The 57,671-nt window shown below is 72.0% G+C and carries 48 protein-coding genes and 1 tRNA gene (2 of these 49 running past the window's edge); 25 read left to right on the top strand and 24 right to left on the bottom strand.

Going from position 1 to position 57,671, the window contains the following annotated elements; translation table 11 throughout:
* A protein-coding gene (locus OG519_RS12730) for an MFS transporter (protein ID WP_405582658.1) crosses the window boundary here: on the top strand, positions 1-546 show its final stretch. The gene continues 795 nt to the left of window position 1, outside the view; the window shows 546 of its 1,341 coding nt (coding positions 796-1,341); the start codon falls outside the window, past its left edge; it ends in the stop codon at positions 544-546.
* 37 nt (positions 547-583) lie between these two features.
* Here OG519_RS12730 and OG519_RS12725 read toward each other — a convergent pair whose 3' ends face one another.
* A complete protein-coding gene (locus tag OG519_RS12725; RefSeq protein WP_405582655.1) occupies positions 584-1,753 on the bottom strand; it encodes a flavin-containing monooxygenase in 1,170 nt (389 codons plus the stop codon).
* Between the two features lie 673 nt (positions 1,754-2,426).
* A complete protein-coding gene (locus tag OG519_RS12720) occupies positions 2,427-3,074 on the bottom strand; it encodes a TetR/AcrR family transcriptional regulator (RefSeq protein WP_405582653.1) in 648 nt (215 codons plus the stop codon).
* Between the two features lie 322 nt (positions 3,075-3,396).
* Here OG519_RS12720 and OG519_RS12715 point away from each other — a divergent pair, with 322 nt between their 5' ends.
* Complete coding sequence (locus tag OG519_RS12715) at positions 3,397-4,203, top strand: VOC family protein (protein WP_405582652.1); 807 nt, start codon at positions 3,397-3,399, stop codon at positions 4,201-4,203.
* 225 nt (positions 4,204-4,428) lie between these two features.
* Positions 4,429-6,804, top strand: a complete 2,376-nt coding sequence (locus OG519_RS12710) for a serine/threonine-protein kinase (RefSeq protein ID WP_405582650.1) — start codon at positions 4,429-4,431, stop codon at positions 6,802-6,804.
* A 15-nt stretch (positions 6,805-6,819) separates the two neighbouring features.
* On the opposite strand, the gene OG519_RS12705 is transcribed toward OG519_RS12710, so the two are convergent.
* The 3 genes from OG519_RS12705 to OG519_RS12695 form a co-directional block, all read right to left on the bottom strand.
* Positions 6,820-7,572 (bottom strand): hypothetical protein, encoded by a 753-nt coding sequence (locus OG519_RS12705; RefSeq protein WP_405582648.1) that lies wholly within the window; start codon positions 7,570-7,572, stop codon positions 6,820-6,822.
* A gap of 566 nt (positions 7,573-8,138) precedes the next feature.
* On the bottom strand, positions 8,139-8,288 hold the full coding sequence (locus OG519_RS12700; protein ID WP_405582645.1) for a hypothetical protein: 150 nt from the start codon (positions 8,286-8,288) through the stop codon (positions 8,139-8,141).
* Between the two features lie 173 nt (positions 8,289-8,461).
* Complete coding sequence (locus tag OG519_RS12695; protein ID WP_405582642.1) at positions 8,462-11,407, bottom strand: BTAD domain-containing putative transcriptional regulator; 2,946 nt, start codon at positions 11,405-11,407, stop codon at positions 8,462-8,464.
* Between the two features lie 370 nt (positions 11,408-11,777).
* Here OG519_RS12695 and OG519_RS12690 point away from each other — a divergent pair, with 370 nt between their 5' ends.
* The 5 genes from OG519_RS12690 to OG519_RS12670 all read left to right on the top strand — a co-directional run bounded on the left by OG519_RS12690 (position 11,778) and on the right by OG519_RS12670 (position 20,116).
* On the top strand, positions 11,778-12,962 hold the full coding sequence (locus OG519_RS12690; RefSeq protein ID WP_405582639.1) for an AMP-binding protein: 1,185 nt from the start codon (positions 11,778-11,780) through the stop codon (positions 12,960-12,962).
* A 255-nt stretch (positions 12,963-13,217) separates the two neighbouring features.
* Entirely contained in the window at positions 13,218-15,830 is a 2,613-nt protein-coding gene (locus OG519_RS12685; RefSeq protein ID WP_405582636.1) for a bifunctional FO biosynthesis protein CofGH, read from the top strand.
* 254 nt (positions 15,831-16,084) lie between these two features.
* On the top strand, positions 16,085-17,464 hold the full coding sequence (locus OG519_RS12680) for a phosphodiester glycosidase family protein (protein WP_405582633.1): 1,380 nt from the start codon (positions 16,085-16,087) through the stop codon (positions 17,462-17,464).
* A gap of 241 nt (positions 17,465-17,705) precedes the next feature.
* Positions 17,706-18,809, top strand: a complete 1,104-nt coding sequence (locus OG519_RS12675; protein WP_405582630.1) for an ADP-ribosylglycohydrolase family protein — start codon at positions 17,706-17,708, stop codon at positions 18,807-18,809.
* A 116-nt stretch (positions 18,810-18,925) separates the two neighbouring features.
* Entirely contained in the window at positions 18,926-20,116 is a 1,191-nt protein-coding gene (locus OG519_RS12670) for a PLP-dependent aminotransferase family protein (protein ID WP_405582628.1), read from the top strand.
* Between the two features lie 260 nt (positions 20,117-20,376).
* Here the strand turns inward: OG519_RS12670 and OG519_RS12665 are convergent, their stop codons facing one another.
* The 3 genes from OG519_RS12665 to OG519_RS12655 form a co-directional block, all read right to left on the bottom strand.
* Entirely contained in the window at positions 20,377-20,586 is a 210-nt protein-coding gene (locus OG519_RS12665; protein WP_405582626.1) for a DUF397 domain-containing protein, read from the bottom strand.
* 243 nt (positions 20,587-20,829) lie between these two features.
* Positions 20,830-21,684, bottom strand: coding sequence for a helix-turn-helix domain-containing protein (locus OG519_RS12660; RefSeq protein ID WP_405582624.1), 855 nt, complete (start codon positions 21,682-21,684; stop codon positions 20,830-20,832).
* A gap of 451 nt (positions 21,685-22,135) precedes the next feature.
* Positions 22,136-22,837, bottom strand: coding sequence for a GPP34 family phosphoprotein (locus OG519_RS12655; protein WP_405582622.1), 702 nt, complete (start codon positions 22,835-22,837; stop codon positions 22,136-22,138).
* A 753-nt stretch (positions 22,838-23,590) separates the two neighbouring features.
* On the opposite strand from OG519_RS12655, the gene OG519_RS12650 reads away from it, so the two are divergent.
* The gene (locus tag OG519_RS12650; RefSeq protein WP_405582620.1) at positions 23,591-25,741 is read left to right on the top strand and encodes a D-alanyl-D-alanine carboxypeptidase; all 2,151 of its coding nucleotides are present in this window, start codon (positions 23,591-23,593) and stop codon (positions 25,739-25,741) included.
* Positions 25,742-25,888: 147 nt separating this feature from the next.
* On the opposite strand, the gene OG519_RS12645 is transcribed toward OG519_RS12650, so the two are convergent.
* The 3 genes from OG519_RS12645 to OG519_RS12635 form a co-directional block, all read right to left on the bottom strand.
* Positions 25,889-28,324 carry a heavy metal translocating P-type ATPase gene (locus tag OG519_RS12645; RefSeq protein WP_405592692.1) on the bottom strand — a complete coding sequence of 812 codons (2,436 nt, stop codon included), beginning with the start codon at positions 28,322-28,324 and terminating at the stop codon, positions 25,889-25,891.
* A gap of 110 nt (positions 28,325-28,434) precedes the next feature.
* Positions 28,435-28,647, bottom strand: a complete 213-nt coding sequence (locus OG519_RS12640; RefSeq protein WP_405582618.1) for a heavy-metal-associated domain-containing protein — start codon at positions 28,645-28,647, stop codon at positions 28,435-28,437.
* A gap of 177 nt (positions 28,648-28,824) precedes the next feature.
* Complete coding sequence (locus OG519_RS12635; protein WP_405582616.1) at positions 28,825-29,259, bottom strand: MarR family winged helix-turn-helix transcriptional regulator; 435 nt, start codon at positions 29,257-29,259, stop codon at positions 28,825-28,827.
* Between the two features lie 192 nt (positions 29,260-29,451).
* On the opposite strand from OG519_RS12635, the gene OG519_RS12630 reads away from it, so the two are divergent.
* The gene (locus OG519_RS12630) at positions 29,452-31,368 is read left to right on the top strand and encodes an FUSC family protein (protein WP_405582614.1); all 1,917 of its coding nucleotides are present in this window, start codon (positions 29,452-29,454) and stop codon (positions 31,366-31,368) included.
* A gap of 117 nt (positions 31,369-31,485) precedes the next feature.
* Complete coding sequence (gene panD / locus OG519_RS12625; protein ID WP_405582612.1) at positions 31,486-31,908, top strand: aspartate 1-decarboxylase; 423 nt, start codon at positions 31,486-31,488, stop codon at positions 31,906-31,908.
* Between the two features lie 31 nt (positions 31,909-31,939).
* Here the strand turns inward: panD and OG519_RS12620 are convergent, their stop codons facing one another.
* On the bottom strand, positions 31,940-32,140 hold the full coding sequence (locus OG519_RS12620) for a hypothetical protein (protein ID WP_405582610.1): 201 nt from the start codon (positions 32,138-32,140) through the stop codon (positions 31,940-31,942).
* A 233-nt stretch (positions 32,141-32,373) separates the two neighbouring features.
* Here OG519_RS12620 and OG519_RS12615 point away from each other — a divergent pair, with 233 nt between their 5' ends.
* The gene (locus OG519_RS12615; protein ID WP_405582608.1) at positions 32,374-33,165 is read left to right on the top strand and encodes a VOC family protein; all 792 of its coding nucleotides are present in this window, start codon (positions 32,374-32,376) and stop codon (positions 33,163-33,165) included.
* 39 nt (positions 33,166-33,204) lie between these two features.
* On the opposite strand, the gene OG519_RS12610 is transcribed toward OG519_RS12615, so the two are convergent.
* From OG519_RS12610 to OG519_RS12600, 3 genes are read right to left on the bottom strand one after another with little or no spacing between them, the layout of a single operon-like run.
* Positions 33,205-34,185: a pseudouridine synthase gene (locus OG519_RS12610; protein WP_405582606.1), complete on the bottom strand. Its 981-nt coding sequence runs from the start codon at positions 34,183-34,185 to the stop codon at positions 33,205-33,207.
* A 39-nt stretch (positions 34,186-34,224) separates the two neighbouring features.
* On the bottom strand, positions 34,225-35,511 hold the full coding sequence (locus tag OG519_RS12605) for a permease (RefSeq protein WP_405582604.1): 1,287 nt from the start codon (positions 35,509-35,511) through the stop codon (positions 34,225-34,227).
* Positions 35,512-35,523: 12 nt separating this feature from the next.
* The gene (locus OG519_RS12600) at positions 35,524-36,042 is read right to left on the bottom strand and encodes a helix-turn-helix domain-containing protein (protein ID WP_405582602.1); all 519 of its coding nucleotides are present in this window, start codon (positions 36,040-36,042) and stop codon (positions 35,524-35,526) included.
* A gap of 236 nt (positions 36,043-36,278) precedes the next feature.
* On the opposite strand from OG519_RS12600, the gene OG519_RS12595 reads away from it, so the two are divergent.
* Positions 36,279-36,458 (top strand): helix-turn-helix domain-containing protein, encoded by a 180-nt coding sequence (locus OG519_RS12595; RefSeq protein ID WP_405582599.1) that lies wholly within the window; start codon positions 36,279-36,281, stop codon positions 36,456-36,458.
* Positions 36,459-36,542: 84 nt separating this feature from the next.
* Here OG519_RS12595 and OG519_RS12590 read toward each other — a convergent pair.
* Positions 36,543-36,615 (bottom strand) — tRNA-Arg (locus tag OG519_RS12590).
* Between the two features lie 213 nt (positions 36,616-36,828).
* On the opposite strand from OG519_RS12590, the gene OG519_RS12585 reads away from it, so the two are divergent.
* The 4 genes from OG519_RS12585 (at position 36,829) to OG519_RS12570 (ending at position 41,321) form a co-directional block, all read left to right on the top strand.
* A complete protein-coding gene (locus OG519_RS12585) occupies positions 36,829-37,935 on the top strand; it encodes an LLM class flavin-dependent oxidoreductase (protein WP_405582596.1) in 1,107 nt (368 codons plus the stop codon).
* Positions 37,932-38,546 (top strand): FMN reductase, encoded by a 615-nt coding sequence (locus tag OG519_RS12580; RefSeq protein WP_405582593.1) that lies wholly within the window; start codon positions 37,932-37,934, stop codon positions 38,544-38,546. Before OG519_RS12585 ends, OG519_RS12580 begins: the two co-directional genes overlap by 4 nt.
* A 263-nt stretch (positions 38,547-38,809) precedes the next feature.
* Positions 38,810-40,375, top strand: a complete 1,566-nt coding sequence (locus tag OG519_RS12575; protein ID WP_405582590.1) for an MFS transporter — start codon at positions 38,810-38,812, stop codon at positions 40,373-40,375.
* A gap of 103 nt (positions 40,376-40,478) precedes the next feature.
* Complete coding sequence (locus OG519_RS12570; protein ID WP_405582587.1) at positions 40,479-41,321, top strand: ABC transporter ATP-binding protein; 843 nt, start codon at positions 40,479-40,481, stop codon at positions 41,319-41,321.
* 99 nt (positions 41,322-41,420) lie between these two features.
* Here OG519_RS12570 and OG519_RS12565 read toward each other — a convergent pair whose 3' ends face one another.
* Positions 41,421-41,921 (bottom strand): MarR family winged helix-turn-helix transcriptional regulator, encoded by a 501-nt coding sequence (locus OG519_RS12565; RefSeq protein ID WP_405582584.1) that lies wholly within the window; start codon positions 41,919-41,921, stop codon positions 41,421-41,423.
* Positions 41,922-42,171: 250 nt separating this feature from the next.
* On the opposite strand from OG519_RS12565, the gene OG519_RS12560 reads away from it, so the two are divergent.
* Together OG519_RS12560 and OG519_RS12555 are read left to right on the top strand one after the other, a co-directional pair.
* Positions 42,172-42,804, top strand: coding sequence for a TetR/AcrR family transcriptional regulator (locus tag OG519_RS12560; RefSeq protein WP_405592691.1), 633 nt, complete (start codon positions 42,172-42,174; stop codon positions 42,802-42,804).
* Positions 42,805-43,104: 300 nt separating this feature from the next.
* Complete coding sequence (locus tag OG519_RS12555; protein WP_405582582.1) at positions 43,105-44,613, top strand: MFS transporter; 1,509 nt, start codon at positions 43,105-43,107, stop codon at positions 44,611-44,613.
* Between the two features lie 238 nt (positions 44,614-44,851).
* Here OG519_RS12555 and OG519_RS12550 read toward each other — a convergent pair whose 3' ends face one another.
* Entirely contained in the window at positions 44,852-45,373 is a 522-nt protein-coding gene (locus OG519_RS12550) for a GNAT family N-acetyltransferase (protein WP_405582580.1), read from the bottom strand.
* 198 nt (positions 45,374-45,571) lie between these two features.
* Between OG519_RS12550 and OG519_RS12545 the strand changes: the two genes are divergently transcribed.
* The 3 genes from OG519_RS12545 to OG519_RS12535 all read left to right on the top strand — a co-directional run bounded on the left by OG519_RS12545 (position 45,572) and on the right by OG519_RS12535 (position 47,761).
* Complete coding sequence (locus tag OG519_RS12545) at positions 45,572-46,567, top strand: RNA polymerase sigma factor RpoD/SigA (RefSeq protein WP_405582578.1); 996 nt, start codon at positions 45,572-45,574, stop codon at positions 46,565-46,567.
* A gap of 144 nt (positions 46,568-46,711) precedes the next feature.
* Complete coding sequence (locus OG519_RS12540; protein WP_405592689.1) at positions 46,712-47,470, top strand: VIT family protein; 759 nt, start codon at positions 46,712-46,714, stop codon at positions 47,468-47,470.
* Positions 47,471-47,503: 33 nt separating this feature from the next.
* Positions 47,504-47,761 (top strand): hypothetical protein, encoded by a 258-nt coding sequence (locus OG519_RS12535; RefSeq protein WP_405582576.1) that lies wholly within the window; start codon positions 47,504-47,506, stop codon positions 47,759-47,761.
* 43 nt (positions 47,762-47,804) lie between these two features.
* Here OG519_RS12535 and OG519_RS12530 read toward each other — a convergent pair whose 3' ends face one another.
* The 5 genes from OG519_RS12530 to OG519_RS12510 form a co-directional block, all read right to left on the bottom strand.
* On the bottom strand, positions 47,805-48,296 hold the full coding sequence (locus OG519_RS12530) for a hypothetical protein (protein ID WP_405582574.1): 492 nt from the start codon (positions 48,294-48,296) through the stop codon (positions 47,805-47,807).
* A gap of 286 nt (positions 48,297-48,582) precedes the next feature.
* On the bottom strand, positions 48,583-49,437 hold the full coding sequence (locus OG519_RS12525) for an S-methyl-5'-thioadenosine phosphorylase (protein WP_405582572.1): 855 nt from the start codon (positions 49,435-49,437) through the stop codon (positions 48,583-48,585).
* A gap of 102 nt (positions 49,438-49,539) precedes the next feature.
* Entirely contained in the window at positions 49,540-49,878 is a 339-nt protein-coding gene (locus OG519_RS12520) for an FmdB family zinc ribbon protein (protein ID WP_405582570.1), read from the bottom strand.
* Between the two features lie 66 nt (positions 49,879-49,944).
* Entirely contained in the window at positions 49,945-51,333 is a 1,389-nt protein-coding gene (locus OG519_RS12515; protein ID WP_405592687.1) for an MFS transporter, read from the bottom strand.
* Between the two features lie 276 nt (positions 51,334-51,609).
* Complete coding sequence (locus OG519_RS12510; RefSeq protein ID WP_405592685.1) at positions 51,610-53,100, bottom strand: potassium/proton antiporter; 1,491 nt, start codon at positions 53,098-53,100, stop codon at positions 51,610-51,612.
* A gap of 179 nt (positions 53,101-53,279) precedes the next feature.
* Between OG519_RS12510 and OG519_RS12505 the strand changes: the two genes are divergently transcribed.
* Entirely contained in the window at positions 53,280-55,997 is a 2,718-nt protein-coding gene (locus OG519_RS12505; RefSeq protein WP_405582568.1) for a penicillin acylase family protein, read from the top strand.
* A gap of 69 nt (positions 55,998-56,066) precedes the next feature.
* Here OG519_RS12505 and OG519_RS12500 read toward each other — a convergent pair whose 3' ends face one another.
* Entirely contained in the window at positions 56,067-56,669 is a 603-nt protein-coding gene (locus OG519_RS12500) for a 5-formyltetrahydrofolate cyclo-ligase (RefSeq protein ID WP_405582566.1), read from the bottom strand.
* Between the two features lie 60 nt (positions 56,670-56,729).
* On the opposite strand from OG519_RS12500, the gene galU reads away from it, so the two are divergent.
* Both galU and glp read left to right on the top strand, forming a co-directional pair.
* A complete protein-coding gene (gene galU, locus OG519_RS12495; RefSeq protein WP_405582564.1) occupies positions 56,730-57,650 on the top strand; it encodes a UTP--glucose-1-phosphate uridylyltransferase GalU in 921 nt (306 codons plus the stop codon).
* Positions 57,647-57,671, top strand: the start of a protein-coding gene (glp, locus tag OG519_RS12490; RefSeq protein WP_405582563.1) for a gephyrin-like molybdotransferase Glp. 1,298 nt of this gene lie beyond the right edge of the window; only the first 25 of its 1,323 coding nucleotides appear in the window; its start codon is at positions 57,647-57,649; its stop codon lies off the right edge, out of view. The genes galU and glp overlap by 4 nt, the downstream gene beginning before the upstream one ends.

Raw genomic sequence — 57,671 nt, 5'->3', positions numbered from 1 at the left:
GCGTCGACCAACGGCCTGGTGAAGACCCACTTCGTGCCCGCGGCCCACGACCACGGGCTGCCGGTCACCACCGCCGCCTCGCTGCTCGCGCTGATCGGAGTCTTCGACATCGCCGGCACGGTGGCCTCGGGCTGGTTCACCGACCGCCTGTCGCCGCGTCGGCTGCTCGCGATCTACTACGGGCTGCGCGGACTGTCCCTGATGTTCCTGCCGATGATGCTGGGCGACAGCATCCACCCCTCGATGGTGCTGTTCATCATCTTCTACGGCCTGGACTGGGTGGCCACCGTGCCGCCGACCATCGCGCTGTGCCGCGAGCACTACGGGGAGAACAGCGCGATCGTCTTCGGCTGGGTGCTGGCGTCCCACCAGATAGGCGCGGCCCTTGTCGCCTATCTCGGCGGCGTCGCGCGGGACGCCTTCGGTTCGTACGACGTCGTCTGGTACTCGTCCGGCGGGCTGTGCGCGATAGCCGCGCTGATGTCCCTGGTCATCCGCCACCGGCCGGTGGTGGCACCGGCGGTGGCGGTGGCGGTCGCCGGATGACCCGAGGGCCGGACGGCGGCTTGGCCGGAGGGAGGAGTCAGCCGCGGCGGGCGGCGGCCCTGGCGATCTTCTTGGCGTCGATGGCCATTTCGCGGAGCAGGCCGCTGATGGGATTGGAGTAACCGGTGAAGTAGAGGCCAGGGGCGCCCGACGCGGTGCGGCGCCCGTGCACCAGCGGGCGCCCGCGGTCGTCCAGTACACCGAGGTGGCCGACGAGCGGTTCCAGCCCCCGGCGGTATCCGGTCGCGGCGATGACCACCTCGGGGGTGATGTCGGTGCCGTCGGCGAGCCGTACTTTGTCCCCGTCCAACTGCTCGACGGCGGCGACCGGTTCGACCCGGCGGGACCGTACCGCCGAGATCAGACCGGGGTCCTGCACCGGGATCGAGCCCTGCTTGACCCGTGCGTAGAGGCCGGTCGAGGGTCGCGGCAGCCCGTACGCCGACAGGTTGGGGACGCTGATCCTGGTGACGACCGGCGCGGCCAGGTCGACCACCGCGGTGGGCAGCCGGCGGACCAGGACGGCGGTGGCCTGCGCGGGCCAACCCAGCGTGGTGCGGCGCAGGATGTGCGGCGGCGTCCGTACCGCCAGCCGTACCCGGGCCGCCCCGCCCTCGACCAGATCGACCGCCAGTTCCGCGCCGGTGTTGCCGACGCCGACCACCAGCACGTCCCGCCCGGCGTAGGGGGCCGCGTTGCGGTACTCCGAGGCGTGCAGCAGCTCACCGGAGAAGGTGTCCCGGCCCGGCCAGTCCGGTATGTGCGGGGTGTGGTTGTAGCCGGTCGCCACCACGACCACCGGCGAGGTCAGGACCCGCCCCCCGGTGGCCGGCAGCGCCCAGCCGGTGTCCGTCCGCTCCACCCGGGTCACCTCGATGCCGGTGGCTATGTCGAGGTCGTGGTGCTCGGCGTACTGCTCCAGATAGCGCACCAGGTCGTCGCGGCGGACCCAACGCCCGTACGCCCGGGGGATGGTGAGGCCCGGTAGCGACGACATCCGGCGGGTGGTGTGGAGGCGCAGCCGGTCGTAGTGGTTGCGCCAGGAGGCGCCGAGCCGTTCACCGCGCTCCAGCACGAGCGGGCGCAGCCCCCGCTGCCGCAGGGCCGCCGCCGCGGCGAGGCCGCCGGGCCCGGCGCCGATGACGATGACGTCGGGGGCCGCGGTGCTCGACGGGGCACCCGGGGCGGCGGGGGTGGACTCGGGCATGGGGAACTCCTGGAACCTGGATCGTCTGAGGGAACGGGGGGCGAATCAACGAACGGGCGAACGGGCGCATGGGCGCAGTGATCGAACGGAGGACGAAAAGCTGGTGTATCGGAAGGTAACCCCATCCGCGCGGCGAGGAGTAGCCCACCGGGCTCCCGGTGTGGGGAGTTGAGCGCGGCTCAGCCGGACCGCGCGGCGGCGACGCAGGGGGGCCGCGGGTAGTCAGCGGCGAAAGGGGGACGGTACGCGGAGCGCTCGGCGTGGGCTCCGGATGATCTGGACGAGCCATGGTCTGCGTCGCGCGTTGAGCCGCACCGGGAGTGAGATCGCACGGCCCGGTGGTGCGGGAACGCCGTGGCGACGTCGGGGAGCCGGATGGCGCTGGTCATGTCAGACATGATGCCGGGCGGGCCGGGTCGGCGGTCGGCGAGGTAGCGGGCCGGGCGCCGGAGTTCAGGGCCGCCGAAGGGCCGTCAAGAGGGCCGCGGCGGGTTGCGACGGGTCGCTGACGTCCGCGGATGACCCCGTCCGGGAGCGGAGAAGGCCAGGTGCGGAAGACCAGGTGCGGAAGGCCAAGGTGCGGAAGACCAGGGGCGGGAGCGATACGGAACCGATGGCCGCTGTCGGCGGCGGCCTCCCCCGAGGCCGTGCGGTCCGCGCTGCCGGGCCGCTGCTATCTGGTCGGTTTCTTGCCGGTGACTCCGAGGTGGACCAGCAGCGCGAGGTTCGGCTTGAGTTCTGCCTGCTTGACGCCGGTGCCGGTGAAACCTTTCTGGTGGCCTGCCACCTGGGCCATCATGGCGACCAGTGCGCCGGCCACGGCCGGCGGGCTGACCTCCTTGCCGACCCGGCCCTTGGACTGGAGGTCGGTGATGGACTCGGTGAGCGGGCCGGTCACGGCGTTGAGCACACGGGTACGGATCCGGTTGAACCGCTTGTCGCCTTCTGCGGCGCCCAGGTCGACGACGCGCAGAATCGCGTCGTTCTTGCGCCAGAAGGAGAAGAAGCCGTCCACCAGATCGGTGGCCGTCTGCGCGCCGGCCCGGCCGGCCCAGGAGCGCCCGGCCACCAGATGGCTCAGGCCGGTCGACTCCGTGGCCATCTCGTCGGCGAGTTCGAGGACAGCGCCCTCGACGTCGGGGAAGTATTGATAGAACGTTGCGGGTGAGGTGCCCGCCATCCGGGCGACGTCAATCACCTTGACGTCCCGGTAGGGCGACGTGCTGAGCATCTCGCCGAGGCAGTCCAGCAGCTTCTGCCGAGTGGCCTGCCCGCGGCGGCCCGCCACGCGGCCGTCGACGGTGCGAACTTGTCCTGTCATGCCGTCAGTTTACCGTCGGGTGATCAGCGCGCGATTTGGCCGCGTGCAAACGGGGAGCGACCCCTTCCGTTTGACGAATGTCCAGGTCAATGCCGCTTTTATCACCCCTCTTCGAGCGCTTCGAGGTCCTTGCGGGATGTGATGAATGGGCGTTTTAACCCGTTCTGGAGGGCCGGCCGACACCGGTTCCGGCCCCCGATGGGCCGTCGAGCGCCCCCCTGAGAAAATTGACCATATGTTCGATTTAAATCCGCACCGTGAGGTAGATCACTGGCTACCGTGACGGAAAAGACACCGCGTATGTACGGGGAAGGACCAGACGATGCCCGAATTCAGTGAAGGTGCACCTAATTGGGCCGATGTGTCGCTGCCCGATCTCGCCGCCGGCCAGCGCTTCTACGGTGAGCTGTTCGGCTGGACGTTCCAGGATCAGGGTGAGCAGTACGGCCACTACACGATGGCGCTGCGGGACGGAAAGCACGCGGCGGCGCTGATGGCCAAGCCGGACCCGTCCACACGCACGGCCTGGAACCAGCACCTGGCCTCGGCCGACGCCGCCAAGACCGCCGAGCGCGTCCGGGAGGCCGGCGGCCAGATCGTCTACGGGCCGCACACGGTCGGCGACACCGGCGTCATGGTGGGCGCGATCGACCCCGGCGGCTCCTTCTTCGGTGTCTGGCAGCCGGGCACCCACCCCGGCTTCGGCATCGTCAACGAGCCCGGCGGCTTCTGCTGGACCGAGAACCTCACCACGGACGGCGCGGCCGTCGACACCTTCTACCGCTCCGTTTTCGGGTACGACACCCAGCAGATCGGCGACGGCGCCCAGTTCGACTACGCGGTCTACTCGCTGCCCACCATGCCCGACGGCCCGGTGGCCGGCCGGGCGGGGCGCGCGGCCGACGAGCCGGCCGGTGATCAGGCCGACGCGCCCGCCGCTTACCAGATCTACTTCGCCGTCGAGGACGCCGACGCCGCCGCGGCCACCGTCCGCCGGCTCGGCGGCCAGGTGCACCAAGAGCCCAAGGACTCCCCGTTCGGCCGGATGACGGTGGTCTCCGACGACCAGGGCGCCCGCTTCGCCATGATCGACCTCAGCCGCACGGTGGGCGAGCCGCCCGCCCGCTAGACCCGGCGTGGCGCGGCCGGCTCCCCGGCCCGGGGGCGGATGATAACGAGTTCGCTCACCGGGCGTGTCGCGACGGCCCCGGGTTCGCAACCGGGGCCCATCCCAGGAACAATCAGGCCCGTACCCTGGCGCGGGAGCCGGCGACCGGCCGCTCGCGGCCGGAAGCACCCGGAGGGCACGGGGAAAGGCCGCAACAACGCGGGGTCACGGGGAGGTGGCAGGGCAGTGATGGAGCAGCTTACGCAGCACGACCCGAGACGGATCGGCCCTTTCGAGGTGCTCGGACGGCTCGGCGCCGGCGGCATGGGGCTGGTCTATCTCGCCCGCTCTGCCTCCGGCCGCCGGGTGGCGATCAAGACCGTGCGGGCCGAACTCGCCGAGGACCAGCTCTTCCGGGTCCGCTTCACCCGTGAGGTGGAGGCGGCGCGCGCCGTCTCCGGTTTCTACACCGCCGCCGTCGTGGACGCCGACCCGCGGGCCGCCGTTCCGTGGCTGGCCACCGCGTATGTCCCGGCGCCCTCGCTCGAAGAGATCATCAACGAGTCGGGGCCGATGCCCGCCCAGGCCGTACGGTGGCTGGCCGCCGGCATCGCCGAGGCGCTCCAGTCCATTCACGCGGCCGGTCTGGTGCACCGGGACATGAAGCCGTCCAATGTGCTGGTCGTCGAGGACGGGCCGCGGGTCATCGACTTCGGGATCGCCTCCGGCGTCTCCAACACCCGGTTGACGATGACCAACGTCGCCGTCGGCACCCCGGCGTACATGTCGCCCGAGCAGGCCCGTGACTCCCGCAGTGTGCGCGGCGCCAGCGACATCTTCTCGCTCGGCTCCACCCTGGTCTTCGCCGCCACCGGCCACGCGCCGTTCCACGGCGCCAACCCGGTGGAGACGGTGTTCATGCTGCTGCGCGAAGGCCCTGATCTGGCCGGGCTGCCCCATGAGCTGCGGCCGCTGATCGAATCGTGCATGCGGATGGAGGCGGATCGCCGGCCCACCCCGGCCGATCTCCAGGCGCAGCTCGCCCCGCACCTCTTCTCCTCCGGCGGCGACGACACCGGCACCGCCTCCGCCTGGCTGCCGCCGGCCGCGGTGGCGCTGATAGAGCAGCGGCGCAGCGGGCGTCCCGCGGTGCCGGCCGGCAGCCGGGGCGCGCACGCCGCGGGACCGCAGGTCCCGATCAATGTGCCGCCCCCGCCGCAGTCGCCGCCCCGCCCGGTCCAGGCGCCCCGCGGCGGCCAGGGAAACGGCGCGGAGACCCAGCGCCAGGAAGGCGCCGCGCCGGTCCAGCTCGCCGGCTCCGCGCCGATCGGCCCGGGTCTGCGGGTGGCCGGCGCCACCCGGCACAAGGCGCCCTCGGGTCCGGCGCCCGGCACCGAATGGGTACGGCACCGGATCGGTGCCCAGCCCGCCGGTGAGGCGTCGCCCGCGCCCCCGCCGGTGCCGTCCCCGACGAAGCCCGCCCCGGCGCCCGGCGAGTGGCGCCCCTGGCGTTTCCGGATGTCCAACGACGTCTGGGGCACCCCCGTCGTCTCCGACGGCCTGCTCTACGTCACCTCCTTCGAGGTGCACGCGCTCGATGTGGCCAGTGGCCGCCGCCAGTTCAAGACCCGCGAGGTCGCCTGGACGATGGCGGTGGCCGACGGCCGGATCCACGCCTCCGACGGACCCAGCCTCTTCGCGCTCGACGCGGCGGACGGCAGCGAGCGGTGGCGTACCCCGATCGACGGCTGGGTCTACGCGGTGCGGGCCGACGGCGGCACCGTGGTGAGCGGCACCCGCGGCGGCGGCGTCCAGGCGTGGGACGCCCACCGCGGCACCCTGCGCTGGGAACGCGGCGGCGCGCAGACGGAGTTCGAGTCGCCCGACTCCGGGCCCACCGTCATCGACCGGGCCGTCTATTACCAGGGCGGCGGCCACCTGCACGCGGTGGACGCGCTCAACGGCGCCGAGCTGTGGTCCTACCCGGTGGGGGAACCCGGCGCGGCCGGTTCGGTGCCGACCCGGCCGGTCGTGGCGGACGGCGTGGCCTATCTGACGGCCGGCACCCATGTGCTGGCGCTGGACGCGCGGAGCGGCGCCGAGCGGTGGCGGTTCGACGCGCCCGCGGTGATGTTCGCGCCGCCCACCTATGTGCCCGGGCCGGGGATCTCCGGCGGCGGTGTCTACGTCACCGACCATCTCGGCACGGTGTACGCCCTCGACCCCGCCAACGGCCGGGACCGCTGGCGGGTCGCCACCGAGCCGCGGCAGTCGGTCGAACCGGTGGTCGTCGCGGCGGGCGCGGTGCATCTCGGCGCGGGCGCCGCGCTCTACACGCTGGACGCGGTCAGCGGCACCCCGCGCTGGCGGTTCGCCGCGCAGGACGAAGTGGTGGGGTCGCCCGCGGTCGCCGCCGGCCGGGTGCACTTCGGCTCCAAGGACCACTGCCTCTACACGGTCGACGCCCAGGGCGGCCAGTTGCGGTGGCGGCTGGAGACCGGCGGGGAGATCACCGGCTCGCCGGTGGCCGCCGACGGAGTGGTGTACGCCTGCTCCAAGGACCGCTGTGTGTACGCGCTCGACGCGGCCAAGGGCACCGGGGCGGCCGCCCGCCGGGCGTGAACCGGTGCCGGGGGATCAGGGTTTCTCGACAGCGCCGTGAGCCTCGGGCGGCGGCGCGCCGGGATCGTGGGGCGGAGCCGGGGCCGGAGTGCCGCCCTGCGTGGTGGGTTCGCCGAAGATCAGCGGCAGGCCGACGAGTGTGGGCGCGCTGTCCGGGTCATCCGGGTCATCCGGGTCATCCGGGCCGAGCACCGGGGGCTCGTACGGCGGCGGGGGTTCGTACGCTCCGACCGGTTGCGGAAGTGGCTCGGGAGCGGGCAGGGGAGCGTAGGAGTCGGCGGGCCAGGAGGGGTACGGCTCGGCGGGCGGTGGCTCGTACGACGCGTCCCGCGGCTGCCGGGCCCGGCGCCGCCGCTTGCGGCGGCCGTGGAAGAGCCAGCCGGCCAGGAAGAACGACAGCGCGCCGCCCGTCGCGAAGGCCACGCCCGTGTCCATGCCGTCGCCGCCCGCGGTGAGCGAGCCGGCGAACTGCGCCTGCCGCACCATCCACAGCACGGTGACGCCGAGGACCAGCAGCCCGGCCGCGGTCTCGACGAGCCATGAGCGCATCAGCGCGCCGAGGGCACTGAGCAGGGCGGCGAAGCCCATCGGCAGGAAGAGGGAGCCGAGCGGGGCCGCGTCATGCGGGGTCGCGCCGACGCTCGTGAAGAGGTCGTCCACCCGGATGCCGGTGCCGTGCCGGCCGCCGTACCAGGGATGGAAGGGGCTCTGGACGACGACTACGGCACCCGCGAGCGCGAGCAGGGAGCCCAGAGTGTTGCGGATCAATGGGTGCCACCGCCTCGTATCGCGCGTTCGGCCCCCTCGCGCCCGACGCTACGCCGGGCGCACTGGCGCTGCGAGGCGGGCGCCTCCGGCGGAGTGAGGGCCGCCCGGCCGCCGGCCCAGGCCCCGGACGGCAACGGGCAAGGCACCAGCACCCGCGCTGGCACCAGCACCCGCGCGGACATCGGCGCCGCGGCCCCCGGGCAGCACGGTCTTCGCCGAGCCCCCCACCGAGCCGCCGCCCACCGGGTACCGGCCGCGGACATGCGAAGGAGCCGGCCGCAGCGCCCCCTCCGCGCTGCGATCGGCTCCCCGGTGCCCGTCCGGCTGGTCTGCTCCCCCTTTTGAACCAGACCCGCCGGTCCCCCCGGGCGCCCCCTTTGCGGTCTCCCGCGCCCCCCGTTTCCCCCGTTCCCCCCCATTTCCCCGAGGTCCCCCCGAGGTCCCCCGGCCCCCGTGGTCCCCCTCTTTGTTTCCCCCGTGATCACCCGCGGAGCGTTCCCCAACGCTCCGCGGGCGGGTGCGAGCCGTGGTCACAGCGTCGGCTCGCGGGCTGGAAAGTCGTTGGGTCAGGGCGCCTTGGGCGCGGTGCCACCCGGGGCTTCCGGGGTGCCGTCGGTGTACCAGTGATCCGGGTCGTCCTTCGAGTGCTTCGGCGGCGCCGGCGGCTGAGGGTCGGTGGGATCGGTCGGCTCGGTCGGCGATGTCTCGGTGCTCATGGTGCTCTCCTGTGCCTTGGGTACATGCTTGGTCGAAAGCCCACCCGGCGAGGTCCCCCGTGCTTCACCGGGTGGGCGGCTCGTGCAAGTGATGGAATCGTGGCAGGCGCCGATAATCAACCGATAAACGGTATCGATGAGTTGCCCGACCTGGGCGTTCGGGGACGGCGGAGTCAGCCGGCCAGCGAACCGGACGAGGGTGTCGCCCCGTCGCTGAGCAGCCGGCGTACCTCCTGGGCCTCGGGCGAACCGAGCGCCACGTACATACCCAGGGCGTCGTGCCAGCACGCGTGCGCCCGCACGACCTGGCCCAGGCCGGCCAGCGCCCGGCCGAGCACCGTCAGGGCGTTGGCGGTCCGCCATTCGCCGCCCACCTCGCGCAGGATGGCCAGCGACTGCTCGGCGTGCGCCGCCGACTGGCGCCTGCGGTCGGCCGCCAAGTGCGCCTGGGCGAGCCGGTAGAGGGTGACGCCCTCCCAGAACTGCTGGCGGGCGTCGCGGAAGATCTGGAGGGCCTCGGTGAGGCAGTTGTGGGCCTCGTCGAGTTGTCCGGTGGCGGTGAGCGGGATGCTCATCGTGTAGAGGGTGTTGCCGATCCGGTAGCCGGCGCCGAGCTCACGGTTGATGGCCAGGGCCTGGCGGCTGGTGGTGACCGCGGCGTCGGAGTCGCCGAGGCTGAGCTGGGCGCGGGAGAGGTTGCTGAGGGCGGAGGCCTCGCCGTGCCGGTCGCCGTCGGCGCGGAAGGCGTCGAGCGCGGTGCGGTGGTATTCGACGCAGGCGGCGAAGCGGTGGTCGTGGTGGGCGATGCTGCCGCGCAGGTTCGGCGCGTAGCTGCAGGTGAGCGGGTCCTCGGCGCCCTGTCCCGCGGTCATGGCCAGGCGTGCCTGGTCGTCGGCCTCGGTGAAGCGGCCGGTCATCTGCAACTGCTGGGCGAGCAGGATCCGGGCGCGTCCTTCGACCAGCGGGTCGCCGCAGGCGTTCGCGGTGGCGACCACCGCGCGGGTGGCCTGTTCGTACTGCCGCGCGTAGATACCGGATTCCATCAGGTCCTGGGCGGCGAGCAGCAGGTCCACCGCGCGGCGCAGCGGGCCCTCGCAGCCGCCGTCGGCGGCCTGCTGGACGGCGGCGAGCAGTCCCTGGGCCTCGGAGAAGAGCCAGTGCAGGGCGTCCTCGCGGGCCCCGAAGCCGAGGCCGGGGTGGGTGGTCGGGGCGAGGTGGTCCAGCATCCGGTCGCCCGGGGACTCGAACGCGTAGGCGTTGGCGGCGGAGCCGAGGAAGAAGTCCAGCAGCCGGGACAGCGCCTGGCAGCGCGCCTCGGGGGGCTCATCGCGCTCGGCGCACTCCCGCGCGTAGAGCCGCAGCAGGTCGTGGAAGCGGTAACGGGCGGGCGCGGCCGACTCGATGAGGCTGATGTCGACCAGCGCCTCCAGCAGCTCCTCGGTCCGGTACGGGTCCAGGTCGAGGACGGCGGCGGCCGCGTCCAGCGAGATGTCGGGCCCGTCGGGCAGTGACAGCAGCCGGAACGCGCGTGCCTGGGCGACCGAGAGATGCCCGTAGCCGAGCGCGAAGGTGGCCTTCACCCCGAGGTCGCCGGCCCGCAGCTCGTCCAGCCGCCGCCGCTGGTCGGCGAGTTTGTGGGCCAGTACGGAGACGGTCCAGGTCCGGCGGGCGGCCAGCCGGGAGGCGGCGATCCGGATGGCCAGCGGAAGGAAACCGCAGGCACCGACGACGTCGAGGGCGGCCTGGCGCTCGCTGGCGACCCGCTCCTCGCCCACGATCTTGGTGAAGAGCTTCAGCGCCTCCTCGGGCGACATCACATCGAGGTCCACCAGATGCGCGCCGGCCAGGTCCACCATCCGGACCCGGCTGGTGACCAGCGCGGCGCAGCCCGGCGTGCCCGGCAGCAGATTGCGGATCTGCGCGGCGTCGTAGGCGTTGTCGAGCAGGGCCAGCACACGGCGGCCGTCGAGGGTGGAGCGGTAGAGGGCGGCGCGCTCGGCGAGGGTCTCGGGAATCGCCGGGTTGGGGATGCCGAGGGCGCGCAGGAAGGCGCCGAGCACCGCCTCGGGTTCGGCGGGGCGGGGGTCGGTGCCCTGGAGGTCGACGTACAACTGGCCGTCGGGGAAGTCCTCCCGGGCCGCGTGTGCGACGTGTACGGCGAGCGTGGTCTTGCCGACGCCGCCGATGCCGGCCACCGCGGAGACCGCCATCACCCCGCTGCCCTTGGACGCGGCGGCCAGTTGCTCGCCCAGCTCGGCCACGAAGGAGTCGCGGCCGGTGAAGTCGGCGACCGTCGCCGGAAGTTGCGCGGGCCGCAGGATCTCCGGGGTGCCCGAGGCCGTACCGGCCGGGGCGGCCAGGCCGGGGTCCGCCTCCAGGATCCGCTGGTGCAGCTCGGCCAGTTCGGCGGACGGGTCGATGCCCAGCTCGTCGGCGAGCAGGCGGCGGGTGTCGGCGTAGACACCGAGCGACTCGGCCTGCCGGCCGCTGCGGTACAGGGCCAGCATCAGCAGCGCCCGCAGCCGCTCCCGCAGTGGATGGTCGGCGGAGAGCGCGGTGAGTTCGGAGACCGTCTCGGCGTGCGCGCCCAGTTCCAGGTCGAGTTCGAGGCGGGTCTCGATCAGCCCGATGTGCCACTCGGCGAGCCGGGAGCGCTGCGTCTCGGCGTACGGACCCGGCAGGCCGGCCAGCGGTTCGCCGTGCCACAGGTCAAGCGCCTCGCCGAGGAGTTCACGGGCCGCGGCGGGATCACCCGCGGCGCGCCGCCGGTCCGCCTCGGTGGCCAGCCGCTCCGCCACCGAGGAGTCCAGCGCGTCGCTGCCCACCCGCAGCGCGTAGCCGCCCGAATCGGTCACCAGGGCCTCGGGACCCAGTGCCTTGCGCAGCCGGAAGGCATACGAACGCAGCGCGGCCAGTGCGGTGTTGGGCGGGCTCTCACCCCACACGGCGTCCAGGAGTTCGGACGCCGTCGCCGTACGGCCGCCGCGCAGCAGCAAGGCGGCGAGCAGCGAACGCTGTTGTGGGGCGCCGGTGCCGATCGGTTCGTCGCCGCGCCAGGCACGAACCGGCCCGAGGACCGCGAACCGCAGGCTGGCGCCCGGCTCCGGCCTGGTTTCCATTTCTGCCCCCTGAACCGCCCGGGAGCCGGAGCTTCCCCGGACCCGACTCTCCGCGCGTATATCTATCGTTCATCGCTGGACGGAACAGTTGTCCGCATGGCACGTGGGGCCGGGATTCCTGCCCCTTCGGTGCCAGTTTGCCGTGTCGGGCGGCTGAGGTCACCCCGGGCAGGGTCCCGATCCGGCCTCACGGCAAAAGTTGGTCCGAATCCGAGGTTCCGTCTGTGCGTGCGCGGAGGTTGTGCTGTGTGGGATCCGTTCGTACCGGTGTGCGTTCTGCGACTGGCCGGGTGACGGGATCGTCATGTGTGCCTGGTGTGTTGACGATGCGGCCGGATCACCTGGTGCCGCCGGTTCACCCGCTTCACCTGTGGTGCGGGCCGAAGCCACTGGTGCCGCCGGTGCCGCCGGGTCCGCGGACGTCGCCGGTCTCGCCGACGCGGTCGATCCCGCGCCGCCCTGCCTTCCGCCCGTCTCGCCCTTCTTCCCGCTGTGGGGAGCGCGTTCAGCGGATTCAGCGCGGGCCTTCGACTACTTCCGGCCCGACCGGGACCGGGCGTTCCCGCCGGGTCACCCCTCGGGGCATGAGCCGACAGGCGGCTCGGCGTTCCTCAACCCGCGCCTGCCACGCCGCGTCCGTACGGGCCCGCCGGTGCGCTCGCTGTCGACCCTGCCCGCTGCCGCCCCGGTTCAGTGGCCCGTCCTGGCGTTCTCCGCGGCGGCACCCGCTGCCACCAAGGCGGCCGGCATGACCGACGGCCCTGACCTCCCGTACGGCCGGACCGGCGGACCCGGCGGACCCGGCGGCACCGGCGGCGGTGGCGGCGGTGGCGGCACCGGAGGGATGCGCCCCGGCCCCGGCGACATCGGCCGGCTGCCCGGCACCCTGCTGCGCCACCGCGCCGCCCGCCGCCCGCAGACGGTGCCGGCGCTGCCGTATCCGAGCGCCCGGCGCACCGGCACGGCCGGCTGCACCTTCGCCGAACTCGACCGGCGGGCCCGCGCGGTGGCCTCCCGCCTCGGCGCCCTGCTCCAGCCCGGCAGCCGCGTCATGCTCGCCTACCCCGAGGGCCCCGACCTGGCCGGCGCCTTCTACGGCTGCCTCTACGCGGGGATGGCGGCGATCCCGCTGGTGCTGCCCGAGCCGGGCGCCACCGGCGGAGTCGGCCGCGCGGTCGCCCGGTGCGTCCCCGATCTGGTGCTCACCGGCGCCGACATCTGGACGCCGCTGGCGGTCGACCGGACCCGTACCCAGGTCCTCGAAGCCGACGGCCGGAGCGTGGCCGGCGAACCCGTCCGGCGCCTCGCCCAGAACTGGCGCCCGGTCGGGGTGCTGCGCAGCGCCCCCGCCTACCACCGCTACCACGACGACGGCGGCGTCAGCGGCCGGCTGGAGCCCGCGATGGCCCACTCCGACCTCGCCGACGTGATGGGCGAACTGACCCAGGCGATCCGGCTCGGCACCGACGAGGAGAACGTCGGCTGGATCGCCGCGGTGCACGGCGTGGAGGACGCGGTGTGGCGGATCCTGCTGCCGGTACGGGTCAGCGTCTGAGCCGGCCGGGCGCGCGCCCACGGTGTTCTCAAGGGGCGGGGACGGGGCGGAGGGAGGGGATGGGTGGTGCGGTCTCCTCCCGGCTGCCACCCGGCGGGGGGTTGCTCGCGCGGTTCCCCGCGCCCCGGACGGGGCCGCGCTCTCGCTATTCCCCGCGCCCACCCGATCGGCAGGTGATGTTTCCGACAAGTGACCCCGGTGGGTTGCTGGTCCGCCGGGCCGGTCGGTCCCGATCCGGCAACTTATCCTCGGAGGATGAGCCTGCCGCCGCCCGCTGGTCCCGTACCCACCGCCAACGCCATGCGACGCGCCCTGCACCGAGCGAGAGAGGGAGTCGCCCTCGACGTCAACGAGGCCGCTGTGCTGCTCCAGGCGCGGGGCGATGATCTGACCGCGCTGGCGGCCGTCGCGGCCCGGCTGCGCGACGCCGGACTGGAGACGGCCGGCCGCCCGGGGGTCATCACCTACTCCCGCAAGGTCTTCATCCCGCTCACCCGGCTGTGCCGCGATTCCTGTCATTACTGCACGTTCGTCACCGTGCCCGGCAAGCTGCGCCGGGAAGGCCACGGGATGTTCCTGTCGCCGGACGAGGTGCTCGACATCGCCCGGCGCGGCGCCGAGCTGGGCTGCAAGGAAGCGCTGTTCACCCTCGGCGACCGCCCCGAGGACCGCTGGCCCGAGGCGCGGGAGTGGCTCGACTCCCATGGCTACGACGACACCCTGGCCTACGTCCGGGCGATGGCGATCCGGGTGCTGGAGGAGACCGGGCTGCTGCCCCACCTCAACCCCGGGGTGCTCGGCTGGACCGACCTCCAGCGGCTCAAGCCGGTCGCGCCCTCGATGGGCATGATGCTGGAGACCACCGCGACCCGGCTCTGGTCCGAACGCGGCGGCCCGCACTACGGCTCGCCCGACAAGGAGCCCGCGGTCCGGCTGCGCGTCCTGGAGGACGCCGGCCGCTCCAACGTGCCCTTCACCACCGGCATCCTCATCGGCATCGGCGAGACCTACCAGGAGCGCGCCGACTCCCTCTTCGCGATCCGCCGCACCGCCCGCGCCTACCACGGCATCCAGGAAGTCATCATCCAGAACTTCCGCGCCAAGCCGGACACCGCGATGCGCGGCATGCCCGACGCCGAACTGGAGGAGCTGGCCGCGGCCATCGCCGTCGCCCGGATCGTGCTCGGCCCGGCCGCCCGCATCCAGGCGCCGCCCAACCTGGTGGACGGGGAGTACGCCCGCTTCATCGAGGCCGGCATCGACGACTGGGGCGGCGTCTCCCCGCTCACCCCCGACCACGTCAACCCCGAGCGTCCCTGGCCGCAGATCGACCAACTCGCCGAGCAGACCGCGGCCACCGGGTTCGCACTGAGGGAACGGCTCACCATCTACCCGGAGTTCGTCCGGCGCGGCGAACCCTGGCTCGACCCGCGGCTGCTGCCGCACGTCCGCGCGCTCGCCGACCCCGCGACCGGTCTGGCCCGGGAGGACGCCGTGGTCGAGGGCCGCCCGTGGCAGGAGCCCGACGACGCCTTCGCCGCGGCCGGCGGCCAGGGACGTACTGATCTGCACCGCACCATCGACACCGAGGGCCGCACCGCGGACCGGCGCGACGACTTCGACGAGGTCTACGGGGACTGGGAGTCGCTGCGGGAGCGCGCCGCCCCCGGGATGGTGCCTGACCGGGTGGACGCCGACGTGAAGCAGGCGCTGTCGGTGGCCGCCGACGATCCGACGAAGCTCACCGACGCCGAGGCGCTCGCCCTGCTGCACGCCGACGGACCGGCGCTCGACGCCCTCTGCCGGATCGCCGACGACCTGCGGCGCGCGGTGGTCGGCGACCAGGTGACCTATGTGGTCACGCGGAACATCAACTTCACCAACGTCTGCTACACCGGCTGCCGCTTCTGCGCCTTCGCCCAGCGCCGCACCGACGCCGACGCCTACACCCTGTCCATCTCCCAGGTGGCCGACCGGGTCGAGCAGGCATGGCAGGTCGGCGCGACCGAGGTGTGCATGCAGGGCGGCATCCATCCCGATCTGCCCGGCACCGCCTACTTCGACATCGCCCGGGCGGTGAAGGAACGCGTCCCCGGTATGCACCTGCACGCCTTCTCACCGATGGAGGTCGTCAACGGGGCCACCCGCACCGGCCTGTCGATCCGGGACTGGCTGATCGCGGCCAAGGAGGCCGGCCTCGACTCCATCCCCGGCACCGCCGCCGAGATCCTGGACGACGAGGTGCGCTGGGTGCTCACCAAGGGCAAGCTGCCCACCGCCACCTGGATCGAAGTGGTGACCGCCGCGCACGCGTTGGGCATCCGCTCCTCGTCCACCATGATGTACGGCCATGTCGACCAGCCGCACCACTGGCTCGGCCATCTGCGGCTGCTCGCGAGCATCCAGCAGACCGCGCTCGCGAACGGCCGGGAGGGCTTCACCGAGTTCGTGACGCTCCCCTTCATCCACACCAACGCCCCGGTCTATCTGGCCGGCATCGCCCGCCCCGGCCCCACCGCCCGCGACAACCGGGCCGTCACCGCGATGGCCAGGCTGCTGCTCCACCCGTACATCCCCAATATCCAGACCAGTTGGGTGAAGCTCGGCGCCGAGGGCGCCGCCGAGATGCTCCGCTCCGGCGCCAACGACCTCGGCGGCACCCTGATGGAGGAGACCATCTCCCGGATGGCGGGGTCCGGTTACGGCTCCTACCGGTCCATCCGCGAACTCGTCGCCATCGCCGAGCTGGCCGGGCGGCCGGCGGTCCAGCGCACCACGCTCTACGGCGAGCCGTCGGCCGAACGCCTCGCCGCCGGGCTCGCCTCCGACGGGCACCTGCCCGAGCTGCTGCCGGTGCTGGGGGACTGACCGACTGGCCGCTGACTGACCCTTACCCGGACGTGGATCCGGACCCGGACCTGGACCCGATGTGCAGCCTCGCCGCGGGTCCGGGCGCCGGGTCCGGTCCCGGCGGGCGAAACCCGGGAATCGCACACTCACCCGCACGGCCCCGGGCCGGGGGACCCGGGGCGGTGAATTCGGTGGTCCGTCACGGTGCTCCTCGGCGTTCTTCCTTGGCGGGGGCGCCGGCCGATGGTGAAGTCGCCGATGTCAGGAGTGACGTGCGGCATCCGGTGGGGGGCGAAGTGGTGCGGGGCATCGGCAGAGGCATCGAAATCGGCGTCGGCATCGGCACGGGCGACGGGCGGGGCCGCGCGGGCGGACATCGACCCGAGACCGGCGGCAGGCGCGCGCCCTGCACCGGACGGGCCTCCAGGCGGGCCGGGACCGCCGCGCTGGCGGCCTTCGGCGCACTCGTCGGCACCCTGGCCGGCGCCGGCGGCGCGGCGGCGGACGCGCGGGGCATGCGCTACGACCACGTCGAGAGGCCGGCGCCGGGTGTGACCTTCGGGAACTTCACCGTCACCGCCGCCCGCCGCACCGTGCACGGCCATCTGCTGACCGTGCGCCTTGTCACCCGCGGCCTCGGCGTCGACCTGCTGACACCCGGCGCCGTCGCGGGCCGCGCCACCGTGTCCCGCCTCGCCGACGCCCGGCACGCGGTGGCGGCCGTCAACGGTGACTTCTTCGACATCTCCGAGGAGCAGCATCCCGGGGTGGCCGCCACCGGCTCCGCCGACGGACCGGAGATCGCGTCAGGACGCGTGCTGAAGGCCGCCGTCCCCGACGCCCAGCGGTTCGGCCCCGCGCTGCCGCCCGGCGCCACCTCCCGCGACGTGCTGGGCGTCGGCACCGACCACCGGGCGCGGCTCGACCGGCTGACGTTCGACGGCTCCGTAAGGACCTCTCGCGCCGCCTACCCCCTGCGCGGCTACAACCAGTTCGCGCTGCCGGGCAACGGCATCGGCGCCTATACCGCCGACTGGGGCGCCCGCTCCCGCCGCCGCGCGGTCTGCGGCAGCGACACCTCGCGCGCCGCCGGATGCAGCGCGGACACGTACGAGGTGGCCGTACGCGGGCAACGCGTCGTCTCGGTCGCCCCCCAACCGGGTGCCGGGCGGATCCCGGCGGGTACGACGGTGCTGCTCGGCCGGGACGCGGGCGCCGACGCCCTGCGCTCGGCGCTCCGCGTCGGCGACCGGGTCCAGGTCAGCGGACGGCTGGTGCGGGCCCCCTCGGGTATCCGCTACACCTTCGCCGTCGGCGGCGTCCCCGTGCTGCGCAATGGGCGGCCGCTCGCCGGGCTCGACACCACGACGGCGGCCACCAGGACCGCGGCGGGCTTCGGCGGGGGCGGCGCCACCCTGTACCTGCTCGCCCTCGACGGCGGCGCCGAGTCCCACGCGGGCCTCACCCTCGCCGAACTCGCGGCTGTGCTGCGGCGGATCGGCGCCGACAACGCGGTCAACCTCGACGGCGGCGGCTCCTCCACCCTGGTCACCCGCGCCAGGGGCAGACGATCCGCGGCCGTCCGCAACCACCCCTCGGGCGGCGCGGAACGCCCGGTGGCCAACGCGATCGGCATCCTCGCCCCCCGCTGAGCCGGCCGCCGGACCGCGCCCGCCCCCCTCCCGAACACCCGCCCCAGGACGCCCCTTTCCGTTCCCTGTGGGCCGGGGAGAATCCGCCGCCATCCGCGCTTAGGCGGCGGTTCGTGGACAACCCTGACCTACCCGTCGTCCCCCGCAGTCCCCCGGCCGTCCCCCTTCCTCTCCTGGTCGGGTCGGCTATCGTGCTGGGCGCAGAACGGGTCTGACCGGGGGCCGATCGAAGGGAAGCGCCTTGACCGCTGTCTGGGGACGCGCGCAGCAGCAGGACTTCCGCAGCCGGGTACGGGGCTGCCTGCTCGGCGGCGCGATCGGCGACGCCCTCGGCGGGGGTGTGGAGTTCGAGTCGCTCGAAGCGATCCAGCTCAGTCACGGCCCGGACGGCGTCACCGACTACGTGACGGCGTACGGGCGGCGCGGCGCCGTCACCGACGACACGCAGATGACGCTTTTCACCGTGGAGGGGCTGATACGGGCCCAGGTGCGCCGGGACACCGGCGCCTGGCACCCGCCGACCGACATCCACCGCGCCTACCGCCGCTGGGCGGCCACCCAGAGCGAGTGGGGACCCGACGAGCGCCGCAAGGACACCGGTTGGCTGGCCCGCGAGGAGTGGCTCTACGCACAGCGCGCCCCGGGCGGCGCGTGTCTGTCCGGTCTGTCGGACGACCGGATGGGCACCCTGGAGGAGCCCAAGAACCCCGGCTCCAAAGGCTGCGGCACCGTGATGCGGTCGGCCCCCTTCGGGCTGCTGGTCGGCTGGGAGCCGCAGTTGGTCTTCCAGTTGGCGGTGGAGTGCGCCGCCCAGACCCACGGCCATCCCACCGGGCAGCTCGCGGCCGGCGCCTTCGCCGTCATCGTGCACGGCCTCGCCCGCGGTGAGGCGCTGGACGGCTCGGTCCAGCACGCGCTCGCCCTGCTCGGCGCCCGCCCCGGCCACCAGGAGACCACCGACGCCCTCCAGAGCGCCCTGGGCGCCGTACGGCAGGGGCTGCCGTCGCCGCAGCGGGTGGAGGCGCTCGGCGAGGGCTGGACCGCCGAGGAGGCGCTCGCGATCGGCGTCTACTGCGCGCTGGTCGCCGAGGACGTACGGCACGGCCTGCTGCTGGCCGTCAACCACTCGGGGGACAGCGACTCGACCGGCTCCATCTGCGGCAATCTGCTGGGCGTCCAGCACGGCGAGACGGCCCTGCCGCCCGCCTGGATAGCGGAGTTGGAGGGGCGCAGCACGATATTGCAGCTCGCCGACGACTTCGCCATGGAGATGACCCAGGCGCCAGCCCTGCACGGTCCCTCCGGCGCCAGCCCGGCCTGGCTCGACCGCTATCCGGCGGCATAAGCCGCCGCGGAGACGGTGGTGGGGAGCGGCCAGGCGGCAGCGGGCAGCGGGCTATTGGGCGCCCGGATGGTGGAAAGTATGTGGACGTCCTAGTAATTCTCCCTAGGCTGCCCGCCATGATGACGACGCCCGCCGCCGCGCCTCCCGCCCTTGCCGCCCGCGCCCGCGAAGTGGGCGCCTCACCCGTACGCGAGATCCTGGCCCTGACGGCCCGTCCGGAGGTGATCTCCTTCGCCGGCGGACTGCCTGCGCCCGAACTCTTCGATGCGGAGGGCATCAGAGCCGCGTACGACCGTGTGCTGGCCGAGCAGCCGGGCACGGTGCTCCAGTACTCGACGACCGAGGGCGATCCGGCGCTGCGGGCCGCGGTGGCCGGCCGGCTGACCGCGCGCGGACTGCCGACAAAGGTGGGCGACCTCCTGGTGACGGGCGGTTCGCAGCAGGGCCTCGCGCTGCTGGCCACCGTGCTGCTTGACCCCGGGGACGTCGTCCTGGTCGAGAACCCCACGTATCTGGCCGCGTTGCAGTGCTTCGGCTTCGCCGGCGCCCGGGTGGTGCCGGTGCCGACCGACGACGACGGGGTGACCCCGGCGGCGCTTGACGAACTGGTCGCGCGGGAGCGGCCGAAACTGCTCTACCTGGTCCCCAATTTCCAGAACCCCACCGGCCGTACGCTCCCGCTCGCACGCCGGCACGCGGTCGCCGAGGTGGCGGCGCGGCACGGCCTGTGGATCGCCGAGGACGACCCGTACGGCGAACTGCGCTTCGAGGGCCGCGGCGAGCCGTGGATCGCCGCCCTGGACGGGGCCGCCGACCGGACGATCCTGCTCGGCAGCTTCTCCAAGATCATGGCGCCCGGCCTCCGGCTCGGCTGGCTGCGCGCCCCGGCCGGCCTCGGGCGGCCCTGTGTCATCGCCAAGCAAGCCGCCGACCTGCACACCTCCACCGTCGACCAGGCCGCCGCGGCCCGTTACCTGGCCGACCGGGACCTGGACGCGCATCTGGCCCTGGTCCGTACCGCCTACCGTGCCCGGCGGGACGCGCTGCTGGCCGGACTGCCCGCCGCGCTGCCGGCCGGCAGTACCTGGAACCGGCCGGAGGGCGGGATGTTCCTCTGGGTCCGCCTGCCCGAGGGCCACGACGCGACCGCGCTGCTGCGGACCGCGATCACCCACGACGTCGCCTATGTGCCGGGCGCGCCCTTCTTCGCCGCCGCACCCGACGCCAGGACACTGCGGATGTCGTTCACCGCCCACCCGCCGGCGGGGATCGCGGCGGGCCTGGCGCGCCTGGCCAAGGTGTTCTGACCCGGCGCGCCGCGATCCGCGCGGCGACCCCGGCCCCGACCGGCGCCCCGACCGGCGCCCCGACCCGCGCCCCGATCTGTGCCCTGACCCGCGCCCTGACCCGCGCCCCGACCCGTGTCACGGCAGCGAAGAGCCCCCTCGGCCAGGACGGCGGCCAGTCGAGAGGGCTCCGCTGCTGCTGCGCGCCCGGAGAGGGGCGCGGAGTGAACCGGCGTGCTGCTTCGCGGACCGGCCGGGTGAGTGACCGGCGGACCGGCTGACTAGCGGAGGTTGAAGGAACCGCGGTCCACATCGGTGACGAAGGACGACCACGCCTCGGGGGAGAAGGTGAGGACGGGGCCCTGCGGGTCCTTGGAGTCACGGACGACCACGGACTCGACGGCGGGGGACTTGACCTCGACACAGGCGCCGTTGCCGGTGGACCGCGAGGACTTCATCCACGCGGGGGTGCTGCCCAGCTTGATTGCCATCTCTGCTCCGGTGTGTGCTGGTGGCTTTGGCGTACGACACGCCCTTGCCTGACACGCTGGACGCTACTCGCGAACATCGCCACTCAAGGGGTCACTTCACCCAAGCTGGTGGCATATACCCATGAAATCTTGCCTGTTGGGCAAGGGGTACGGTATCTTCCGCTCCCGCCGATCCGATCACCCCTGGCTCGGCCCGACCGGAGTCGATGGAGCGCCGCGTCGACAGCGGCGCGGCGCCGGCCGTCAGACGTAACGTTCCGCCGCTTCGGTGATGAAGTGCCGGGTGTGCTCCGCGCTCAACGCCTGTGCCCGCAAGTGCTCGTACATCACGCTGTACGCCTGCACATCGGTGTCCTTCTCCAGGTAGAGGTCGCTGTTGACCCCCTCCAGGTACACCACCGTCGCGTCGGTGGTGTCGGTGAACTCCAGTACCGCGAACTGCCCGCTGAGCCCCGGATGGGCGCCCGCCTCGAACGGCAGCACCTGGACCGTCACATGCGGAAGCTGGCTCAGGTCCACCAGGTGCAGCAGCTGTTCCCGCATGACCGCGTTGTCGCCGACCTTGCGGCACAGCGCCGCCTCGTCGATCACCGCCCACAGCCGCAGCGGCGACTCGTCCTCCAGGATGCGCTCCTGGCGCCGCAGCCGGACATTCACCCGCTTGTCCACCTGCTCCGCCGGGGCCTCCGGCAGATTCCCGGCGATCACCGCGCCGGCGTACCCCCGCGTCTGCAACAGGCCGGGCACGACCTGCGGTTCGAAGACGCGCAGGCTCGCCGCCTCGGTCTCGAGACCGATGTAGACGCTGTACGGGATGTCACCGAAGGCATGCCACCACCCCTGCTGGCGCGACTCCTTGGCCATCTGCATCAGCGAGTCGACGATCCGGAGGTCCTCGACACCGTAGACCCCGCACAGATCGCGGACATCGCGCTGGCTGATGCTGCGCCGGCCGTTCTCCAGCCGGCTGATCTTCGATTGGGAGACCAGCAGCCGGGCCGCGACCTCCTCGGCCGTCATGCCCTTCTGCTCGCGGAGCTTGCGCAGCTCCGAACCCAACCGGCGTCGCCTGACGGTGGGGTTGACGTTGGCGACCACAGGTAGCGCACCTCCACACTGATCCATACTGATGGTCAGCAGCCTGCCACTACCGGTCATCGCCCCGCTGGCGAATGAGCGGAACAAGCTTGTCGGCGAGGCTTCCCGGTGGAAATCCGGTGCGAATCCGATGGCAAAGCGACAGCGCGCGGGCGCGAAAACGAGCCGCGCGGGGCGCCGGGCCCCGGAATCCTCCGGAGTCCGCCGCCCAGCGCGGCACAGCGGCTCCCCGAACGGGTCGCCGCGAACGACAGCCGTCGCCGCGGTGTCCGGTCCCTGCCGACGGGCACCGCGGCCGTCCCGCGCACGCCGGGCGTGCGGGTACTGCTGGATCATGCGCTTACGCCGTGCTGTGTGCCGGATGTGCGCCGCGGCCGGGTGCTTATCCGCCGCGTACAGCCCGGCTGCTAAAACCGTGCTGATGTCGCCGATAAAGAACTCGTGCCGCCGGTCAACGGGCACCGGCCCGGGCCATGGAGCCCTGCCCTGCCGGGCGTTGCGCCTGGGCAGGCGGACGCTTCGGCTGCGCCGCCACCCCGTTCTGCACATCCATCACGGCGTGCGCGACGAGACCGCCCATCGGGTCGTACCGAATCAGGTCACGCAGGCGCGATCGCGAGGACCGGCCTTCGTTGCCCGGGTACAGGTGCTTGCCGAGCCCCACGGCGTGGGCGAGCGCGGCGAGCGCGGCGGTCCGCGGGTCCGGCGGAACGCCGGTGCGGATCGCACTGTCCAGCCGGGCTCTGATCTCCCGGCTGACCGCGCTGTCGGTCGCCTGATACCGCGTGGTCGGCAGCACCCCGCACATCTGACCCGGCACGGCGTGCACCATGCCGCACCGTTCGAGATGCGCGAGATACGTCTGACGCAGCCCCAGTCGGGGCCCGCCGATCCAGTGGACGGCGCGGACCGGGCTGCCACGACGGCGCAGCAGCTCGAGCGCGGAGTCCAGGGTCGGATCTCCAGTCGGCCGTGGGTGCACCACGGCGATACGATCCCCGTCAGGGGCTATCCGTCCTGCCAGAGCCAGCTCGACGAGCTGTGCTCCGGCGAGGCCGAGGTCGAGTGATTGCGGCTGCGCCGTGGTCCCGGTCGTCGGGTCCAGGGCGAGCAGCAACAACTCTTCCGGAATACTTCTGCGGCTCTTGCCCATCCATGCCTCCCCGCGTGGATGAATGACAGGGTGACGCCTCTCACACCGGCCTGTCGAGAGCGCCTTTGCCATATCGGTGGGAACCGGGTGGTATGTCGTTCTCGTCTATGGGGCGGGTGGGGTGTCGCGGACGGGCCACGGGCCGCTCGCGGGACACTGGCCCCAGTGAGACCGGATGGGTAGCGGCGAGCGCGGTGCGATGTGCCAGGTTTGAACGAGAACGATCGGTGCGGACCGGTGTGGACCGGCCTGACCAGCGCGACCAGTGCGACGGGGCCCCTCGCAGCAGGTGAAAGTCGATGACGATGTGTGGAGGAGGTCTGCGTGACGGGCGAGTCCCCCGGCAGGGAACGGCAGCGCGGAACGTCGGGGGAGGTGGCCGATCGGCGGGTCCCAGAAGATCCGAGGCCGACGGTGGTCCAGTTGCCCGGTGAGACGCATGAGGCGCCTGGTGCGGGCCGGGCGGAGCGAACGTCGGACGTACCTGCGGAGCGCGCCCCCGCCGCGCTGAACAGCGCCGTCGCGTCGGCGTCCGCGGCGTCGGGCGGCGGCGCCGCCTCGGCCGCCAGGCCGCGCCCCGCGCACGAGTCCACGGCGGAGCCGAGCGTGGATACGCCGAACGGGGTAGTCGCCGTCGACGATCCGGCTCCGCAGGACGTCCCCCCGGCTCCGTCCGAGGGGTCCGGTGCGGCTGCCGAGCCCCAGGAAACGGAATCAAATCGTGACCTGGACGCCGGGTCGGACGAGGCTCCTGTGGCGGATGCGGCCGAGACGACAAATACGGCGGATCCGTCGGATACGGCAGACGCGGTGGTCCCGGCCGAAGCGGCCGAGTCGGCCGCCAAGCGGAAAAGCACTCCGGTGGCGGAGCGGGACTCCTGGTCGGAGGGCGACCGGGAGAGTGACGTTCCGGCGGCGGGCGCACGGGCCGGGAAGCCGGTGGACGAGGCGGTGGGCGCTTCGCCGGCGGCTTCGGGCGTGGCCGTCCCGCCGACCGGCTCCCAGGCGCTCCTTGAGGCCCCTCAGGCCCCAGGCGCCCCGGAAGCGGACGAGGAAGGGCCGGGGGGCGCGGCGGGTGCCGCTGCGAACGGCGATACGGACCGCGGTACGGACGCGGTGGCCGTCGAATCGGCGGAGGCCGGCCCCGGCGGGTCCATCCCCGATGACGCCGGCGCCGCCGAGAGCGGCCCCGTCGAGGTCGCCTCGGCGGTCTCCGGCCCCGCCGAGAGCGCCCCCGAGGACGGCGAACCGGACCCCGGGGACGCGGCGGCGCCCACGCCCGCGGACCGTGCGGCGGAGGCAACCGCCGCCCCGGCCAAGCGCCGTGTGACCCCGCTCGTCTCCGATCTGCCGGATCGCCCGGCCGGCGAGGGTGAAGGTCCGGTGGTGTTCGGCAAGCCCGGCAGGCCCGTCGTGGCTCGTCCGAGCCCCTACGCGCCCATGCGGCCCGCCCCCGTGCCCCTCCCGAAGTCCGCCAAGCCGGCGGCCGGGCAGACGGGCGCACAGGGCGCCGCGGCCACCGGGACGACCGGCAGCCAGCCGGCCACCGGTGCCGAGGGCGAGCGTGTCGGCCCCGAGGGCACCCGCGCGCTGCCGCTGCCCCTGCCGCCCGCGGCCGAGCCGGCTCCGCTGAAGCTCCTCGCCGAGCTCACCAACACCCCGCCCCCGCCGCAGACCGTCCTGCGCACCACCGTGCGCCGGTTCAAGATCTGGACCCCGCTGGTCGTGCTGCTCGCCGTGGTCTACGTCATCGTGCAGGCGGTACGTCCGCTGCCCGCACCGGACTTGGCGCTCACCGCGGACCCCGTCTACACCTTCGAGGGCACCCCGCTGCCGCGGTCGATGCCGTGGCCGGCGCAGGGGCAGTCCGTCGCCGAGGTCGAGGGCCTCGGCTCGCTCGGCGTGCACGGCGCCCAGACACCCGTGCCGATCGCGAGCGTCACCAAGGTGATGACCGCGTATCTGATCCTGCACGACCACCCGCTCAGCGGTCGGCAGACCGGCCCGCTGATCACCGTCGACCAGCAGGCCGCGAACGAGTCCTCGTCCGCCGACGAGTCCACCGCCGCGGTCAAGGCGGGCGACAAGTACACCGAACGCCAGATGCTGGAACTGCTGCTGATCCCGTCCGGCAACAACATCGCCCGCCTGCTCTCCCGTTGGGACGCGGGGACGCAGGCGGCCTTCGTCAGGAAGATGACCGCGGCCGCCGCCGAACTCGGGATGACGCACACCACCTACACCGGGGCGAGCGGCTTCGAGGAGACCACCGTCAGCACCGCCGAGGACCAGTTGAAGCTCGCCCGGCAGGTGATGAAGAACGACGTCTTCCGGTCCGTGGTGGCGCTGCCGAACATCAACATCCCCGGCGTCGGCATGATCTACAACAACAACAACGACCTGGTGCACCTCGGGGTCGTCGGCATCAAGACCGGCTCGAGCACCCCGGCCGGCGGCGCCCTGATGTGGGCGGCGCACAAGACGGTCGCGGGCAGGCAGCAGTTGATCCTCGGGGTCGTGCTCCAGCAACGCGGTGGCTCGACCGTCTTCGACAGCCTCCAGGTCGCGCTGAAGAACAGCCAGAAGCTGATCGAGTCCGTGCAGGGCGGCCTGGCCTCGGCGACGATAGTGAAGAAGGGCCAGGTCGTCGGCGAGGTCCGGGACGGACTGGGCGGCGCCACCCCGGTGGTGGCCGGAAAGGACCTGAACGCCATCGGCTGGCCGGGGATGAAGGCGGACATCACCATCGACGCCAACTCCTCCGGTGTGCCGCACAACGCGAAGGCCGGCAGCCAGGTCGGCACGATCGGCTTCGGCACGGGTTCGGCCCGCACGACGGTGCCGGTGCTGCTCCAGAGCAACCTGTCGGAGCCGTCGTTCGCCAAGAAGCTCACCTGGTTCTGACGGTCGGGCGCGGCGGCTCGCAGGGCCCATAGGCGCCGAAGGGGGCGGCCGGATCAGCTCGTGATCCGGCCGCCCCCTCCGCGCGTGCCGGCCGTCCGGTCAGCCCCGGTCACCGCCTCGGCCCCGGATCCGCCGCCCCGGGCCTCGTCAGTCGGCGAGTGGCTTGAAACCGCGCAGCCGCAGACTGTTGCCGACCACGAAGACCGAGGAGAAGGCCATCGCCGCCCCCGCGATCATCGGGTTGAGCAGACCGGCGGCGGCCAGCGGGAGCGCCGCGAGGTTGTAGGCGAACGCCCACACCAGGTTGCCCTTGATCGTGGCCAGCGTCCGGCGGGCGAGGCGAATCGCGTCCGCGGCGACCCGCAGGTCCCCCCGGACGAGCGTGAGATCGCCCGCCTCGATCGCCGCGTCCGTCCCGGTCCCCATGGCGAGGCCGAGGTCGGCCTGGGCCAGCGCCGCCGCGTCGTTGACGCCGTCGCCGACCATCGCGACCGTAAGGCCCCGCTCCTGGAGCCCGCGGACCACCGCCACCTTGTCCTCGGGCAGCACTTCGGCGTGGACGTCGGCCTGGTCGATGCCGACCGCCGCGGCCACCGCGGCGGCCACCGCCGCGTTGTCGCCGGTGAGCAGCACCGGCCTGAGTCCCAGGGCCCGCAGCCGCCGTACCGCCTCCGCGCTGGTCGGCTTCACCGCGTCGGCGACGACCAGCACCGCACGGGCCCGGCCGTCCCAGGCGACGACGACCGCCGTACCGCCCCGCTTCTCGGCCGCCGCCTTCGCCTCGGCCACCGCGGGCGTCAGCGGCACCCCGGCGGACAGCAGCAGCCCCTCCCGGCCGACCAGCACCGCGTGACCGTCCACCGTGCCGCGTACGCCGAGCCCCGGCACGTCGGCGAAGTCGTCCGCCACCGCGGGCAGGTCACCGATCAGCTCGGCGGCGCGCGCGGCGATCGCCCGCGCGACCGGATGCCCGGAGGCGTGCTCCAGCGCTCCGGCGAGCCGCAGCACCTCCTTCTCGTCGGCCGCGTCGGCGTCGTCCGCCTCGTCCGCCTCGTCCGCCGCGTCCGCCGCGTCGGCGTCCGCGGCTGGCTCCGGGCCCACCGGGTGGACCTCGATCAGTGTCATCACGCCGGTGGTGACGGTGCCCGTCTTGTCCAGCAGCACGGTGTCGACGGCCCGGGTGGACTCCAGCACCTCGGGTCCCTTGATGAGGATGCCGAGTTGGGCGCCGCGTCCGGTGCCGACGAGCAGCGCGGTCGGCGTCGCCAGACCCAGCGCGCACGGACAGGCGATGATCAGTACGGCCACGGCCGCCGTGAAGGCCGCCGCCGCGCCCTCGCCGAGCGCGAGCCACACCCCGAGCGTGCCGAGCGCCAGAGCGATCACGGCCGGCACGAACACCGCGGAGATCCGGTCGGCGAGCCGCTGCGCCGCCGCCTTGCCGTTCTGCGCGTCCTCCACCAGCCGGGCCATCCGGGCCAGTTGGGTGTCGGCGCCGATCCGCAGCGCCTCGACGACGATCCTGCCGCCGACGTTCACCGTCGCGCCCGCGACCTGGATCCCCGGTCCGACCTCGACCGGAACCGACTCACCGGTCAGCATCGACGCGTCGACCGCGGAACCGCCCTCCCGGACCACCCCGTCGGTGGCGATCTTCTCCCCCGGCCGTACGACGAAGCGATCGCCGACCGCCAGGTCGCCGACGGGGAGCCGCACCTCCCGCTCGCCGCCGCTTGCGTCCGGCCGCAGCACCGCGACATCCTTCGCGCCCAGGCTCAGCAGGGCATGCAGAGCGGCTCCGGCGCGGCGCTTGGCGCGAGCCTCGAAGGAGCGGCCGGCCAGGAGGAAGGCGGTCACCCCGGCCGCCGCCTCCAGATAGATGTCGCCCCCGGCGTCGCCTCGGGCGATGGTGAACTCGAACGGGTGGGTCATGCCCGGCGTCCCGGCCGTGCCGAAGAAGAGTGCCCACACCGACCAGCCGTAGGCGGCGAGCGTCCCCACCGAGACGAGGGTGTCCATGGTCGCGGCCCCGTGGCGGGCGTTCGCCCACGCCGCGCGGTGGAACGGCCGGCCCGCGTACGCCACGACCGGCGTGGCCAGCGCCAAGGCCACCCACTGCCAGTCGGTGAACTGGAAGGCGCGGACCATCGACAGCAGGACGACGGGGACGGCCAGCACCACCGCGACGAGCAACCGCCGGTTCAGCGCGCTCCGTTCGGCGTCCGCGGGCCGGTCAGCGTCCGCACTCCGTTCGCCGTCCGCGGGCCGTTCGGACGGGTCGGCCGCGGTGCTCTCGTGCTTACGGCGCCGCCATGGTCGGCTTTCCGCCGCCGGCGGCGGGGGAGTGGGCGGCGCCGGGAGTACGGCGGTGTATCCGGTGGCCTCCACGGTCGCGATGAGATCGCCGACCGAGACGCTCTCCGCGTAGGCGACCTTCGCCTTCTCGGTGGCGTAGTTGACCGTGGCGACGCTCACGCCGTCCATCCGGTTGAGCTTCTTCTCGATCCGGGTGGCGCAGGACGCGCAGGTCATGCCGCCGATCGCCAGCTCGATGCGCTGCTCGGCGGACGTGCCGTCCGTCATCGCGGTGCTGGTCGCCATGTCCACTCACTCCCCGCTCTCGCCTGATCGCCGAACGCGTCCGTCCGCCCGTGTCCCCGCCGGAGGGATGCGCCCGGTGGCGGGGGCGGGACTCAGGCCGGTCCCACGAGTTCGTAACCCGCCTCGTCCACCGCGGCGCGAAGCGCCTCCTCGTCGAGCGGCTGCTCGGAGGCCACGGTCAGCAGTCCGGTCTTCGCCACCGCGCGGACCGAGGTGACGCCCGCGAGCGCGGTGACCTCCTTGGTGACGGCGGACTCGCAGTGACCGCAGCTCATCCCGGTCACGGAGTAGACGGCCTCGCTCATGCTGTGCTCCTCGTGGTGTGCGTGCGGGGGGTGGGTTTCCCCGCCCTCTCTATCACCACTGTATACCCCCTAGGGGTATTAAAAATGGCTACCCCCAGGGGGTATTTCGAGCTGCTGAATACGACCATACGCCGCCGGTGTCGTTCGTCGAATCGGCCGTCCGCTCGGGCCGTCCACTCAGTCGTCCGCCGCGAGCCGGTCGAGCAGCCCGGCCGCCAGCCGCAGCAGCTCCTGCTCGGTCTCGTTCAGCTCCGCCGCCATCCGTGCGCGCAGCCACGCGTCACGGTGCTCCACATCGCGCGCCATCGCCTCGAAGCCGTCCCCCGTCAGCTCGATCCGCTGCTGCCGCCCGTCCGCCGCGTCGCGGGTCCGGGTCACCAGCCCGTCGTCCTCCAGCGCGGCCAGCGTCCGCGTCAGCGACTGGGGCTGGATGTGCAGCGCGGCCGCGATCGCGCTCGGGCGGTCCGGCCCGGCGCGGTAGAGGTGGGCCAGCACGGCGAGCTTGCCGTTCGGCAGGCCGTCGGGCAGTCGCTCGGCGCGCATCCGGCGGCCGAGCCGGTTGACCGCGCGGCGGACGACGGCGGCTCGGTCGGTGGGCGGCGGTGGAAACATGGCGGCCATTTTCTAAGCAAGGCGTATTATCTTTTGGGAGGCGAGCAAGGTAAGCAAGCTCAGCGTGCCGTGGTTCTTGGGCAGAGGCAGAGTGATGATCGTACGCAAAGCTGGGTACTTTGCTGCTTCGCGTCTTCGTGCGGGTGAGTTGCGGGGGCGCGCGTTGACGACCGTCGACCAAGGGGCACCGGAATGCTGATCCGACTGCGCTTGCTCGATCCCGGCCGGGTGAGGCTGCACCTCGCCATCAGGACGATCCTCGCCGCCCTGGCCGCGCTGCTCGGCACCTGGGCGGTCTGCCGATCCGCCGATCTGCCCGGCGGCATGGTGGTGATCGCCACCGTGGTCGCCGTCATGATCTCGCGGGTCCTGCACGCGACAGGCCTCCCGCATCGTCTGTCCGCACTGCTCTATGTGCCGGCGATCGGCATCCTCGCCGCCTTCACCGGCCGCTTCATGCTGCACCACACGTGGCTGGGTTCGATGTCCTTCGTCGGTGCCGTGGGGGCCTCCCGCTATCTGATGCGCTTCGGCGGCAGGACCCGCCGCCTCGGCCGGCTCGCCCTCACCCCGCTGATCGCGGTTCTCGTCGTCCCCGTCCCGCCGAGCGCCGCCCGTGCCACCGGGCCGCTGTGGGGCGGGCTCGCCGGTCTGATCGCGGTCGCGTGCGTCGTCGCCGTCCAGACGCTGCTGCCCGCCGGGCCCACCCGCCAAGCCGCGGCGGCGGCCCGGGACCTGTCGGACGCCATCACCCGGCTGCGCACGCTTCCGGCCGGCAGCCGCGCCCGGCTCCGCGCCGCCGCCACGGTCCACCGCGTCGCCCTCGTCGTCGACGACCGCCTCGACGCCGCCCGTCTACCGGACGGGGTCGATCGCACCCCGCTCGACGCCCTGGCCCTCGCCGTGCTGCACGCCGAGGTCGCGGCCGGGTCGCCGGAAGGCGGACGGCCCGACTCCCCCCGCCTGGAGAGCGCGCTCGCCGCGGTCCGCGAGCACGCCGCCACCGTTCGCACGCTGCCCGCCGCCGAACGTCCCACCCCGGACACCCCGGCCCCCGGCCGCCGCCCCGGCGGGCGGCGCGACCCCCAGCCGCAGACCCGGCTCGCAGCCCAGCTCGCCGGCGCCATGGGAGCTGCGTTCCTCGTCGGCCACCTGCTCTTTCCCACCCACTGGACATGGACGGTGATCACCGCGTTCGTGGTGTGCGCCGCCGCCCGGGACCGTGGCGACGTGGTGCACCGCAGCGGCCTGCGGGTGGCCGGCGCCTTCACCGGCGCGCTCACCGGCACCCTGATCGCCAGTGTGGTGTCCGGCGTCCCGGCCGCCGGTGTCACCGTCATCTTCTGCTATCTGCTGATCGGCGTCTGGCTGCGCGACCTCAACTACGCGATCTGGGCCTTCTGCGTCACCAGCCTGCTCGCCGTCCTCTACGGTCTCGACGGCGAGCGGGGTACGGCCCTGCTCGTCCAACGCCCCGAGGGCATCCTGCTGGGCTCCGCCTGCGGTATCGCGGCGGCCTTCTTCATCCTGCCGCTGCGCACCGAGACCGTCATGCGCGGCCGGGCCGCCCGAGCTCTCCAGGAACTCCAGGAACTCCTCGGCGCCGTCCGCGAACCCACCCCCGACCCCACGGCGCTGCGCCGCCTGGCCCGCCGTGTCGACCGCGCCGCCCGCCAACTCGCCGAAGCCGCCGCGCCCGCCCGCGCCCACCGCCGCCTCACCCGGTGGCGGCCCGCCTCGTCGGGGCCGGCCCCATGGCGACCGCGCCGCTCAGCCGCCGAAAGCCCCGGCGGTCGGGACCCGCACACCGCCGACTGGGCCGACTCCCTCGCCACCTGCGCCCACGCCGCCCGCGCCCTGGCCGCCACGGAAACCAGCGCCCTCGCCGCCGTCCGGCCCCAACTGGGCCTGACCGCCCAGAACATCGGCCAGGTGCGCCGACGCCTGGGCCACCGCCCCGACGCCGCCCCACCCCGCCCGACCCGGGGCGGCCCCGACCACCTCTCCCGCCTCAACTCCTCCCTCGCCGAGCTCTACCACCGGCTGCCCGGCCCGGCCGCCCCGCCCGCCGCAGCGCCGGAACCCGCGCCCGCCACCCCCGCGACCTGAGATCTTCCGCACTCCCCAGGAGGCCCTGGCCGGGACGGCCGGTGCCGGCTCTACTCTTGATCCGTCGGCGCGTACCGCACCCCGGACGCGACCTTCCCTTCACCAGGAGGCGGCGACATGCTGCGCACCATGTTCAAGTCCAAGATCCACCGGGCCACCGTGACCCAGGCGGATCTGCACTATGTGGGGTCCGTGACCATCGACCGCGACCTGATGGACGCCGCCGACCTGCTGCCCGGAGAACTGGTCCACATCGTCGACATCACCAACGGCGCCCGCCTGGAGACGTACGTCATCGAGGGCGAGCGGGGCTCCGGTGTCATCGGCATCAACGGTGCGGCCGCCCACCTGGTGCACCCCGGTGATCTGGTCATCCTGATCAGCTACGCACAGGTCGAGGACGCGGAGGCCCGCACCCTGCGACCCGCGGTCGTCCATGTCGACGCCGCCAACCGGATCACCGCACTGGGCAGTGACGCCGCCGAGCCCACCCCCGGCTCCGGCACGGTCCGTCCGCCGCACGCCGTCGCCCACGTCTGAGCCGCGGGCCGGCAGGCGGTCGCCGCCCGCGTCAGGCGGCGGTCACCACCGATGAGCCGTTGATCGGACCGGCCGCCGGACGTATCTGCATACGAACGCGTGCGGCTGCGGTCCACTGGGTGCGCAGCCGGGCCAGCTCGGTGAGTTCCTCGGCCGTCCAAGGCCGGTCACCGTGCTCCCGTACATACGCGCGCAGTGCCGCGTTCGCCTGGTCAAGGATTCCCCCGTACATGCGAACAACCCTAGGCGGCACCACTGACAATCCCGAATCCATTTGGCCGCCGCCCGTGTGCTCCATGTCACGCGACGGTCACGCCCCGATCACGCGCCGCCGCCGGCGCACGGCCGTGACCTGCCCGCGAACGGCGAGTGTCGGCGGTGGCTGCCATGCTGGTGTGAGAGAGGACACAGAGCTGGACACAGAGCTCGAATCCGGCAAAACCCTCAGTTCTCGGAGGTCAGCACATGCTCACCAACGACTACGCTCCCGGCGCGCCCAACTGGGTCGATCTCGGCAGCCGTGACACCGAGGCGGCGGCCGCGTACTACAGGTCGCTCTTCGGCTGGGACTTCCAGTCGGCCGGTCCCCAGGCGGGCGGATACGGCATGTTCCAGATGGCCGACCAGACCGTGGCGGCGATGGGCCCGCTGCGCCACGCCGGCAACGAGCCGACGTGGACGGTCTATTTCGACTCGGCCGACGTGGACGCCACCACCGAGGCCGTCGAACAGGCCGGGGGCTCCGTCCGCGTGCCGGCCACCGACGTCTTCGACGCGGGCCGAATGGCCGTCTACACCGATCCCGGCGGCGCCGACTTCGCCGTCTGGCAACCGGGCACCAACTCCGGCCTCGACCGGGTCGGTGCCGGCGGCCTGTGCTGGACGGAGCTTTACACCACCGGCGCCAACCCGGCCCGGAACTTCTACGGGAAGGTCTTCGACTGGGACTACGAGGACATGCCGCTGCCCGACGGCGACGGCACGTACATCGTGGCCTCACGTTCCGGCGGCGGCCAGGAGGGCTCGCACGGCGGCATCATGCAGCTCGGCACCGACATGCTGCCCGGCGGTGACGGCTACTGGCAGCCGTATTTCGCGGCCGTCGACACCGACGCCGTGACGGCGAAGGCCACCGAGCTGGGCGGCAGCGTGGTCGTGCCCCCCACCGACATGGAAGGCGTCGGCCGGATGGCACTGCTCAGGGACGCCGAAGGCGCGCATTTCGCGGTGCTCACTCCCGCCGAGTCCATACCGTAAGACCCCGGTGTCCGGGCACCCCGATCCCTGCCGCGGAGGTCACTTCGCGGCGGGCCCCCGCCACGCGGCAAGCTCGCGTCCGCTCTCGAAGCGGAACGGGCGGCCCGTCCACGGGTCGGTGAATTCCAGGGCCCGCGCGAGGAGTTGCAGCGGATCCTCGAAGCTCCCGGCGCCGCTGCCCCGCGGCTGCGGCGCCACCTCGGGATAGAGCGGATCGTTCAGCAGCGCCAGCCCGAGCCCGCTCATGTGGACGCGGAGCTGGTGGGTGCGACCGGTGGCCGGCCGCAACAGGTAACGGCCGAGCCCGCCGCGGTGGGCCAGCAGGTCGATCCGCGTCTCGGCGTTGACCGGGCCCGGCACCTCCTGGGCGGCCAGCACGCCGTGTTCCTTCACGATCCGGCTCCGCACGGTCCGCGGCAGCTCCACCGCCGGATCGTGGGCCGCGACCGCCTCGTACTCCTTGCGCACCCGCCGGTCCCGGAACAGCGTCTGGTAGGCGCCCCGGTCCTCCGGCCGCACCACGAAGAGCACGAGCCCCGCGGTGAGCCGGTCCAGCCGGTGCGCGGGGGAGAGCAGTGGCAGCCCCAGCTCGCGGCGCAGCCGGGCCACCGCGGTCTGCGTGATGTGCCGGCCACGCGGGGTGGTCGCCAGGAAGTGGGGCTTGTCCGCGACCACGATCCGTTCGTCGCGGTGGACGACCTCGATCGGGAAGGGCACCGGCGTCTCGGGCGCGAAGTCGCGGTGGAACCAGATGTACGCCCCGGCCTCGTACGGCGTCGCCGCGTCCACCGGCCGGCCGCCCTCGCCCACGAACCGGCCCGCCGCCAGCATCGCCTCGACCTCCGCCGGTCCGATGGCGGTGGCGTAGCGCGCCAGCAGATAGGCGGTCACGGTCGACGGCGGCCCGTCCGCACCCGGGTCCGAAGCGGTGATCGCGGGCAGCCGCAGACACACCGGGTCCACTCCGTCACGCTGCTCCAGCGGTGACGGGGGCGCCTTCCGCCCCGGTCTGCGCGCCATCCCCGCCACCACCCCATCCGTTCGCCGGTCGCTGCCAGGCTACGGGTGCGGGTCACCGCCGTGCTTCCCCTGATCGCTCTGCTCGCCCCGGCGGCCGTGTCCGCTGTGTCCGTCGTGCCCGCCCTGAGCCCCGTGCCCGTCCTGGTCCCCGTGGCCGCCGTGATCGGCGGGTCCGGCGCCGTGGTGCTCCCCCTTCGCCGGTGAGCCGCCCATCATCCGCAGCATCGCCACCCCGCCGGTCCGGCAGAAGCGGACCACCAGGGCCACCGCGAGGAGCAGAAAGACGATGTTGAGCCAGGTCGTGTAGTTCCAGGTGACACCGCCCTCGGTGAGCTTGGCGTCCGCCTGGTCCGGGACGAGCCCACCGCCGGCGAAGATCAGCTCGACGAGATAACCGGCCACCACCGTGGCCGCGAAGAAGGTCGTCGCGAGGAAGACCGCCATCCGCGCTCCGTAGTACCGGCGGTAGATGTTGAGCACCGGCAGGATCAGCAGATCCGCGAAGATGAACGCCACCACCCCGCCGAAGCTGATGCCGCCCTTCCAGAGCACCACCGCCAGCGGCACATTGCCGATCGAGCAGACAAACGACACCACCGCGACGAGCGGTCCGACGATCGGACCCCAGAGCTTGGCGGCGAGCGGATGGCCCGTGAAGAAGAAGGTCCGCCAGAACGAGTCGGGCACCCACGCCGCGATCGCCCCCGCGATGAGCAGCCCCGCCGCGAGATCGCGGGCGATCGCCGTCCACTCCATCACGAAGACGTGCGCCACCGAGGTGACGCCTTCCCGCGAGAGCAGCCGCTGCCGGAAGGTCCCCGGACGGCGCACGGACATGTCCATCGCGGCGTGCCCCTCCATGGACCCGGCCACCCCGCGCGCGGCCTGTTCCCGCGCCCCCCGGAGCAGCCGGTCCCGCAGCAACAGCCGGAACAGCACCGCCAGTACGACGATCATGATGGGGCCGCCGATGAACTCCGCCGCCGTGAACTGCCACCCCATCAGCAGCGCGAGGATGACGCCCAGTTCGACCACCAGATTGGTGGAGGCGATCTCAAAGGTCATCGCCGCCGTGAAATCGGCGCCCTTGACGACGAGCGAACGGGCCAGCGCCACCGCCGCGTAGGAGCAGGACGACGACGCCATCCCGAGCAGTGCCGCCACCCCCAGGGTCCGCGGCCGGTCGTCGCCCATCAGCCGGACCACCGTCGACTTGCGCACCACCGCCTGTACCACGGCCGACAGCGCGAAGCCCAGGATCAGGGCCCAGGTGATCTCCCAGGTCATCTCCCCGGCGATGGACAGCGCGTGCCGGACGGCGTGCATACGGCGGAGCGGTCAGGACTCTGAGGTGTTGCGCTGCGGGGTGTCCGCGAGCCTGGCCAGCCGGGCGAGATAGCCGCCCTGCTCCTCCCAGGCCAGCAGCGCCAGCCGCAGTTGCTCGGGGGTCGCGCTCGGCTTGCCCTTGACCACGACGACCATCTCGGCGTTCGGCGTGAGCGGCACGATCGTGGTGTCCAGGGTGGTGCCCTCGGTCAGGGCGTGGGTGACCCGGAGCGGCAGCCCGCCGTAAGCGCCGGACCGCAGCCGCCCGTTGGAGTCGAGCTCCCCGGGCTCGCCGGGCGCCAGCGGGTCCCCGCCGGCGAGGATCAGCTCGATCGAGCCGCGCCCCCAGCCGAGTGCGTGCTCGACATCGCGCAGGGTCGAGGTGACGCGTAGGAATGTGTGACCGCGCTCGATCGTCTGGATGGCGGTCCGCTTGACGCCGGCCAGTTCGCCGAGTCCCACCTGGCTGAGCCCCATGCCGTTACGCGCTGCCTGCACGGCTTTGCCCAGTCGCGACCAGTCTCCGTCCATGGGGCCTCATCATGCCCTAGTCCACGCAACCACGGAGGCGTCTTCCGGCCTTTTGACCTGCGCGGGAGGGGGTGCGAACAGGCCGTTCGGTTGCATGACGGCGTTTCAGCGGGCTCGGTTCGCGCTGCATCACCGAGCTGAAAAGCTCGCTCAATGAACGCTGACTGCTCGCTAGCGTGCTTGCTGCGAGAGCCTGCGGCGACTAATTTCGGGATGTGAGACCGAATGGCGCGGCAATGAGGGCACTCCGTCTGGCTCGGAAAATGAGCCTCCGCGACATGCAGGCAAGGACCGGCCTCGACCGGGGACACCTGTCCCGTCTGGAGCGCGGACTGGTGGGAGCGAGCGACGACACGATCCGCCGCTGCGCCCACGCGCTCGACGTCCCGACCGCCGCCATCACCCACGACCGCTGAGCGGTCGGACGTACGAAAGCCCGCGCCCTACGAGAGGGACGCGGGCGCCTGCACGGACTACACGGTCACACGGTCGCGCGTACGTGCCCCAGGCAGGATTCGAACCTGCGACACCAGCTTTAGGAGAGCTGTGCTCTATCCCCTGAGCTACTGGGGCGGGGGAGTGCCTGAACCACCGACAGAGTACCGGATCGCCTCCCGGCTGTGTCCCGCCGACCGCCGCCGTGGCCCGCGGGCGTCGGACGGAGACGGTGGGCCCCTGCCTGCCGTACTCCGGCGGCCGGGCCGGCCGCCGGAATAGTCCGGCGGCACCCCACGTTCGCATGGTTGAACAATCAACCAAATGGACGCAACCAGGACGGTGGGAGAAATGCAGTTCGGAATCTTCTCGGTCGGCGACGTCACCACGGACCCGACCAACGGCCGGACGCCGAGCGAGCATGAGCGGATCAAGGCGATGGTCGCCATCGCCCTCAAGGCCGAGGAGGTCGGCCTCGACGTGTTCGCCACCGGCGAGCACCACAATCCGCCCTTCGTACCGTCCTCCCCCACGACGATGCTCGGCTACATCGCCGCCCGCACCGAGCATCTGATCCTGTCCACGTCGACCACCCTGATCACCACCAACGACCCGGTGAAGATCGCCGAGGACTTCGCCATGCTCCAGCACCTGGCCGACGGACGCGTCGACCTGATGATGGGCCGCGGCAACACCGGGCCGGTCTACCCCTGGTTCGGCAAGGACATCCGCCAGGGCATCCCGCTGGCCGTGGAGAACTACGCGCTGCTGCACAAGCTGTGGCGCGAGGACGTGGTGGACTGGGCCGGCAAGTTCCGCACCCCGCTCCAGTCGTTCACCTCGACGCCCCGCCCCCTGGACGGCGTGCCCCCGTTCGTGTGGCACGGCTCGATCCGCAGCCCGGAGATCGCGGAACAGGCCGCCTACTACGGCGACGGCTTCTTCGCCAACAACATCTTCTGGCCCAAGGAGCACTTCAAGCGCCTCATCAGCCTCTACCGCGAGCGCTACGCCCACTACGGCCACGGCACGCCCGAGCAGGCCGTCGTCGGCCTCGGCGGCCAGGTGTTCATGCGCAAGAACTCCCAGGACGCGGTGCGGGAGTTCCGCCCCTACTTCGACAACGCGCCCGTCTACGGGCACGGCCCGTCGCTGGAGGACTTCACCGACCAGACGCCGCTGACCGTGGGCTCCCCGCAGGAGGTCATCGACAAGACACTGGCCTTCCGCGCGTCCTTCGGCGACTACCAGCGGCAGTTGTTCCTGATGGATCACGCCGGACTGCCGCTGAAGACCGTGCTGGAACAGCTCGACATCCTCGGTGAGGAGGTCGTGCCGGTGCTGCGCGCGGAATTCGCCAAGGGCCGCCCGGCCGACGTACCCGAGGGCCCCACCCACCAGGCGCTTGTCGCCCGCCGCGACACGCGGGCCGCCGAGCAGGAGGAGATACAGGCATGACGAAGAAGCTCGTGGTGGTCACCGCGGGACTCAGCCGGCCGTCCTCGACCCGGCTGCTCGCCGACCGGCTGACCGACGCCGCCCTGCGGCACGCGCGGGCGGCGGCGGTCGACGTCCGGGTGGTCGAGCTGCGCGAGCTGGCGAGCGAGATCGCCCAGAACATGGTCACCGGCTTCCCCGGCCCGCGGCTGCGGGACGCGATCGAGGCGGTCACCGGCGCCGACGGCCTGATCGCCGTCACCCCGGTCTTCACCGGTTCCTACAGCGGCCTGTTCAAGTCGTTCTTCGACGTCGTCGACAAGGACGCGCTGGCCGGGACGCCGGTGCTGATCGCGGCGACCGGCGGCACCGCGCGGCACTCGCTGGTACTCGAACACGCGATGCGCCCGCTCTTCGCCTATCTGCGGTCGATCGTCGTACCGACCGCGGTCTACGCCGCCTCCGAGGACTGGGGCACGGCCGGGGACGGCGCGCTCGACCGCCGGATCGACCGGGCCGCGGCGGAACTCGCCGCCCTGGTGGAGGCGCGCCCGGCCAGGGCCGAGGAGCCGGCCGAAGAGGCCGTGGTGCCCTTCGAGCAGCAGCTCGCCGCGCTGGCCGCGGAGGAGTGACCGCAGCGGAGTGGCCTCGCGCGGCGGACGATGGACGCTCCGGCTGGTGTCTTCGAACGAGTGACGGCCGCCGTACAGTTCGGCGGCCGGGGACGCTCACCGGGCTGGGCCGTCCGAGGGGCCGAGCGTTAGTCGTACCGAACGAACGGTTACCGATCACTCCGTACGGCGCCGCGCGCACGGTCCCAGGGGTGCGCGGCGGTCGGTTCTGTGAAGGGCGCAGCGTGTGAGCACTCGTCCGCTGATCGGGGTGGCACGGCGCCATGGCCCATAGCAGCGGGCCGGGGCCCGGCGCCCCGGGTGGGGGCGACGGCGGCCGCTCCAGGTCCAGGTCCAGGTCCAGGTTCCGGTCCAGGTTCCGGTTGGGTTACCGGCCCGACGACGAGGCATCCCCCTCCCACCGCTGGTGGGTCCTGTGCGTGGTCGCGCTCGCCCAGCTGATGGTCGTCCTCGACGCGACGATCGTGAACATCGCCCTGCCGTCCGCCCAGCAGGCCCTCGGCTTCTCCAACGGCAACCGCCAATGGGTCGTGACGGCCTACGCCCTCGCCTTCGGCTCCCTGCTGCTCTTCGGCGGCCGGCTCTCCGACCTGATCGGCCGCCGCCGGGCCTTCCTCATCGGCCTGGTCGGCTTCGCGGTGGCGTCCGCCATCGGCGGCGGCGCGCCGAGCTTCGAGGTGCTGGTCTTCGCGCGCGCCGTCCAGGGCCTGTTCGGCGCGCTGCTGGCACCGGCCGCGCTCTCCGTGCTGACGACGACCTTCAGCGATCCCAAGGAGCGGGCCCAGGCGTTCGGCGTCTACGGGGCGATCGCGGGCGCCGGCGGCGCGGTCGGGCTGCTGCTCGGCGGCCTGCTCACCGAGTACCTCGACTGGCGCTGGTGCCTGTACGTCAATCTGCTCTTCGCCTTCATCGCGTTCCTCGGCGGTCTGCGGCTGCTGAGCCCGGGGCGCCGGTCCGGCCGCGTCACTCTGGACATCCCCGGCACGGTCGTGGTGTCCGGCGGCCTGTTCTGCATCGTCTACGGCTTCGCCAACGCCGAGCGGCAGGGGTGGAGCGCGGTCGGCACCTGGGTCACCCTGCTGGCCGGAGTCGTCCTGCTGGTCGTCTTCGTCTGGTGGCAGCGGCGGACCGCTCACCCCCTGCTGCCGCTGCGGGTGGTCGCCGACCGCGACCGCGGCGCGTCCTATCTCGCGATGTTCATCTCGGGTGCCGGGCTGTTCGGAGTGTTCCTGTTCCTGACCTTCTATCTGCAACGGACCCTGATGTACTCACCGGTGAAGACCGGTGTCGCCTTCCTGCCGATGGTCGTCGCGATCATGGCCACCTCGGTGATCACCACCAACATCCTGATCCCCCGGGTGGGCCCGAGGCCGATCGTGCCGGCCGGCATGCTGCTCTGCGGCGGCTCGATGGCCTGGCTGACCGCGCTGGACCAGCACAGCGGCTATGGGGCGCACGTCCTGCCGCCGCTGCTCGTGATCGGCGTCGGCCTCGGCATCATCTTCGGCGCGGGCCTGAACCTCGCCACCGCGGGGGTGAAGGACTACGACGCCGGCGTCGCCTCGGCGATGGTGAACACCTCGCAGCAGGTCGGCGGCTCCATCGGCACCTCCCTGCTCAACACGCTGGCGACCAGCGCGGCCACCCGTTACCTGGTCGGCCGACCGCCGACCGCCGCGGTCGAGGCGCAGGCGCAGCTCCACAGCTTCATGGTCGCGTACTGGTGGTCGGCCGGATTCTTCGCGGTCGGCTTCGTGGTCACCGTGCTCCTGTATCGCAGCGGGGTGCCGGAGAGCCTGTCCTCCAACCCGAACGCGCCGGCCGCTTGACCGTCCCGGGCCCTCTCCGCACCCTCTCCGCGCCGTCCCCGCCGGCCATCCACATCGCGGACCGCCGCACGTCAAGATGGTGGATACAGCTAACCTCGTCCGTATGACAGAGGTGACAGCCGTGAGCGCCGAGGGGACGGGGAGCCCGGAAGGCGGGCCGCGGGTGGTGGCCGCCCTCGAAGCCGCCAGCGTGCGGCGCCACACCACCGGGCAGGTCATCCTCGACGACATCCACTGGAGCGTGCGGGCCGGTGAGCACTGGGCGCTGCTCGGCGCCAACGGCGCGGGCAAGACGACGCTGCTCCGGCTCATCGGCGCGCTCATGCACCCCACCACCGGCACGGTCGAGGTCCTCGGCCACCGCCTGGGCCGCGTCGACGTGCGCGAACTGCGGGCCCGCATCGGTCTGGTGTCGTCCGCGCAGAAGGTCCCGCTGGACGCCCCCGCGCACACCGTCGTACTGACCGGCCACACCGGCACCGTGCAGCCCCTGTGGCGAAAGTACGACTCCGAGGTACGGGATCGGGCGGACGCCCTGCTGAGCGAACTGGAGATCAAGGAACTCGCCGAGCGTCCGTTCGGTGTGTGCTCAGGTGGTCAGCGGGCGCGCGTCCTGGTGGCCCGGGCGCTGATGGCCGACCCGTCCCTGTTGCTGCTCGACGAGCCGTTCAACGCGCTGGACCTGCCGTCGCGCGAGGATCTGATCGACACCATGCACCGTCTCGCGGTCACCCGTACGAGTCTGGCGACCATCACGGTGACCCATCACCTGGAGGAGCTGTCACCCGCGATCGGGCACGTGCTGCTGCTCAAGGAGGGGCGGGTGCTGACGTCGGGGCCGGCTGCCGAGGTCCTCACCGGCGTCCGGCTGACCGAGTGCTTCGGCCGGCCGATCGAGGTCAGCCGTCATGAGGGGCGGTGGCTGGCCCGCTCCGGCGGCCGCTGAGGGATAGCTGAGGGATAGCTGAGGGACAGGCGAAGCCGCTGCGAGCCGGTGAAGAACCGGTGGGAGCCGGCGAGGGGCGCTGAGATCCGCCGAGAGTCCTCAGCGCTGCCAGGGCAGATCCGCGTCGGCCGGCTGGTGCAGCCCCTCCGCGATGATCCGGGCGATCTCGCCGAGCCGGGCCGTCTGTTCCGGGGTGAGCCGGTCGAAGATCGCGGCCCGTACGGCGGCGACATGACCGGGCGCCGTACGCACCACCTCCTGGTATCCCTCGTCGGTGAGGACGCACATCTGGCCGCGGCGGTCGGACGGGCAGCTCTCCCGGCGCAGCCAGCCGTTGCCTTCCAGGCGGGCGACGGCGTGCGAGAGGCGGGAACGGGTGATCTTGGTCTTCTCGGCGAGTTCGGTCATCCTCATCGACCGGCCCTGCGTCTCCGACAGTGTGCTGAGCAGTGCGAAGTACAGGTGCGTCATGCCCGCGTCCCGCTGGAGCTGGCGGTCGAGGTGGTCGTCCAGCAGCGTCGTGGCGTGTACAAAGGCCCGCCAGGTCGCCTGCTCGTCTTCACTCAGCCATCGCATGACGGACATGATAGACGAACTCATTGAAGCTTCAATAAAATATCATCAGACAATGTGTCGTAGGTCACACGCGGACGGTGAAATATCCGGGGACCCGCTCCCCGTTTGATCTGATGAACCAAGCGGGGAGTTGTTGTCCGTTTCGGACGATCTCACCCGAGTTGGCCCGCCCCGACCGCGAAAGGAGCGCACCGTGACCCACGAACCCGGCACCGGCACCGGCACCGTTACTGACCCTGGCGCCGTCACTGGTGCCGACGCCGACGCCGCCGTCATCAGGGCTCGCACGGTACGGCTGCGCGCGGACGCGACCCGCAACCGCGAGCGGATCATCAGTGTCGCCCGCGACGCGATCGTGGAACTGGGGCCCGACATGGCGCTCGACGAGGTGGCCCGCCGGGCCGGCGTCGGCAACGCCACGCTCTACCGCCACTTCGCCGACCGCACCGAACTGATTCGTGAGGTCACCCTCTCGGTGATGGCCCGGACCGCCCAGTTGGCGGAGGACGCGCTCGCGGAGGAAGCAGACGCATTCTCCGCGCTGCGCCGATTCGTCTTCGAAGCGGTCGGGGAGCGCATCGGCGCCATGTGCCCGCTGTTGTCCCAGACCTTCGACCACCAGGACCCGGCGGTCGGGGAGCACATGCGACGCCTGGCGGGGTCCATCACCGCGATCATGGACCGGGCCCAGAGCGCCGGCCAGTTGCGCGATGACATCGGCGTCGGAGATCTGATGGTCGCACTGACCCAGCTCACCCGGCCGCTGCCGGGCACCGGTTGTGTCGGCTTCGACCGCTTCGTGCACCGACACCTTCAACTCTTCCTCGACGGGCTGAGCGCGCCGGCGCGCTCGGAACTCGTGGGGGCCGCGGCCACTCTGGAGGACCTGCAAGGCTGCCATAAATAAGTCGCAAGTAGCATCAGTCGGGTTATAGCGTCGGCAAGTTCGTCGCACGCGTCGGTTCGTGCCCAGGCCCACCGTCCGGTGAGCCGCCGACTCCGCGGAACTCGCCACGTCCCACGCCATAACGCGACGCCAGAAGGACCGACCGGAAGCACCAAGAAGCAAGCAAGCGACGTCAGAGAAGACCGCTCGCCCTCCCGACGCCGGCACCGGGCCCCGGAAAACCGAACCAGGACCCCGTGGCCGGAAGCTGACACACGTCCCCACGTCCTGTCACTCCGCATCCCTTTAGTGAGCCCAGTTATGCCTGAAACGCTCCAGCCCGATCCGAAGCGCTGGACAGCGCTCATATTCATCGCGATCGCCCAGCTCATGGTGGTGCTCGACGCGACCGTCGTGAACATCGCCCTGCCGTCCGCCCAGGCCGACCTCGGCATCTCCGACGGCAACCGCCAGTGGGTCGTCACCGCCTACACCCTGGCCTTCGGTGGCCTGCTGCTCTTCGGCGGCCGGGTCGCCGACCTGTGGGGACGCAAGAACACCTTCATCGTCGGCCTGCTCGGCTTCGCCGCGGCCTCCGCGCTCGGCGGCGCCGCCGTCAACACGGCGATGCTGCTCGGCGCCCGTGGTCTCCAGGGCCTGTTCGGCGCGCTGCTCGCCCCCGCCGCCCTGTCGCTCATCTCGGTGACGTTCGTCGACGCCAAGGAGCGCGCCAAGGCCTTCGGCATCTACGGTGCCATCGCCGGCGCCGGCGCGGCCGTGGGCCTGATCCTGGGCGGCGTCCTCACCCAGTACCTCAACTGGCGCTGGGCGCTCTTCGTGAACATCGCCTTCGCGATCGCCGCCGTCATCGGAGCGATCAGGTACGTCAACGAGCCCGCCCAGGGACGCAACCACAACCGGCTCGACATCCCCGGCGTCGTCCTCGCGAGCTCCGGTCTGGTCGCCCTCGTCTACGGCTTCAGCCGCGCCGAGTCCGACGGCTGGGGCGCCGGTGTGACCATCGGTCTGCTCGTCGCCTCGGTGCTGCTGCTCATCGCCTTCGCCTTCGTAGAGGGCCGGGTCAAGGCTCCGCTGCTGCCGCTGCGCGTGGTCACCGACCGCAACCGCGGTGGCGTCTACCTGTCGCTCGGTCTCGCCATCATCGGCATGTTCGGTCTGTTCCTCTTCCTGACCTACTACCTCCAGACGGTCATGGGCTACTCGGCGCTCAAGTCCGGCGTCGCGTTCCTGCCCATGGTCGGCGGCATGATCGTCGGCTCCACGCAGATCGGCACCCGGCTGATGCTGCGGGTCCGGCCGCGGCTGCTGATGGCGCCGGGATTCTTCGTCGCCGCGATCGGTATGGCCATCCTGGCCCAGATCAAGGTCGACTCGAACTACGCCTCCGTGCTGCTGCCCGGCCTGATCCTGATGGGTCTCGGCATGGGCACCGCCTTCATGCCGGCCATGAGCCTGGCCACGCACGGGGTGCGCCCCGAGGACGCCGGCGTCGCCTCCGCCATGGTCAACACCTCGCAGCAGGTCGGCGGCTCCATCGGCACCGCCCTGCTGAACACCCTTGCGGCCAGTGCCACCACCGCCTGGACCGCCGACCACCTGCACGGCGCGAAGACCCTCAAGAGCCAGTTGCTCATCAACGAGGCCAACGTGCACGGCTACTCGGTCGCCATCTACTGGGCCACGGCCATCCTGGCGGTCGCCGCGGTGCTGGCGTTCGTCCTGATCAACGCCGAGATCCAGAACCACGCGGAGCGGGCCGACGGCGACGAGTCCGTCGACGACTTCGCGATCCCGGCCATCGCGCACTGACGACCGTGATCCGGCCGATGCGACAGCGCGGCCGCGGGTAGCACGCACGACGGCAGGCCCCCGCCCCTCCGAAAGCCACTCGGAGGGGCGGGGGCCTGCCGTTTGTGCTGCGGCCCGGCGGTCCGCCGCCCGGCGGTACCGTCGGGCGCGTTCGGAACCCCTTCGGAACCCGTTCGGAATAGACGGGTCGCATACCCGCTTGTTCTGCGGACACGACCGGTTCGCGACCCGCCGCCGTCTAGTTCAGGCGCTTCTCGAACCAGGCCACGTCGTGATAAACACCGAACTTCCGGCCGACCTCGCCGAAGACCCCGACCTGCCGGAATCCGAAACGGCGGTGGATGCGGATCGACGGCTCATTGGGAAGCGTGACGGCGGCGTACGCGCGATGCACGTCCTCATCGGCGAGGGCCGCGAAAAGCCGCTCGTAGAGCAGGGTGCCGACACCCCGGCCGACGGCATCGGCGGCGAGATAGATGCTCGTCTCCACCGAGGTCGCGTACGCCGCCCTGGGCCGGAAGGGACTACTGGTCGCATAGCCGAGCAGCCGACCGGGGAGGGCCGGGTCCCGGGCAACCAGCAGGCGGTGCGGGCCGTCTTCCGGATGGGAGAGCAGCCAAGTCCGGCGCTCCTCCGGGGCCAAAGGAGTGACGTCGAAGGTGACGGCGGTCTCCCGGACGTAATGGTTGTAGATATCGGTGAGCGCCCCCAGATCACCCTCTTCAGCCGGGGTGACCTGCGCACTCATAGGATCCGACATCCTATGACCTCTCTATGTGGCCGCACAGGGTACTGCATGATCATAAAAATCAGGTGACGACATGGGAATTGTGTCCGGATTCCAGTCGTTATCCAGAACGGATGGGGAAGCCGCCAGGCAGGAGCCGATGCGCGGTTGGTGCCTCGCGCGGCGGCCCGATCCACACCGAGACCAACGCACTTTCGTAAGGGAGCTCGCATGGCAACCCGTGCCGTCGCCCGTCGCAACGCCGGCGGGACCAGCAGCGTTCGCGCCGCAGGCGGGGAAGTCGCTGATCGCGACCTCGTCGGCATGTACCTGGACGAGATCGCGCGCACCCCGCTGCTCGACGCCGCCAGGGAGGTCGAGCTGTCCCGGGACATCGAAGCCGGCGTCTACGCCGGACGCATACTCGCGGCCGACGCCGAGCTGCCCGCCCAGGCGGGTGGGGACGCCCAGCGCGAGGAACTGGAAGCGATCGTCGCCGCGGGCGAACGGGCCAAGGACGTCTTCATCCGGTCCAACCTCCGCCTCGTCGTCGCCGTCGCCCGACGCTACCCGCGCAGCGGCCTTCCGCTCCTCGACCTGATCCAGGAGGGGAACGCCGGCCTGGTCCGCGCCGTCGAGAAGTTCGACTACGCCAAGGGCTTCAAGTTCTCCACCTACGCGACCTGGTGGATCCGCCAGGCCATCACCCGGTCCATCGCCGACCAGTCGCGCACGATCCGGCTGCCCGTCCACCTCGTCGAGGAGCTCGGCCGTATCCGTCGCGTGCAGCGCGAGTTCAACCGGGAGAACGGCCGCGACGCGGAGCCCGTCGAGATCGCCAAGGAACTCGGCTCGACTCCCGAGCGCATCGCCGACGTCCTCGACTGGGCCCGCGACCCGGTGTCGCTGAACATGTCGGTGGACGCCGAGGGCGAGACCGAGTTCGGCGACCTCGTGGAGGACGGCGCCGCGCCGTCGCCCGAGGACTCCGTGCTGGTCATGCTGCGGCGCGAGGAACTCGACGGCCTCATCGCCCGCCTTGACGACCGCACCGCCTCGATCATCAGGGCCCGCTACGGCATCGTGGACGGCCGCGAACGGACCCTCACCGAGGTCGGCAAGGAACACGGCCTCACCCGGGAACGCATCCGTCAGATCGAGAAGCACGCCCTCGCCGATCTCAAGCGCATGGCACGCGCCACCGGCCTGGACTACGAAGCGGCCTGACCCGAAGACCTCCACCAACCGGCGGCTCCCGCCAGGCGGCCGCCCCCACAGACCCGGACCTCGGTGCATCCCCCCCGCACCGGGGTCCGGCCTTGTGTCCCGTGCCCGGACCGGCCCCGGAGTGAGACCCTGCCTGCTATGCCCATGGACCACGACACCCCAGGCACCTCAGGCACCCCAAGCGATACGGAGCTCACCGCCCCGCACGAGGGGGAATCCCACGAGGACGGCCTCAAGACCCGGCTGAACTGGCTGCGAGCCGCCGTCCTCGGCGCCAACGACGGGGTGGTCTCCACCGCGGGCCTCGTCGTCGGGGTCGCGGGCGCCACCGACTCACGCTCCACGCTGCTTACCGCGGGCCTGGCCGGGCTGCTCGCCGGCTCCCTGTCCATGGCGGCCGGCGAATACGTCTCCGTGAACACCCAGCGCGACTCGGAACAGGCCGCCCTCGCCCAGGAACGCGAGGAACTCGCCACCACCCCGCAGGCCGAACTCGATGAACTCACCGGCCTCCTGCACAAGCTCGGCATCACCGCCGACCTCGCCCGCGAAGTCGCCGAGCAGCTCACCGCCCGCGACGCTCTCGGCGCCCACGCCCGGGTCGAACTCGGCATCGACCCCGACGAACTCGCCAAGCCCTGGCACGCCGCCTGGGCCAGCTTCATCTCCTTCACCGCCGGCGCCCTGCTCCCGCTGCTGGCGATCGTGCTCCCGCCGCACGACTGGCGGTTGTCGATCACCGTCGTCTCCGTGCTGGTCGCCCTCGCCGGCTGCGGCTGGGTCAGCGCCCGCCTCGGTGGCGCCCCCGCGCGTCCGGCCATCATGCGCAACGCCCTCGGCGGCGCCATCGCGATGGCCGTCACATACGCGGTCGGTGTCCTCCTCGGCGCCGCGGGCGTCTGATCCCCGGGGCGCGGGGCGCCGTACGCTTGTGGCATGACCACTGCCCGCGATGACGAGCGCGACCCGGACACCGGAACGGCAGGCACCCCGACGGAAGGCGCCGCCGTGCCGTCGTCGCCTGTTGCCCGTCCCACAGGGTCAGCGGGTGGTTCGGGGCGGTTGGTCTTCGACGATCCGCTCGACCGCCCGTCCCCCGACGACGCCGATCGCGGCTGGGGCGAATCCCCCTCGGGCGCCGGGGACGACGACTTCACGCGCTTCCTCAACGAGAAGCCGCCGCACCACCTCTGAACTCCTCGGGCCAGCAGGGCCGACCACCGATCCCACCGATCGCTCAGCACAGTGCCACCGCCAGCGGCGAGGTCGCGGCGGCCCCGGAAAGCGCGGCGGCGATACGCCGGGGGACGGTGAGCACGATCAGCGCTCCGCCGGGGGCACCGGCGTCGGAGACCGCGGCGGTATCGGGCGGGGCCTGGGCCACCGCCGGTACGGCGACCACGGTGACGCCCGCCGCCACCACCCGCACCCCGGCGAGGACGTCCACCCGGTCACCGGGGTGGAGCAGGCCCGCGACGGCCGCGTCGGCGATCCGCACCGGGGCCCGTACCGAGGTCTGCGGCGGCAGATGGCGGACAGGGCCCGCCGCCGGGCCGCGCGGAACGGCCGGAACCGGTCGCGGCGCCGCGCTGTGGGCGGTCGAGGCCGCCAGCGCGGCGGCCGTGACGGCCAGACCGACGGCCAGGGCCTTGCGCCTGCGCCACAGCGCCCGGCGAAAGAGCCGCCTGCCGCCCCGCCCGCTCACATGGATGGGCGGGAAGGAGGGCACCGCGCATCTCGGCGGGGTGTACGGCCGCGGTACACCGGGTGTCGGTGCAGCGGGGGAGAGTCCGGTCGGCCGTGTGGAGGACGGCCCGGACGACAGCGAGCGAGAAGCCGTGGTGAGCATGACGAGGTTCCGCCTTGATGAGGGGAACCGACCGGGAACGGGTCGGTGCGACCACCATCGCGCATCACGACGACCTCGCCGCGGAAGCCCTGTGGATAACTCAACAGGCAGCGGATGATCGGCTCTTCATAACATCGAGGGCCGACCCTCGCCGTCGTACCGGACGCTACGGGAGGGCGATCCCGGGCTCCTGGCCGCCGAGCGAGTTCACGCACAGACAGTCGCGCCGCCCGTTGTCCGGCAGGGCGCGAACGACGTCGACGAGCACGTCCCGCATCCTGCCGACATTGGCGGCGAAGACCTCCAGCACCTGCTCGTGCGACACGCCCTCACCGGTCTCCGCGCCGGCGTCAAGATCGGTGACCAGGGTGAGGGAGGTGTAGCAAAGGCCCAGTTCCCGGGCGAGAACCGCCTCGGGATGCCCCGTCATCCCCACCACGGACCACCCTTGCGCCGCATGCCACAGCGATTCCGCCCGGGTCGAGAAGCGCGGCCCCTCGACCACGACCAGCGTGCCCCCGTCGACGGCGCTCCAACCGCTGCTCCGCGCGGTGTCGACGGCCGCGCGCCTGCCCACCGGGCAGTAAGGGTCGGCGAACGTCACATGGACCACGTTGGGCACCTGGCCGTCGGAACGGACCTCACCGTCGAAGTACGACTGGACGCGTGCCTTCGTGCGGTCCACGAGCTGGTCGGGTACGAGCAGCGTGCCCGGCCCGTACTCCGTACGCAGTCCACCGACCGCGCAGGGGCCGAGGATCTGTCGGGCACCCAAGGACGCGAGGGCCCACAGATTGGCCCGGTAGTTGATCTTGTGCGGCAGCAGGCGATGGTCGCGCCCATGACGCGGCAGGAAGGCCACCCGGCGCCCGGCCACCTCGCCGAGGAAGAGCGAGTCGCTCGGGGAACCGTAGGGAGTGTCGACCGTGATCTCGGTCACGTCATCGAGGAAGGAGTAGAACCCCGAGCCGCCGATGACACCGATCTCGGCCTGTTTCCGCACACCGTCGCTTCGCACCATGCCGGTCACCCTATGCGGGAGTCGGCAGCGCGACGAACCCCCACCGTCTCCGGCGGGGGTTCTCAAGGCTGCCGCTCGCCCGGGCGAACGGCGATTCGACGCTCAGGCAGCCGACGTGCTGCTCGAAGACGAGGACCCCGACGACGAGGTCGAGGAACCCGTCGAGGACGACGAACCGCTCGACGCCGCGGCCGCGCTGTCGGACGACTTGCTCTCCGAACCCCCGCCGGTCTTGGCGGTGGCGGGCGCGCTGCTCGACGACGAACCGCGGCTGTCGGTCCGGTAGAAGCCGGATCCCTTGAAGACCACGCCCACCGCCGAGTAGACCTTGCGCAAGCGTCCGCTGCAGTTGGGGCACACCGTCAGCGCGTCGTCGCTGAACTTCTGCACCGCCTCAAGGGGCTCACCGCACTCGGTGCACTGGTACTGGTACGTCGGCACTTGCTCCTCCTGGCACTCGCAGTCGTTGAGTGCTAACGACGCTCAATAGTGCAGTATTTCCCGCCGTCAGTCCACCGCGACCGGCGAACGGTGACCGATCCCACCCGTCGCCACTCCTCCGCGCGGACGCGGAACCAGCCGACCGCGCAGCCCCACGAGCACCACCAGCGCCAGCCCCGTCCCGGCCAGCGGCACCGTGAAACCGGCGTGGGAGCCCCAGCGGTCGGTGAGCAGCCCCGCAGCGGTCACGGCCATCGCCTGCCCGAAGGCGACGGCGCCGGTCAGCCAGGCGAACGCCTCGGTACGGATCGCCGGCGGCACGAGCGCGTCGACCAGGGTGTAGCCCGTGATGACGGTCGGCGCGACGCACAGGCCCGCGACCACGCCGAGAGCGCCCAGGGCCGGCACGGTGTGCAGCACACACAAAGGCGCGCAGGCGACGCCGAGGGCCGCGTAGGCGCGAAGGAGGCGGGTGCGCGCGCCGCCACGCCAGGCGACCGCCCCGTACCCGAGGCCCGCCAGCATGTTGCCGGCGGCGAACACCCCGTAGAGCAGGCCGTTCAGCCCGGGCCTGCCGATCTCCTGGGTGAACGCGGTCAGCGACACCTGCATGCCGCCGAAGACGGTGCCGATGCCGAGGAAGGCGACCGCGAGGGCGCGGACTCCGGACACGGCGAGCGCCGAGCCGTGACGGGCGTCCCTGGCCGCCGCGACCCGGTGGGGGAGGGGGGCGCCGGCCCGCCGGGTCGCGAAGAGGACGCCGCCGATCAGGGTCAGCGCGCTCTCCGCGATCAGCCCGGCGGCGGGGTGCACGCCGGCGCACAGGGCGGTGGCCAGCACCGGCCCGATCACGAAGGTGAACTCGTCGGTCACCGACTCGAAGGCCGCGGCCGTGGTGAGCAGAGACGACGCCCTATGGGGTGCCCCATCGGACGACCCGCCGAGCGCCACCGCCCAGCGGGCCCGCACCATCGGCCCGACCTGGGGAACGCTCGCGCCCACCGGCACCGCCATGGCGAACAGCGCCCAGGTGGGTGCATAGGAGACGGACAGCGCGACAAGCCCGGCCACCGAGGCCGCGTGCACCACGACCCCCGGCAGCAGGACGGCCCGCTGCCCGTAACGGTCGGCGAGACGCCCGCCGCGGGGCGCGCACAGGGCCATCGACGCCCCGGTGGCCGCGGCCACGGCGCCGGCGGTGCCGTAGGAGCCGGTGGTGTGCCGGACGAGCAGCACGATGCCGATGGTGAGCATGGCGAACGGCTGCCGGGCCACGAAGCCCGGGACCAGGAAAGTCCACGCGCCAGGCGTCCGGAGCAGCCGTCCGTAGCCGGGTTTCGGGGGGTGTGCGGGTTGTGTGGGCTGTGATGGATGTGAGTGATGCGGGGGCCGCGCCTGGGTGTTCGCGGGGGTTCGGGCCGTCGCCCGCTGCCGCTCGGGCGGCGAGGTGGGCACGGTGGGCACGGTCGGCACGGTGGATGCCACGCTGGGGGCCTTCTGCCGCCTGGTAGCGGACCCGCGAGGTGTTTCGCGCGTGTCACGCCGAAGGCCGTCCGGTCGGCGTGGTCGCCCACGCCCGGCCCTGCGTCAGGCAGAGGTTGTGCTCAAAATGACCAGCTCATCATACGTATCTCCGCCCACCGTTCTGTATACGGTTCGACGGACCGCCCCGACCGAGCCGACTGAGCCGACCGCCCCGGCCGAGCCGAACGGTCCGCCGGGCACCCGCCCTCAACGCCCCAGCCAGCCCGCGAGCTTGCCGCCGCGCCCCACCGCTCGCAGCCGGTCCTCGGCGGCGTCACGTACCGGATCCGTCGCCACGACCAGCAGTTCGTCGCCCTGGCGCAGCATCGTGGTCGGCAACGGCACGAAGCTGGCGCCGTCCCGTACCACCAGGGTGACGGCCGCCCCCGGTGGCAGGCGCAGTTCGTCCACCTCGACGCCGTGCATGCGCGAGCGTCCAGGGATGGCGACCGAGAGCAGGTGCCCTTGGAGGCGTTCCAGAGGCGCCGACTCGATGCCGAGGTCCGCCGCGTCACTCGCGTCGCCGTCGGCCAGCCGCAGTGTCCTCGCCACCCACGGCAGCGTCGGGCCCTGCACCAGCGTGTAGATGATCACCAGGACGAAGACGATGTTGAAGATCCGCCGGCTGTCGTCGCCGCCGGTCACCATCGGGATGGTCGCGAGCACGATCGGCACCGCGCCGCGGAGCCCCGCCCAGGACATCAGCGCCTGTTCGCGCCATGGGATGCGGAAGGGGAGCAGGCTGGCCACCACGGACGCCGGGCGCGCCACCAGCGTGAGGAGGAGGCCGATGACGATGGCCGGCAGGATGTCGTCACCCAGCTCGTGTGGTGTGACCAGGAGGCCGAGCAGGACGAACAGCCCGATCTGGGCGATCCAGCCGAGGCCCTCGGCGAACCCCTGGGTGGCCGGCCGGTGCGGCAGCTTCGCGTTGCCCAGGATGAGGGAGGCGATGTAGACGGCGAGGAAGCCGGAACCGTGTGCGGTGGCCCCTGCCCCATAGGCTCCGACCGCGATCGCCAGCACGGCGATCGGGTAAAGACCGGAGGCGGGCAGTGCCAGCCGCTTGAGCCCGAAGGCACCCGCCCAGCCGATCAGCAGCCCGAGACCGGCCCCGATCAGCAGCTCCAGCCCGACCTCACCGAGCAGGGTGTACCAGTGCTCGACCGGCCCCGCGCTGGAGAGGGCGACCACCAGGATCACCACGGGCGCGTCGTTGAAGCCCGATTCGGCTTCCAGCACACCGGTGACCCGCTTGGGCAGCGAGATGTTCCGCAGCACGGAGAAGACCGCCGCCGCGTCCGTCGAGGACACCACCGAGCCGATGATCAGCGCCTGCCGCCAGTCCAGCCCCACCAGGAAGTGCGCGGCGCCGGCGGTGATGAACACGCTCACCAGCAGGCCCACGGTCGAGAGCACGGCGGCGGCCGGGACCACCGGCTTGATCTCGTGCCACTTCGTGCCGAGACCGCCCTCGGCGAGGATCACCACCAGTGCGGCGTACCCGAGCACCTGGGTGAGCTGGACGTTGTCGAAGGTGAAGCCGAACAGGCCGTCCTGGCCGATCGCGACACCGATGCCGACGTAGATGAGCAGGGTCGGCAGGCCGCTGCGCGAGGCGAGCCGCACGGCGACAACCGCGACGAGGAGCACCGCGGCGCCGATCAGGAGGATCTCGTTCAGGTGGTGGACAGTCAGGGGCCTGGTCCTCTCAACTTCATTGCCTTACCTAACATTTTACCTTGCCTTGACGATTCCCCGTTCGCCGGCCCACCAGCCGGACGCCGAGTCCTGGCGGCACAGCGCGTGCGCCTATGGTTGCCCTTGCACCACCCGCACTTGATCACCGGTCCGCCCTGCCCCCTCGAAGGACAGCGATGCCCGCACGGAAGAAATCCCGCCGCGTACGCCTCATCGTGATCGCGTTCGTGCTGCTCCTGGTGGCGGGTATCGGATTCGGGTCGTATTGGGGCGTAAGCACCGTGCGTGCCTCCTTCCCGCAGACCACGGGCTCTTTGAAGCTCAAAGGACTGTCGGCGCCGGTGGACGTCGAGCGCGACGACAAGGGCATCCCGCAGATCTACGCGAACACCCCCGACGACCTCTTCCGCGCGCAGGGGTACGTGCAGGCGCAGGACCGCTTCTACGAGATGGACGTCCGCCGCCATCTGACCGCGGGCCGGCTCTCGGAGATGTTCGGCAAGGGCCAGGTCGAGACCGACGCCTTCCTGCGGACCCTGAACCTGCGCGGCGTCGCGCAGCAGGAGTGGGACACCCAGCTCGACAAGACCACCAAGGAATACCTCCAGGCGTACACCGACGGCGTCAACGCGTATCTGAAGGACCACAGCGGCGCCGCGCTCTCGCTGGAGTACGAGGCGCTCTCCTTCAGCCACGGGTACAAGCCGCAGCCGTGGACGCCGGTCGACTCGGTGGCCTGGCTCAAGGCGATGGCCTGGGATCTGCGCGGCAACATGCAGGACGAGATCGACCGCTCGCTGATGACCAGCCGGCTCAGCCAGCAGCAGATCAAGCAGCTCTACCCCGCCTATCCCTACGACCGCAATCGTCCGATCGTGGACACGGGTTCGATCGATCCGACCACCGGGGACTACCAGCCCGCCGGATCGAGCACTCCGCAGGGCCTCAACAGCACGGTGGACGCGCAACTCGCCGGTATAAGTCAGATCATCGACCAGATGCCGGCGCTGCTCGGGCCCACCGGCAGCGGAATCGGCTCCAACGCGTGGGTGGTCTCCGGCCAGTACACGACGACCGGTGAGCCGCTGCTGGCCAACGATCCCCACCTCGCGCCACAGGTGCCCTCCCTCTGGTACCAGATGGGTCTGCACTGCCGGGAGGTCGGCAAGACCTGTCCCTTCGACGTGGCCGGTTACACCTTCTCCGGTATGCCCGGTGTGATCATCGGACACAACCAGGACATCGCCTGGGGCATGACCAACCTGGGCGCCGACGTCACCGACCTCTACCTGGAGAAGGTCACCGCCACCACATACCTGTTCAACGGCCAGCAGGTGCCGTTCATCACCCGCCGGGAGACGATCAAGGTCGCCGGCGGGAAGGACCGTATGATCACCGTTCGGGAGACCAAGGACGACGGTCCGATCATCTCCGACCGCAGCGACGAGATCAGCGACGTCGGCCGGACCGCGCCCGTCGCCGATCCGCCGGGCGGCGTCAACGGCGGCTACGCCGTCGCCCTCAAATGGACCGCGCTCGACCCCTCGAAGACGATGGACGCGATCTTCGAACTCGACAGCGCGACCGACTTCAAGACGTTCCGGGCCGCGGCCGCCGACTTCGCCGTACCGTCGCAGAACCTGGTCTATGCCGACACCAAGGGCCACATCGGCTACCAGGCGCCCGGCAAGATCCCGATCCGGCCGAAGGGCGACGACGGCACCTACCCGGTGCCCGGCTGGAACGGGGACTACCAGTGGAAGGGCTACATCCCGGCCAACTCGATGCCGTACGAGGAGGACCCGCAGCGGGGCTACATCGTGACCGCCAACCAGGCCGTCATCGATCAGAGCAAGTACCCCTACCTGCTGACCGCGGACTGGGGCTACGGCACGCGCAGCCAGCGGATCAACGACCTGATCCAGTCCAAGATCAAGGACGGCGGGAAGATCTCCATGGACGACATGCAGTCCATGCAGAACGACGACACCAGCGAGATCGCCCAGCTCCTGACGCCGATCCTGACCAAGATAGACATCAAGAACGACAAGGGCGGCTACGTACGCCAGGCCCAACAGCTCCTCGACGGATGGGACTTCAAGCAGGACTCCGACTCGGCGGCGGCGGCGTACTTCAACGCGGTGTGGCGCAACGTCCTCAAGCTCGCCTTCGGCAACAAGCTGCCCAAGGAGCTGCGGCCCGAGGGCCAGTGCCTGAGGGTGCTGCCGGCCGGGGCGACCGGCCCCGTCGACAACCTGGACGGCACCAACCCGACCGTGCAGGAGTGCGGTGAGCGCGATCCCGCCGAGGCCCAGCCGGACGGCGGCGACCGCTGGTTCGAGGTCGTCCGCGACATCCTCGATCAGCCCGACAGCCCCTGGTGGACGATGTCCACCACGGCCTTCTTCACCGATGACCCGGTGAAGGCCCACCACAGCGACCGCGACCAGCTCCTCGCCACGGCCATGAAGGACGCCCGCTACGAGCTGACCGCCAAGCTCGGCAAGGACATAGACACCTGGAGCTGGGGGCGCCTGCACAAGCTGGACCTGAAGAACCAGACGATCGGCACCGACGGTCCGAGCGCCATAAAGTGGCTGTTCAACCGGGGTTCCTGGCAGCTCAGCGGCGGTGAGGCGGCGGTCGACGCCACCGGCTGGAACGCGGCGGGCGGCTACGACGTCGACTGGGTGCCGTCCATGCGGATGATCGTCAACCTCCAGGACTTCGACAAGTCCCGCTGGATCAACCTCACCGGCGCCTCGGGACACGCGTACAACGCGCACTACACCGACCAGACGGATCTGTGGGCGCACGGCGAGCTGCTGCCCTGGTCCTTTTCCGAGGAACAGGTCGGCAAGGCGGCCAAGGCGAAGATGGTGCTGACCCCCTAGCGAGCCGGGGCCGCGGCCTGGCCTCCTAGGACGCCGGGTCCGGCCTGGCCTCCTAGGACGCCGGAAAGGTCAGCCGGTGAAGAGTCGGACGCCGTCCGGGGTGAGCGCCGCGTCGACGAGGTGGTCGTGCGGTTCCCGCGGAACCGTGTCGACCACCTCGTGCGCGTAGAGCACCACGACGAGCAGCGGATGCGTCCCCGCGGCCCGCACGCGCGCGAGGACGCGGTCGTAGGAGCCGCCGCCGCGGCCGAGCCGTACACCCTGGGCGTCCACGGCGAGACCCGGCAGGAGGACGCACGACGCCTCCTCCACCGCCTTGGCTCCGAGCCGCGGTCCGGTGGGTTCCAGCAGGCCGCGCGAGGCGGGTGCCAGGGCGGCCGGGCCGGCGTATTCCGCCCAGTCGAGGTCGTTGTCGGGCAGCAGCACGGGCAGCAGCACCCGGCCCCCCAGGACGCGCAGCGCCTCGATCAGGTCCCGGGTGCCGGGTTCGGTGCCGGTCGACACGTAAGCCGCCACGGTCCCGGCGGTCGCCGCGGCCGGCAGGTCACGTACCCTCGTCACCAACGCCGCGCCCGCCGCCCGGCGTTCATCGGCGGTCAACCCGCGTCTGGCCGCGAGGAGACGCGCCCGCAACTCCGTCTTGAGGGCGCGGGTCCGGCCGCCGGGTTCCATAATCGCCGCCTATCAGTCGAAATCCACCGATTCTTCATCTTCCGCACATACGCGCCCGCTATGGTGCACGGCATGACGCACACACATACCGGGATCATCAAGGCTGTCATTCCTGCGGCGGGTCTGGGGACCCGGTTCTTGCCGGCGACGAAGGCGACGCCGAAGGAGATGCTGCCGGTGGTGGACAAGCCGGCGATTCAGTATGTGGTGGAGGAGGCGGTGGCGGCGGGTCTGGCGGATGTTCTGATGATCACGGGGCGGAACAAGCGGCCGTTGGAGGATCACTTCGACCGGAATTACGAGTTGGAGGAGGCGTTGACGCGTAAGGGGGACGCGTCGCGGCTGGCGCGGGTGCGGGAGTCGAGTGATCTGGCGACGATGCATTATGTGCGGCAGGGTGCGCCGAAGGGGTTGGGGCACGCGGTGCTGTGTGCGGAGCCGCATGTGGGGGATCAGCCGTTCGCGGTGCTGCTGGGTGATGACCTGATCGATCCGCGGGATCCGCTGCTGGCGCGGATGATCGAGGTGCGGGGGCGGTACGGGGGCAGTGTGGTGGCGTTGATGGAGGTGGATCCGGAGCAGATTCATCTGTACGGGTCGGCGGCGATAGTGCCGACGGGGGAGGGGGATGTGGTGCGGGTGACGGGTCTGGTGGAGAAGCCGGAGGCGTCGGCGGCGCCGTCGTCGTATGCGGTGATCGGCCGGTATGTGCTGGATCCGGGGGTGTTCGAGGTGCTGCGGAAGACGGCGCCGGGGCGGGGCGGGGAGATCCAGCTGACGGACGCTTTGCGGGTGCTGGCCGAGCGGGACGGTGAGGGGGGTCCGGTGCACGGGGTGGTCTTCACCGGGCGCCGCTACGACACCGGCGACCGGGGCGACTACCTGCGCGCGATCGTCCGGCTCGCCTGCGAACGCGAAGACCTCGGCCCGGACTTCCGCGCCTGGCTGCGCACCTACATCACCGAGGAGATGCACGAGTGACCCACGGCACCGACCACCTAT

Origin of the sequence: Streptomyces sp. NBC_01190 (assembly GCF_045039895.1) — a bacterium.
GTDB lineage: Bacteria > Actinomycetota > Actinomycetes > Streptomycetales > Streptomycetaceae > Actinacidiphila.
The sequence above is the reverse complement of the archived record's forward strand: the minus strand, read 5'-3'. Positions and strand labels throughout refer to the sequence as shown.

What these genes read in the sequence shown, in the direction of transcription:
- OG519_RS12540 (WP_405592689.1), top strand. Translation starts at nt 46,712, where the DNA reads ATGGACCACGACACCCCAGGCACCTCAGGCACCCCAAGCGATACGGAG.
- panD (WP_405582612.1), top strand. Translation starts at nt 31,486, where the DNA reads ATGCTGCGCACCATGTTCAAGTCCAAGATCCACCGGGCCACCGTGACC.
- OG519_RS12595 (WP_405582599.1), top strand. Translation starts at nt 36,279, where the DNA reads ATGAGGGCACTCCGTCTGGCTCGGAAAATGAGCCTCCGCGACATGCAG.
- OG519_RS12555 (WP_405582582.1), top strand. Translation starts at nt 43,105, where the DNA reads ATGCCTGAAACGCTCCAGCCCGATCCGAAGCGCTGGACAGCGCTCATA.
- OG519_RS12535 (WP_405582576.1), top strand. Translation starts at nt 47,504, where the DNA reads ATGACCACTGCCCGCGATGACGAGCGCGACCCGGACACCGGAACGGCA.
- OG519_RS12505 (WP_405582568.1), top strand. Translation starts at nt 53,280, where the DNA reads ATGCCCGCACGGAAGAAATCCCGCCGCGTACGCCTCATCGTGATCGCG.
- OG519_RS12610 (WP_405582606.1), bottom strand. Translation starts at nt 34,185, where the DNA reads ATGGCGCGCAGACCGGGGCGGAAGGCGCCCCCGTCACCGCTGGAGCAG.
- OG519_RS12585 (WP_405582596.1), top strand. Translation starts at nt 36,829, where the DNA reads ATGCAGTTCGGAATCTTCTCGGTCGGCGACGTCACCACGGACCCGACC.
- OG519_RS12615 (WP_405582608.1), top strand. Translation starts at nt 32,374, where the DNA reads ATGCTCACCAACGACTACGCTCCCGGCGCGCCCAACTGGGTCGATCTC.
- OG519_RS12545 (WP_405582578.1), top strand. Translation starts at nt 45,572, where the DNA reads ATGGCAACCCGTGCCGTCGCCCGTCGCAACGCCGGCGGGACCAGCAGC.
- OG519_RS12600 (WP_405582602.1), bottom strand. Translation starts at nt 36,042, where the DNA reads ATGGACGGAGACTGGTCGCGACTGGGCAAAGCCGTGCAGGCAGCGCGT.
- OG519_RS12665 (WP_405582626.1), bottom strand. Translation starts at nt 20,586, where the DNA reads ATGGCAATCAAGCTGGGCAGCACCCCCGCGTGGATGAAGTCCTCGCGG.
- OG519_RS12635 (WP_405582616.1), bottom strand. Translation starts at nt 29,259, where the DNA reads ATGTTTCCACCGCCGCCCACCGACCGAGCCGCCGTCGTCCGCCGCGCG.
- OG519_RS12695 (WP_405582642.1), bottom strand. Translation starts at nt 11,407, where the DNA reads ATGGAAACCAGGCCGGAGCCGGGCGCCAGCCTGCGGTTCGCGGTCCTC.
- OG519_RS12645 (WP_405592692.1), bottom strand. Translation starts at nt 28,324, where the DNA reads ATGACGGACGGCACGTCCGCCGAGCAGCGCATCGAGCTGGCGATCGGC.
- OG519_RS12720 (WP_405582653.1), bottom strand. Translation starts at nt 3,074, where the DNA reads ATGACAGGACAAGTTCGCACCGTCGACGGCCGCGTGGCGGGCCGCCGC.
- OG519_RS12525 (WP_405582572.1), bottom strand. Translation starts at nt 49,437, where the DNA reads ATGGTGCGAAGCGACGGTGTGCGGAAACAGGCCGAGATCGGTGTCATC.
- OG519_RS12570 (WP_405582587.1), top strand. Translation starts at nt 40,479, where the DNA reads ATGACAGAGGTGACAGCCGTGAGCGCCGAGGGGACGGGGAGCCCGGAA.
- OG519_RS12500 (WP_405582566.1), bottom strand. Translation starts at nt 56,669, where the DNA reads ATGGAACCCGGCGGCCGGACCCGCGCCCTCAAGACGGAGTTGCGGGCG.
- OG519_RS12700 (WP_405582645.1), bottom strand. Translation starts at nt 8,288, where the DNA reads ATGAGCACCGAGACATCGCCGACCGAGCCGACCGATCCCACCGACCCT.
- OG519_RS12580 (WP_405582593.1), top strand. Translation starts at nt 37,932, where the DNA reads ATGACGAAGAAGCTCGTGGTGGTCACCGCGGGACTCAGCCGGCCGTCC.
- OG519_RS12640 (WP_405582618.1), bottom strand. Translation starts at nt 28,647, where the DNA reads ATGAGCGAGGCCGTCTACTCCGTGACCGGGATGAGCTGCGGTCACTGC.
- OG519_RS12655 (WP_405582622.1), bottom strand. Translation starts at nt 22,837, where the DNA reads ATGGGCAAGAGCCGCAGAAGTATTCCGGAAGAGTTGTTGCTGCTCGCC.
- OG519_RS12725 (WP_405582655.1), bottom strand. Translation starts at nt 1,753, where the DNA reads ATGCCCGAGTCCACCCCCGCCGCCCCGGGTGCCCCGTCGAGCACCGCG.
- OG519_RS12715 (WP_405582652.1), top strand. Translation starts at nt 3,397, where the DNA reads ATGCCCGAATTCAGTGAAGGTGCACCTAATTGGGCCGATGTGTCGCTG.
- OG519_RS12630 (WP_405582614.1), top strand. Translation starts at nt 29,452, where the DNA reads ATGCTGATCCGACTGCGCTTGCTCGATCCCGGCCGGGTGAGGCTGCAC.
- OG519_RS12550 (WP_405582580.1), bottom strand. Translation starts at nt 45,373, where the DNA reads ATGTCGGATCCTATGAGTGCGCAGGTCACCCCGGCTGAAGAGGGTGAT.
- OG519_RS12565 (WP_405582584.1), bottom strand. Translation starts at nt 41,921, where the DNA reads ATGAGTTCGTCTATCATGTCCGTCATGCGATGGCTGAGTGAAGACGAG.
- OG519_RS12575 (WP_405582590.1), top strand. Translation starts at nt 38,810, where the DNA reads ATGGCCCATAGCAGCGGGCCGGGGCCCGGCGCCCCGGGTGGGGGCGAC.
- OG519_RS12620 (WP_405582610.1), bottom strand. Translation starts at nt 32,140, where the DNA reads ATGTACGGGGGAATCCTTGACCAGGCGAACGCGGCACTGCGCGCGTAT.
- galU (WP_405582564.1), top strand. Translation starts at nt 56,730, where the DNA reads ATGGTGCACGGCATGACGCACACACATACCGGGATCATCAAGGCTGTC.
- OG519_RS12605 (WP_405582604.1), bottom strand. Translation starts at nt 35,511, where the DNA reads ATGCACGCCGTCCGGCACGCGCTGTCCATCGCCGGGGAGATGACCTGG.
- OG519_RS12685 (WP_405582636.1), top strand. Translation starts at nt 13,218, where the DNA reads ATGAGCCTGCCGCCGCCCGCTGGTCCCGTACCCACCGCCAACGCCATG.
- OG519_RS12670 (WP_405582628.1), top strand. Translation starts at nt 18,926, where the DNA reads ATGATGACGACGCCCGCCGCCGCGCCTCCCGCCCTTGCCGCCCGCGCC.